Source organism: Nocardiopsis sp. MG754419 (assembly GCF_018207095.1).
Classification (GTDB): domain Bacteria; phylum Actinomycetota; class Actinomycetes; order Streptosporangiales; family Streptosporangiaceae; genus Nocardiopsis.
The window spans coordinates 1-57,487 of the sequence record NZ_QOCZ01000014.1 but is presented as its reverse complement, the minus strand read 5'-3'; the positions used below and the strand labels follow the sequence as shown (position 1 = coordinate 57,487).

The following is a 57,487-nucleotide window of genomic DNA, read 5'->3' as shown; positions in this document are numbered from 1 at the left end:
GGTTGCTCGGCACGATCCGCAGCTGACGGGTGGACAGCGCGGTGCACTGCTGGAAGACCACCTCGCGCACCCCCGCCACCAGGTGGTCGTAGGCCTCGGACAGGTCGCCGCCGAGCACGATCACCTCCGGGTTCAGCAGGTTGACCGCACCCGCGAGCGCCTCGCCCAGCCGTCGGCCGGCCGCGCGTACCAGGGTGACGGCCACCGGGTCGCTCTCCCGGGCCAGGGTCACCAGTTCCTGCAGGCCGCCGACCTCCCGCCCCTCCTCCGCCGCGAGCCTCAGCAGGCGTCGGCCGCCGGCCACCGCCTCCAGGCAGTCGGTGTTGCCGCAACGGCACGGCACGCCACCGCCGTCGCGCACGGGGATGTGCCCGATCTCCCCGGCCGCCCCCAGAGCGCCGCGCAGAAGTCGGCCGCCCGAGACCAGACCGGCGCCGATCCCCGTGGACACCTTGACGAACACCATGTCCTCGGTGTGGCCGTGGCCGCCGGAGATGTGTTCGCCCAGCGCCATCACGTTGACGTCGTTGTCCACCATCACCGGGACCGCGAAGCGCTCGGTCACCAGGGGCGCCAACGCCACCCCGGCCCACTTGCCCAGCGCGGGCCCGTCCTCCGCGCGGCCGGCGTGGAACTCCACCGTGCCGGGCAGGCCGATGCCCGCGCCGTGGACGTCGTCGGGGGAGCGTCCGAGCGAGGCGATCTGCTCGCTCCAGGTGTCCAACAGCCAGGGCACGGTGGTGTCCGGACCCTGCTCCATGTCGGGGGAGCCGGGGGTGCGGACCAGGACCCGGCCGTCGAGGTCGCACACGGCCGCCTGGCTGCGGGCCATGCCCAGGGCGCCGGCGAGCACCAACCCGCGGGAGGCGTTGAACTCCAGGAGGGTGGGCGGCCGGCCGCCGCTGGAGGCGGCGCGGGTGCCCTCCGTGATCAGTCCGCTCTCGATCAGTTCGGTGATCCGCAGGGCGACGGAGGGGCGGGAGAGACCGGTCGCGCGTGCGATCTCCGACCTGCTGGTGGCACTTCCGGTGCGGATCATCTCCAGGATGTGGCCGCTGGTCGCGGTGGAGGACAGGCGTCCTGGGGTTCTGACCATGTCTCATTGAACCATTCACTCGGCCGGCCATCGCGAAGACCGTGCACTTATGTAAATTTATGTTCTGAAGTGTGCTTGGTTTTTTACCATAGTGCGATTAAGGTCGAAACAGGGACGTAAGACCCCCAGGTCACGGCACTTCGACCCCCGCATCGGCGCCTCCGTGACCGCCCCGCGCCCCCGCGCGAGGTGCCCCTCTCCCTCACCTTCCTCCCGCAGGAGCCGACCGAATGCAGCAGCAGCCCGTGCCCCGCTCCACCGACCTGGTGGTCTTCGGCGGAACCGGTGACCTGTCCATGCGCAAACTCCTCCCCTCCCTCTACCTGCTCGACCGCGACGGGCACCTGGACGGCGGGACCCGCGTCATCGCCGTGTCCCGGGACGGGCTGACCGACGCGGACCTGCGTGACAAGGCGGCGTCCGCGGTACGCGGTCACAGCGCGGTCCAGGTGGTCGAACCCGACGTCATGCGACGCTTCCTCGGGCGCCTCCACCACGTGACCCTGGACGTCGGCGGCGACCGCTCCGGCTGGACCGATCTGGCCGACCTCCTCGCCCCCGACCGTGACCGGGTCTTCTACCTCGCGGTGCCCCCGATGATCTCCGGCGCCATCTGCCGCGGCCTGAGCGACGCCCACCTGGTCACCCCCGAGTCCCGCGTGGTCATGGAGAAACCCCTGGGGCGCGACCTCGCCTCCTCGCAGGCCGTCAACGACGAGGTCGGGGCGGTCTTCGACGAGTCCCGCGTCTACCGGATCGACCACTACCTGGGGAAGGAGACCGTGCAGAACCTGCTCGTGCTGCGGTTCGCCAACGTCTTCCTCGAACCCCTGTGGAACTCCCGGTGGATCGACCACGTGCAGATCACGGCCGCCGAGACCGTCGGTGTGGGCGGTCGCCGGGGCTACTACGACTCCTCCGGCGCCATGCGCGACATGGTCCAGAACCACCTGTTGCAGTTGCTCTGCCTCACCGCGATGGAACCGCCCTCCAGCTACGACCGCGACGCCGTGCGCGACGAGAAGCTCAAGGTCCTGCAGTCACTGCGCCCCGTCCAGGGGGACCGGGTCGAGCAGCACACCGTGCGCGGGCAGTACACCCGGGGCGTCGTCCAGGGCGAGGAGGTCCTCGGCTACCTGGACGAGGCGGGCGGATCGCCCACCAGCGCCACCGAGACCTTCGTGGCCCTGCGCGCCGAGGTGGCGAACTGGCGGTGGGCCGGGGTGCCCTTCTACCTACGCACCGGCAAGCGGCTGTCGCACGCCCGCTCGGAGATCGTCATCCGGTTCCGGGACGTCCCGCACACCATCTTCCCCGGCGCCGGGACACCTCCGGGCTCCGGATCCCTCGTCATCCGACTCCAGCCGGACGAGGGCATACACCTCACCATGCTGGCCAAGACGCCCGGCGCCGGAGCGCTGCGGCTCCGGCCGGTCCCGCTCGAACTCAGCTTCGCCGACACCTTCGCCACCCGCTCGCCCGAGGCCTACGAGCGGCTCTTGATGGACGTGTTGGCCGCGGACTCCACCCTCTTCATGCGCCGCGACGAGGTCGAGGCCGCGTGGCGCTGGGTGGACCCGATCATCCGGGCCTGGGACGACCACGACGTCGCCCCGGAGCCCTACCCCTCCGGAAGCGCCGGCCCCGCGGGCGCCCACCGGCTCATCGGCCGTACCGGCCGTACGTGGCACGAAGAGGAGACACCCCGATGACCGCGCACCCCGACCTCCAACCCGTCGTCGCCGAGGTCACCCGCCGCCTCGCCGAACGCAGCGTCGACACCCGATCGGCCTACCTGGAGCGGATCCGTGAGGCCGTGGGCCGGGGGCCCGCCCGGACCTCCCTGGGCTGCGCCAACCTCGCCCACGGGTTCGCCGCCTGCGGTGTCGGCGACAAGCTCGCCCTCTCCGGGGACGTCACCCCCAACCTGGCGATCGTCTCCGCCTACAACGACATGCTCTCCGCGCACCAGCCCCTGGAGTCCTACCCGGCGGTCATCAAGGCCGCGGTGTCCGCCGCGGGCGGTGTCGCCCAGTTCGCGGGCGGGGTGCCCGCCATGTGCGACGGCATCACCCAGGGCCGCGACGGCATGGAACTCTCCCTGTTCAGCCGGGACGTCATCGCGATGTCCACGGCCGTGGCGCTGTCGCACGACATGTTCGACGGTGCCCTCATGCTGGGCGTGTGCGACAAGATCGTGCCCGGTCTGCTCATCGGTGCGCTGTCCTTCGGGCACCTGCCGGTGGCGTTCGTGCCGGCCGGTCCGATGCCCTCGGGCCTGCCCAACAAGGACAAGGCCCGGGTCCGGCAACGGTTCGCCGAGGGGCGGGTCGGCCGTGAGGAACTGCTCCAGGCCGAGTCCGCCGCCTACCACTCGCCCGGGACCTGCACCTTCTACGGCACCGCCAACTCCAACCAGATGCTCATGGAGGTCATGGGCCTGCACCTGCCCGGTGCGAGCTTCGAACAGCCGGGTACTCCGCTCCGCACGGCCCTGACCGAGGAGGCGGGACGGCGCGTGCTCGCCAACACCGCGCTGGGGGAGGGGTACACCCCTCTGGGCGAACAGGTCGACGAGAAGGCCGTCGTCAACGCCGTCGTGGCGCTGTTGGCCACGGGCGGCTCCAGCAACCACACCCTGCACCTGGTGGCGATCGCCCGTGCCGCCGGACTCCGGCTCACCTGGGACGACTTCGCCGACCTGTCGGAGGTGGTGCCGCTGCTCACCCGCATGTACCCCAACGGCGCCGCCGACGTGAACCGGTTCCACGAGGTGGGCGGCATGTCCTTCCTCATCGCGAGCCTGCTCGACGCCGGTCTGCTCCACGAGGACGTGCGCACCCTCGTCGGCCCCGGTCTGGACCGTTACCGCCAGGTGCCCCGGCTGGACGAGGACGGTCCGGTCTGGGTGGACGGGCCGAAGGACAGCGCCGACAAGACGGTGCTGCGCGGCGTGGGTGACCCCTTCGCCCCCGACGGTGGGCTGCGCATGCTCTCCGGGAACCTCGGCCGCGCCGTCATCAAGGTGTCGGCGGTCGCCCCCGAACGGCACGTGGTCCAGGCCCCGGCCCGGGTCTTCGACGGTCAGGCCGCGCTCCAGGAGGCCTTCGCCGCGGGCGGGCTGGACGGTGACTTCGTGGCGGTCGTGCGGTTCCAGGGGCCGCGCGCCAACGGGATGCCGGAGCTGCACAAGCTCACCCCGCCGCTCGCGGTGCTGCAGGACCGGGGCCAGAAGGTGGCGCTGGTGACCGACGGGCGCATGTCCGGTGCCTCGGGCAAGGTGCCCGCGGCCATCCATGTCTCCCCGGAGGCGGAGGCGGGGGGTCCGCTGGCGCGTGTACGCGACGGTGACATCGTTCGACTGGACGCGGTGCGCGGCACACTTGAGGTCCTGGCCGATCTCGACGGCCGGGAGGACGCACGCCCCTCCGTGGACTCCTCGGCGGGGACCGGGCGCGAGCTCTTCGCGGCCCTGCGCGGGGCGGTCGGCCCCGCCGAGACCGGTGCCGGCGTCTTCGGCCACTGAGGATCCGGACCCCCGTCCACACCCGTACCGAACCAGCACTTGGAGAAGCACATGACGACCGTTCCCCGCTCCGGTGAGGACCTGTTCTCCCTCGCCCCGGTCATGCCCGTGGTCGTGGTGGAGAAAGCGGAGGACGCGGCCCCCCTGGCCCGCGCGCTCGTGGCGGGCGGGCTGCCCGGCATCGAGGTGACCCTGCGGACCCCGGCGGCACTGGAGGCGATCGAGCGGATCGCCCGCGAGGTGCCCGAGGCCGTGGTGGGCGCGGGCACCGTCGTCAACACCGAACAGGCCGAGGCGGCCGCGAAGGCGGGCGCCCGGTTCCTCGTGAGCCCCGGTTGCACTCCGGATCTGGCCCGCGCGATGACCGACACCGGTCTTCCCTCCCTGCCGGGTGTGGCCACGGTGTCGGAGGCGATGGCGCTGCTGGAGCAGGGCGTGACCGCGCTGAAGTTCTTCCCGGCGGAGGCGTCGGGGGGCGCGCGGTTCCTCAAGTCCCTGAACGGTCCGCTGCCGCAGGTGCGGTTCTGCCCCACCGGTGGCGTCACCGTGCAGAACGCTCCCGACTACCTGGCGCTGCCCAACGTGGGCTGCGTCGGCGGCAGCTGGCTCACGCCGGCCGGGCTGGTCGCCGGTGCCCGCTGGGACGACATCACCGCACTGGCCCGGGAGGCGTCCGCGCTGCGTCACTGAGGGGCCCGGGAGGGCGTCGGACCGGTGGTGTCGTCGCACCGATGGGTGGGTGAAGTGTGGCAGCAAGGTGACAAAAACATGCGAATGTCACGGAGTTGCCCTCGAGGGGATGCTTGAACGCTTCGTTACAGGCATACTGCACTGCAGTCACAGGAACACACACGTGTGGACCTGTGATCACCCCCCATCAATTTCACAATGAGGTGCAGACATGGGCGCGACCGTGAACCGCGTGACCCTGACGATCGCCGCGCTGGCCCTGGTGCTCTCGGCCTGCGGATCCGAACCCGAAGAGACCGTGGACGCCCTCGAGTCCGACGTCGAGGAGAGCCCCGAGATCCACCGGGCCCTGCGCTTCTCGGCCCCGACCACCGACGGTGGTGAGTTCGACGGCGAGACGCTGGCCGACTCCACCACGGTCCTGTGGTTCTGGACCGCCGAATGTTCGGAGTGCGTCGGTCAGGCCTCGGTCGTCTCGGCTGCGGACCGGGCCCACGACGGCGTCGACTTCCACGGTGTCGTCGGGCGATCGGACGAGGAAGCGGTCACGTCCTTCGAGGCCGCACAGGGCATCGACGACATGACCAACGTGATCGACGAGCACGGCACCATCTGGGGCGGCTTCGAGGTGATCAGCCCGCCCTCGTTCGTCTTCCTGCGGCCGGACGGCACGCACACCACCGTTCCCGGCGCCATGACCGGGGACGAACTCAACGCCGCCATCGCGGAGGAGCTCGGCTGACGGCCTCCCGCCTCAGTCGGAGGCGCAGGCGCGGGAGTCCACGAGCGCCTGCACCCCGTCCAGGACCCGCTCCAGCCCGAAGGAGAACTCGTGGTCCGGGTCGTAGACGGACCGGTGGGCCCGGCCCACCGCCGTCCCCACCCGTGAGGCGATCGGGAACCGGGCGTCGTCGGCCAGAGCCGTCAGCGGCGGCTCGTAGGTCCGCCACCACTGTTCGTCGTCCATGCCGGACTCCCGGGCGACCTGCTCGGCGCCCAGTGTCTTGCGCACGGTGCTCTCCACGTAGCCGTTGACCAGGTTGACCGTCGAGTCCATCTCCACGTCGCTCAACCCCAGGCCGTCCACGGCGGAGAGTTCGTGGTCGTACTTGGCGATCAGGTGGGGGCCCAGCAGGCGCAGGGTGACCACCTGCAACATCCACGGGTGGCGTACGTACAGCTCCCGGTCGGCGAACGCGATCCGCCGCAGACGCTCGCGCCAGGTACCGGAGCGGTCGTCGGTGTCCAGGTCCCCGTAGGCGGCGTCGACCATGAGGTCGAGGAGTTCGCCCTTGCCTGGGACGTAGGTGTACAGCGACATCGTGCCCACGCCGAGCGCGTCGGCGACCCGGCGCATCGACAGCGCCGTGATGCCCTCGGAGTCGGCGAGTTCGGTGGCGGCGGCCACGATCCGGTCGATGGTCAGCCCGGGTCCGCCCCGGCGGCGGCCGGCCGGCTCCCGGGTGCGCCACAGGAGGGACAGGCTGCGCGCGGGATCGCCGCTCTTGCTGTGCTGCGAGGGCATCGGTCCGTCCTGGTCCGGGTCCGTAGGGCGTACGGGTCAGTGTACGCCCGTGGACGTCCGGTGGCCCGGTGACGGCGGGCGACGTCGTGTCCGGCGACCTCGGCGATGCCCTCGTGGTGACGGAGCAGTGTGGTGAACACACGGACGGCGGTGGACCTGCCGGCGCCGTTGGGGCCGAGGAGGACGTGCACGGTGCCGGGTGCGACCTCCAGATCGACACCGCGCAGGGCCCACCGGTCCTCGAACCTGCGGCCGAGCGCGCGTGCGCTGATCGCGAGATGTGGGGACGCCATGTCCCCCCTTCCTTTCGTGCTACGTACAGTACGGCGTACGGACCAGGAGACACGGCGCCTCACCGGTTCATTCCATAGGGCGTAAGGAATTCTCGGGTCTGCCTGTCGTGGCGGGTGGTGCCAGGTGCTTCAGTCCTCGGCGAGGAAGGCGCCGGCGGCCGCGGCGTCTGCGGCGATCCGGGCGGCGCGGCGCACGTGCGCCGCTTCGACCGGCTCTCGGCACACCAGCAGGCGATGGTAGATCGGGGCCACCGCGGCCCGCACCACCTCCTCCGCGTCGGTCCCCTCGGGGGCCTCGCCCCGGGCGACGGCCTCGCTCACGAGTACCGCCGAACGTCGGTGGCGGTCGGCCATGAAGGTGCGGAGCGCCGCCGCGGCGGCCTCCGATTCGAAGGCCGCGGCGATCGCCGCGTAGGACACCCGTCGTTCCGGCGCGACGGTGAAGCCCTCGGCGACCTCCGTGTTCAGGGCGACCAGGTCCGAGTGCAGGGCACCGGTGCGGGCGGGTTCCCAGGGGAGGGAGGCCGACCATTCCAGGGCATGGGTGAGGAGCCCGTCCACCCCGCCCCAGCGGCGGTAGATGGTGGCCTTGTGGACCCCGGAGTGGGCGGCGATGAGGTCCACGCTGATCCGCTGGTATCCGTGTTCGCCCAGGTGGTCGAGGGTGGCCTGGAGGACGGCGGTGGTGTTGCGCGCGGTCCGGCCGCCCGGCCGGGCGTTTCCGGTGTCACTCGTGTCGGAACTCATAATGCAACTGTAGTTGCGTTTGGTGTCGCCTCGTGTCATTCTGCTCATGCGACAAAAGTCGCATTAGTCTGCCCGAGGAGGAGATCGTCATGGGTCCACGTCGTCGGATGCCGCGCCCACCGTCCATCTCCGACCTCCTCGGGAGGCCTCATGACCTTCGCCGTGGTCTGCGACCGGCTCACCTTCTCCTGGCCTGACGGCACGACCCCGATCCGCGACCTGGACGTCACCTTCGGCACCGGACGCACCGGGCTGATCGGACGCAACGGGACCGGCAAGTCCACCCTGCTCCGGCTGGTCGCCGGACACCTCACCCCGACCTCCGGCACCATCGCCGTCGACGGGGACGTGGGCCACCTGGCCCAGTCGACGCCCCTGGCCGCCGATGCCACCGTCGCCGAGCTGCTCGGCATCGAGCGGACGCGCCTCGCACTGCACGCCGTCGAGGCCGGGGGGACCGACCCGGCCGACTTCGCCGCGATCGGTGACGACTGGGACATCGAGGAACGTGCCCTCGCCCACCTGGAGCGGTTCGGCCTCGACCTGGGTGTGCGGTCCCACGCTCCGTTGGACCGTCGGGTCGCCGCACTCTCCGGAGGGGAGAGCATCCTGACCGCGCTGGCCGGGATCGCGTTGCGCCGACCCGCCGTCACCCTGCTGGACGAACCCACCAACAACCTCGACCGGCCCGCCCGTGAGCGTCTGTACCGGGCCGTCGAGCACTGGCCCGGGGTACTCGTCGTGGTCGGCCACGACCCGGAGCTTCTGGGCCTGGTCGACCGGATCGCCGAACTCCGGGACGGGCACCTGCGCACTTGGGGAGGGGACTTCACCGCCTACACCGAGCAGGTCGCGGCCGAACAGGAGGCCGCGCGACGGGCGGTCCGTGCCGCCGAGGGCGGAGTGCGTCGCGAGCGACGACAACTCGCCGAGGCCCAGGTCAAGCTGGCCCGGCGGGTCCGCTTCGGGCAGAAGAAGTACGACACCAAGCGTGAGCCGCGCGTCATCATGAACCAGCGCAAGCGGGAGGCGCAGGTGTCCGCCGGCAAGCACCGCGCCACGCTGGAGGAGCGACTGTCGCGGGCACGCGAGGAACGGGACCGGGCCGAGGAGACGGTGCGCGACGACCCCGCCATCCGGATCCACCTGCCGCACACCGAGGTTCCGGCCGGACAGGACGTGCTCCTCCTCGAACGGTGGTCATCGGGTGCCGAGACCGACCTGATCGCCCGGGGCGCCTCGCCGCGAGGCCCGGGAAAGGAGTCCGCTCAGGGCCCGGGCCCGGCCGCGGACGGACGGTGGTCCCTGCGCGGACCCGAACGTGTGGCGATCGTCGGGCCGAACGGTTCGGGCAAGACCACCCTGGTGCGCGCGATCGTCGCCGCGGCGCGGGGGAGCCGGACCGTGCCCCCCGGGTACGGGCCGCCCGTGCGGGTCGCCCACGTGACCGACCGGGTGGGCTACCTGCCCCAACGACTCGACCTCCCGGACGGGGAACCGAGCGTGCTCGACCACCTGCGCGCCGCGGCGCCCTCGGCCTCGGAGCAGGTCGTGCGCGCCGGACTGGCCCGGTTCCTGCTGCGCGGTGATCGGGTGGAGCGGCGGGTCGCGGACCTGTCCGGAGGCGAGCGCTTCCGGGTGGCACTGGCCCGCCTCCTGCTCGCCGACGCGCCGCCACGCCTGCTGATCCTGGACGAGCCCACCAACAACCTCGACCTGGAGAGCCGGGCACAGCTGGTGCAGGCCCTGGGCGCCTACCGGGGCGCGCTGTTGGTGGTCGGCCACGATCACGTCTTCCTGGAGGAGATCGGGGTGCGGCGACGGTGGGCGGTGGAACGCGGCCGGCCCCCGGTGGAGGTGGTGGGCTCGGGTGGAGGGCCCTCCTAGCGGAAGAGGTGCGCGTTCTCCTCGACCCATGCGGCGAAGGTGCGCGCCGGTCGGCCGGTCACCCGTTCGACGGTGTCCTGCACCCGTCCGCCGACCTCGGGCGGGTCCACGGCCAGCGCGTGGGCGAAGGCCACGTACTCCTCGTCGTGGCCCTGGGCGCGCAGGGACGCGACCAGTTCCTCCGGGGTGAGGACGACCAGGGTGACCTCGCGGTCGAGGGCGCGGGCGAGCACGTCGACCCGTTGTCGGAGCGTGAGCGCCTCCGGTCCGGTGAGGAGGAGGCTGTGGCCCCCGTGCCCGTCCTGTGTGAGCGCGGTGACCGCGACCGACGCGATGTCGGCCTCGTGCACCACGGCGCTCGGGCCCGGGCCCGGCTCGCGCACGATCCCCTCGGCACGGATCGACGCGGCCCAGGCGGTCGTGTTGGCCATGAACTCGACCGGGTTCAGGAAGGTCCAGGCGAGGCGGCTGTCGCGCAGGGCCGCCTGGACGCCCCCCTCGTAGAAGTCGGACAGCACCGTCACCCGGCGCACACCGGCGGCCTCGGCCAGTTCCACCAAGCGCGGCCCGGTCTCCAGGGGGGCGTGGTCGTCGCCGCCGAAGGTGACCAGGTGCAGCCCGGTCACCCCGTCCATGTGGGGCACGAGCGACTCCGGGGCGGTGAGGTCGCCCCGGACCACCTCGACCCCCTGCGGCAGCAGGGGCCGTGCCCGATCGACGTCGCGGGTGAGGGCGCGTACCGGGTGGCCGGTCTCCAGGAGTCGGCGGACGATCGCGCGCCCGACGGTTCCGGTGGCACCGGTGACGAGGTAGGTCATGGCCTCTCCCGAGGGAAGGAAAGTCGTCGGTTGTGCCGTACAGCGTACGACATCCTTCAGGGTTTGGCCGGACAGCCCACCAAGTGGTCCTCCACCACACCGGTGGCCTGGAGGTAGGAGTAGATGATGGTACCGCCCACGAAGGTGAACCCGCGGCGCTTGAGGTCCCGACTCAGCCGGTCGGCGAGCGGTGTGGTCACCGGCACCTCCTCGGGCGCGGTCCAGTGTCCGATCACCGGTACGCCGTCCACCCGGTCCCACAGATAGGCGTCGAAGCTCCCGCACTCCTCGCGCACCCGGAGGAAGGCCTGGGCGTTGCGCACCGCCGAGCCGATCTTGAGGCGGTTGCGGATGATGCCCGCGTCCGCGAGCAGCCGGACCGTGTCGTCCTCCCCGTAGCCGGCGATCCGCTCCACGTCGAAACCGTCCATCGCGCGCCGGTAGTTCTCCCGTTTGTTCAGCACGGTCGCCCAGGACAGCCCCGCCTGGGCCCCTTCCAGGACGAGCATCTCGAACAGGTACCGGTCCTCGTGGGAGGGGCGCCCCCACTCGGTGTCGTGGTACTCGGTCATGAGATCGGACGCGTTCCGAGCCCAGGAACAGCGTCGATCGTCGCCGGGGGTCATGGGGTCTCCTCGTGTGCGGGTCGCGGTGGGCCCGATCATCGTCCCCGACACCCCGGACGATCCGTGGCGCGTACGCGCCCGAAAACGCGTTGAGGGGCGCCCACCCGCGGGGGAGGATGTGCGGGTGACGAACAAGGAAGCGCGGGCCCGGCGACGCCCGGACGGGCCCCCTCGGGTGCGCCTGGTGGAGATGACCGCACCGGTCCTGGCCGCCCTGAAGGACGGTGACACGGCGACCGCGGGGCGACTGGTGGGGGCCACGCTGGGCGCCCACTTCGCCGACGAGGAGATGCGGTGGCTCACCGGGCTCCGGCTGGACCAGCTGAGGGCGGTGCCCTCCCGCGCCGGGTGGCTGACCGACGTGGTGCTGGACGCCGACGACGGCCGTGCGGTCGGCCACGCCGGTTTCCACGGCCCACCGGACGAGCGACGCCGTGTGGAGATCGGCTACTCGGTCCTTCCCGAGCTGCGCCGTCGCGGGTACGCGCGGGCGATACTCGCCGAACTGCTCCGTCGGGCGGACGCGTCGCCCGAGGTGGCCATCGTCCGCGCCTCGATCAGCCCGGACAACGCGGGCTCCCTCGCCACCATCGCCGGACACGGATTCGAGCGCGTGGGCGAACAGTGGGACGAACGCGACGGCCTGGAGATCGTCTTCGAACGCCCGGCCCCGCCGCCTCGGGGGAACGGCGAGGCCTAGCCGGGGTCTTCGGGGACCTCGGCCCGGATCCCCGGGGTCGGGGGTCCGGGCCGAGGGGCGCTCAGTCGGTGCCGTGCCAGGACGACCACAGGGCGGCGTAGGCGCCGTCGGCGGCGATGAGCTTGTCGTGCGACCCGATCTCGGTGATCCGGCCCTCCTCCACGACCGCGACCCGGTCGGCGTCGTGCGCCGTGTGCAGCCGGTGCGCGATCGCGAGCACCGTCCGCCCGGCCAACACGGCGGCCAGGGAGCGTTCCGTCGCGCGTGCCGTGCGCGGATCCAGCAGGGAGGTGGCCTCGTCCAGCACCACCGTGTGCGGGTCGAGCAGCACCACCCGGGCCAGCGCCACCTGCTGGGCGCGGGCCGGGTCCAGCGCCGCGCCGCCCGAGCCCACCAGGGTGTCCAAACCCTCGGGCAGGTCCCGGACCCAGAGGGCGTCCACCGCCTCCAACGCCGCGACCAGGCACGCGTCGTCGCCGTCCGGGGCGGCGATGGCGAGGTTCTCCCGCAACGAACCCGTGAACACGTGGTGTTCCTGGTCGACCAGCACCACCCGTTCGCGCAGTACCCCGGGGGCCAGGTCGCCGACCGGCACCCCGCCCACCAGGACCCGCCCGGAACCGGGGACGTCCGCTCCGGACAACAGGCGTCCGATGGTGGTCTTGCCCGCTCCGGAGGGGCCCACCACGGCGAGCCGTTCGCCGGGACGGATGTCGAGGTCGATCCCGCGCAGGACGTCGTGGCCGGGCACGTAGGCGTAGTGCACGTCCACCAGTTCGATCCCGTCGCCCTCGGGTTCCGGGCCGGGCTCGGTGGACTCCGCCGGCAGCCGCTCCACCCCGCGCAGCCGCGCGAAGGAGGCCGCGGCCCGCTGGATCTCCTCGATCCACTGCGCCGACCGGATCATGGGGTTCACCGCCTGCTCGATGTAGAGAAGGCAGGTCACCAGCGCGCCCAACCCGATCCCGCCGCCGAGGTACACCATCCCGCCGACCAGCAGGGCGATGGCGCTCGGCATCAGGAACGCGCCCTCGGTGACGGGGAAGAGGACCGAGCGCAGGCGCAGGGTGCCGCGCCGGGCCCGGTACAGCAGGCCCACGTCGTCGTCGGTCACCGCGATCCGGTCCGCCTGGACGCCCAGACCCTCGACCGTGCGGCCGCCCTCGGCGGTGGCGGACACGTTCTCCAACGCCCCCGACAGCGCGGACCCCTCCGCCAGGTAGGCCGGTCGGGATCGGCGCAGGTACCAGCGGACCACCGGCACCACCAGCGGGACCGTGATGAGCGCGCACACCCCCAGCAGCGGGCTGATCCAGAAGATCGCGCCGAACAGCACCACGAGCTGGAACAGGTGGAGCGCCAGGTCGGGCAGGACACCGCGCAACGACTGGCCCACGGTCGCCACGTCCGCCGACACCCGGGTGGTGAGGTCCCCGGTCCCCGAACGCTCCACCACCCGGGTCGGCAGCGACAGCGTCCGCTCCACGAAGTCCTCGCGCAGCCGCCGGAGGACGTGTTCGCCGAACCGGTGGGTCGCGCGGCGCGCGTAGCGGGTGAGGATCAACTGGGCGCAGGCGGCCACCACCACACCGGCGGCCAGGAGGTCCACGGCGGCCAGGGTGGCGGTTCCCGCCTCGACCATGTCGATGATCCGGCCCAGCAGATAGGGGCCGACCAGCCCCGCCGCGCCGGCCAGCAGGGTCAGGGTCACCAGGCGCGCGACCCGTCCGCGTTCGGCGCGCAGCAGCGCCACGGTGTCCTGGCGTACCTGGGCCCGGTCGGCGATCGGAAGCCGCTCGCTCATGCCTGGACCTCCCCGTTCTCGTCGGCGCCGCGCAGGGCCAGCGCCCGGTAGTCGGACCTGCTCTCCGCGAGTTCTCCGTGCGTGCCGACCGCGGCCACCTCCCCGGCGACGAGGAGAACGACCCGGTCGGCGTGGTCCAGCAGCAGGGGTGAGGTGCCCAGGACCACGGTGGTGCGTCCGGCCCGTGCCTCGTGGAGGCGTTCGGCGATCGCCGCCTCCGTGTGCGTGTCCACCGCCGAGGTGGGCTCCACCAACACCAGCACCTCCGGGTCGGCGAGCACCGAGCGGGCGAGCCTGATCCGTTGACGCTGCCCGCCGGAGAGGTTGCGGCCCTGGGGTTCCACCCACGAGTCCAGGCCGTCGGGCATGGTGGACAGGACGTCGAGGGCGGCGGCCACGCGCAGCGCCGCGCGCAGCGCGTCGTCGGATCGGGTGGCGTGCGGGTCCAAGACCTGTCGCAACGACCCGGCGAACAGATAGGCGTCGTTGTCGCCGAGCATCAGGCGGTCGCGGACCTCGGTCAGTTCCACGTCGCGCAGCGGGATGCCGCCCCACACGGCGTCGGAGTCGGTGTAGCGGCACAGGCGGTCCGCGACGACGGAGGCCTCCTCGGGGGAGGTGGAGACCAACGCGGTGGCCCTCCCGGCGGGGACGGTGACCCCCGAGACCGGGTCGACCAGGTCCGCGCCGACCGCGGGGCCCGGCCGGTTCCGCCCGCTCCCGACGAGCGGCGGCTCCAGGGCGAGGACCCGCAGCGCCCGCCGGGTCGAGACCAGCCCCTGGGTGACCCCGGTGGCGCCCTCGATGAGGAACAGGATCGGCACGATGAGGATGGCCACGTACGCGTAGACCGCGACGGTCTCGCCCACGGTGATCTGGCCGGTGACCGTCAGCCGTGCGGCCACCCACGTCACCACGCCGAGGAAGACCACGGGCAGACAGGAGCTCACCGCCTGGAACCAACTGGTGGTCTCACTGACCCGGTACCCCTGGTGCAGCAGGGCCTCGGACCGCTCCGCGTAGCGCCGGGCGAAGTGCTCCTTGCCGCCGATGCCGCACAGTACGCGTAGTCCCGACACGATGTCCGCGGCCAGCGCGGTGGTCACGCCCTGGTGCTCACGGTAGGTCCGCTGACGAGCCTGCAACCGGCCGAGCAGCGGGCCCACCACCAGCGCCAGAACGGGGACGCCGAACACGACGATCGCGGCCAGCGGTGGAGACATGGTGAAGAGCAGGATCGCGACCCCCGCGTAGGCGATGACCGCCCCCACCCCGGGCCCGGTCATGGTGAGGATGTGCGCGATGAGCAGGACGTCGGAGGCCTGCACGGTGGACAGCTCACCCGAGGTGACCCTGCGGGAGAGGGAGGAGCCGAGCACGGTGGAGTGTCGGGCCATCACCCGCATCGTCCGGTGCGCGGCGTCCATGCGCACCAGCGACATCGTGCGGTGGCGCAGGATCGACAGCACCGCGTTGAGGACGGTGACCGCGACCAGCGCCGCCACCCACAGGAAGAGCGCGCGGGGGTTCTCGGCGCGGAGCCCGTCGTCGATGGCCCGGGACAACAGGTACGGCGGAATCATCAGGACGCCCATCCACAGGGTGCCGATGAGGGCCCCGCGCGCCACGCGCCAGGGCTGACGGGAAATGAGCCACCACACGAATCGCGCGGAATCGCGAAGGTCGGGTGTGCCGGTGTTGGGAAGGGCGGAGCGCGGCAGAGGAAGAGTGCCCCAGGGTCCGGGGACGTCGGTCGTGCGAGCCATGGGCTTCTCCAGGAAAGGGGGGTCCCCTCATCGAATCAGAGGCCCGGCGCGCGGCGGCCGGGGGCCGTGGGGTGTCCGAGAGCAGGGTGGGGAGGAGGTCGTGCGTTTCGTTGACAAAGCCACCATGGTCACCTCCAGCAACAAAAGTGATTTCTGTGATTTACAGGAGAAAAAGTGACTGAATTCGTATAACGCCTGCGTCACGAAAGGCCGGAGGGCTCATATATCGAGCGAAAACGCGCATCATAAGTGCTTGGCGAGTCGTTGACCAGGAGAGGTGACCACAGATGGCCGACCCGGCCGACGTAGGCGGCGGGAACAGGAAACGGATCTTGCTGCTGGCCGGTGCGGCGGCGCTGGTCCTCGTGGTCGTGGCGACCGCCCTCGTGATGGGGGACCGGTTCACCTGTGGAGGGCCCGCCAGCGGGGTCCGGGAGTTCCAGGGCGCGTGCGTCGGCGTCACCGACGGCTCCTTCGTCTTCGACGACGAGTTCGGGGTGGTCTCCGAACGCATCAAGGAGGAGAACGACCGCGTGGCCGCGCTCGACGACGGCAGACCCGTCGTTCGGGTCGCCTTCCTCGGCACGCTGAGCTTCGACGGTGTCGGTCCGATGGACCCCGTCCGGATGCGCGGAGCCCTGGAGGGCGCCTACACCGCCCAGATCCGCGCCAACGACACCCGCGCCTTCGGTGACCCCACCCCCCAGATCCAGTTGGTCCTGGCGAACATGGGCGGGCGGCAGGAGGGCCGGGGGCCGGTGGTGGAGGACCTCGTCGCCATGGCACGGGACGAGGAGCGCCCGCTCGTGGCCGTCACCGGTCTGGGGGTCAGCATCGAGTCGACCCGTGAGGTCGCCGAGGAACTCCACCGGCACGAGGTCCCCATGATCTCCTCGGCGCTCACCGCGGACGGTCTCGCGCACGGACCCGGGGGGATCGACGACGCCGGGACCGAGGACGACCCCGCGTTGGCCGGGGTCATCCGCGTGGCGCCGAGCAACAACGAGTACGTCGAGGCGTTGAAGGCCTACCTGGAGGGCCTCGACGACCCGGCCCGGGCCGTCGTCGTCCACGACCAGACCCAGCCCGACCTGTTCGTCTCCACGCTGAAGACCGCCTTCGACGAGCACCTGGACACGTACACCGAAGGACGCGCCGTCCAGACGTACGCGGGCACCACGGTCGGCGACACCCCGCCCTCCGGCCTGTTCTCCGACGTGTCCGGCAACGTGTGCGCGACCGACGCCGACACCGTGCTCTTCGCCGGTCGCGCCCCCGACCTCGACGCGTTCCTGGACAGCCTCAGGTACAGCGTCTGCGACCGTCCGCTCCGGATCCTCTTCGTCTCCACCGGCATGAGCATGCTCAACCAGGAGGAGGAGATGTCGATCCTCGAAGAGCAGGACATCACGCTCGTCTACGCCACCGGACAGGACCCGCGGTGGAACGACGCGCCCGCCGGTTCCCCGGACGTCCCCGAGGGCTACGCCGACTTCCTCGAGGCCTACCGGGGGCACTTCGACGAGCACGACCCCGACCTCGCACGGCTCCGCAACGGCTACGCGCTCGTCAACCACGACGCCGTGGCCGTGGCCGCCGCGGCCATCCGCATGACCAACGAGCAGGGGAGCGAGGGCGAGACGCCGACCGCGGAGGCGGTCCATGCGCGCCTGATGTTGCTCAACACCCTCAACAACCAGGTCAAGGCCGGCGGCGGCACGCTCACCTACAGCCCCGAGGGCGCGGGCGAGGCCACGGGCCGGTACGTCCCCATCGTCGAGCTGCCGCTGAGCGACGCCACCGGACCGGAACCGGACCCGCACGTCATCGGGGACTGAGCGACCGCCCGCCGCGACACCGCCGGTGAGGAACCGCACCCGGGAACGGAGGGCGCCGGGTGACAGGCGAGGGGACACACGGTAGAACGGCACGAACGTCCCCGATGCCGTGATCCGGCGCCGACGAACCAGGAGCACATCCTTGACCGACAACCCGTTCCTGTCACCGAGTACCCTGCCCTACGGGCTTCCGGACTTCGCGTCGATCCGCGAGGAGCACTTCCGGCCCGCCTTCGATCAGGGTGTGGCCGAGCACCTCGCCGAGGTGGAGGCGATCGTCGCGGACCCGGCGGAGCCCACCTTCGAGAACACCATCGCCGCCCTGGAGCGCTCGGGGCGGACGCTGAAGCGGGTCGAGATCGTCCTGCACACCCTCGCCGGTTCGGACGCCACCGAGGGCGTCCAGGCGCTGGAGGCCGAACTCGCTCCGCTCGCCACGGGCCACCAGGACGCCATCCTCCTCCACCGGGGCCTGTGGGACCGCATCAAGCGGGTCACCGCCTCCGGCCCGGAGGAGACCCGGCTGTTGGAGCGGTACCGGCTCGACTTCGTCCAGGCCGGCGCCGACCTGGACGACGCCCAGCAGGAGCGCATGCGCGAGCTCAACACCGAGGTGTCCGAGCTCGGCACGGAGTTCTCCCGCAACCTCGTCCGGGCCTCCACGGAGTCCGCCCTGGTCACCCGGGACGTCTCCGAGCTCGACGGGCTCGACGACGCGTGGCTCCAGGCCATCGAGAAGGACGGCGAGTACGTCCTGCCCCTGCTCAACACCACCGTGCAGCCCGCGCTGGCCCGCCTGAACGACCGCGCGACCCGCGAGCGGCTGTACACCCTCAGCGTGGAGCGCGCCCCGGCCAACCTGGAGATCGCCCGACGCGTGGCGACCATCCGCGCCGAGCAGGCCGCACTGCGCGGCTACCCCGACCACGCCGCCTACAAGGTCGCCGACCAGACCGCCAAGACGGTGGAGGCGGTCGAGGAGCGACTGGGGCAACTGGTCGGACCCGCGCGGCGCAACGTCGAGCGCGAGGCGGCCGAACTCGCCGCGCACGCCGGGCACGACATCGAACCGTGGGACTGGCCGTACTACGCCGAGCAGGTCCGCAAGGCCCGCTACGACTTCGACGAGAACGCCCTGCGCCCGTACTTCGAGCTCGGCCGGGTGATCGAGGACGGCATTCTGTACGCGGCGACGCGCCTGTACGGTCTGACCTTCAGCGAACGGTCCGACCTGCGGGGATACCACGCCGACGTGCGGACGTGGGAGGTCTTCGACGCCGACGGTACCGCCCTCGGCCTGTTCCTGCTCGACCCCTACGCCCGGGCGACCAAGCGCGGCGGCGCGTGGATGCACAACCTCGTGGACCAGTCCCACCTGCTGGACGAGCGGCCGGTGGTGGTGAACAACCTCAACATCACCAAGCCGGTGTCGGGGCCGACCCTGCTCACGTTCGACGAGGTGGAGACCGCGTTCCACGAGTTCGGCCACGCCCTGCACGGGCTGCTGTCGGCGGTGCGCTACCCACGCGTCGAGGGCACGAGCGTGCCGCGTGACTTCGTGGAGTTCCCGTCCCAGGTCAACGAGATGTGGGCGACCTGGCCGGAGATCCTCGCGCACTACGCCAAGCACCACGAGACGGGTGAGCCGGTCCCGGCCGAGCTGGTGGAGCGGCTCACCGCGGCGGAGAAGTTCAACCAGGGTTTCTCCACCTTCGAGTACCTGGCGGCGGCGCTGCTGGACTGGTCGTGGCACCGTCTGGAGCCCGGGACGACGGTGGACGACGCCCTCGCCTTCGAGAACAAGGCCCTGGAGGCCGTGGGCGCCCTGCATCCGCTGGTGCGCCCCCGCTACCGGACCTCGTACTTCATGCACGTGTTCGCCAACGGGTACAGCGCCGGCTACTACTCCTACGTGTGGAGTGAGGTGCTGGACGCCGAGAGCGTGGAGTGGTTCAAGGCCAACGGCGGGCTGCTCCGGGAGAACGGCGACCGGTTCCGCGCGAAGGTGCTGTCGGTGGGCGGCAGCGTCGACCCGATGGACGCGGTCCGGGACTTCCTGGGGCGTGAGCCCGGCATGGAGCCGCTGCTCGCGCGTAAGGGCCTGCAGTAGTACGACGGCTCCGCCTCGACGCGTGGTTCGAGGCGGAGCCGTTCCCGTGACGGGTGCCGTGGGCCACCGTGTCCCGTCGCACCGGGAGCCTCCGGAGGCGGGCCGAAGCGCAGCGCGGACCCCGGGAGAACACGGGAAGGCCCGAAGAGAGCCGGGCCTAACCCGCGTCGGCCCCGCGGGCCTCGAAGTTGGGACCGGTCCGCTCGTGCAGCACGATGCCGACCGACACCGACACGTTGAGGGACTCGGTGGAGCTGATCATCGGGATGGAGATGGACGCCGAGGCCGCCCCCTCGAACATCTCCGAGGCGCCGCCCTTCTCACTGCCGAACAGCAGCGCCAGCCGCTCCGGGTTGTCGCCCAGGGACTTGAGCGGCACGTCGCCGTCGGCGTCGAGCACCACCAGCGGGATGCCCTCCTCACGGATGAAGGAGATGGCCTCCTCCCGGGTGGCGAGCACCATGGGCAGCGAGAAGACGTAGCCGCGGCTGGCGCGGATGAGCCGACGGTCGGCGACGGCCGTCAGGTCGCTGTCGACCAGCACGATCCCGGAAGCGCCCAGGGCCAGGGCCGAACGGGTGATGGCGCCGATGTTGCCGACGATCTTCACCCCGTCGAGGACGAGGACGTCCCCGCCCCTCCTGGCCAGGTCGCTGAACCGCGACGGGCGCGGCACCCGCGCGATGCCGAAGTTCTTGGGCTTGCGCTCACCCTTGAAGACCTGGTTGACGACCGACGTCGCGAACAGGCGGACCGGGATGTTCCGCTCCCGGCACAGGTCCATCAGCTCGGCGGAGGGCGGCTGGGTCTCGATCCCGTAGATCTCGATGAACTCCACGCCGGCCTTGATGCACTGGACGAGGGGTTCGACGTCCTCGATCAGCGTGGTCTTGATGTTGGCCCTGGAGCTCTTGGTGACATCGATGATCCTCTGGACCGCGGGATCGGAGGCGCTTTCGATGATGTCCAGGTTGTCCATGGGCCCGTTTCTCATGTGCGACGTGTGGGTGGGGGGTGTTCCAGTCTGCCACGCCGACGGTGACACCACCCCACCCGCGTGGAACGTCAGCCCCGCCGGGGCGGTCGGGGCGCGTCCAGGCCGGCGCGTTCGCGCACCCGGCGGCCGACCCCCTCCACCGCCCGGAGCGCGTCGCGCACGTCCCGGTGCGAAGGACTGAAGGGCAGGTTGTGGATGGTCTCCTCCGGTGCCATGGCCGCCTCGACCACGCGGTCCAGCACGGTGTCGTCGGCCTCGCCCAGACCCACCTCGGTGAGGGTCGTGGGCAGCCCCGCGCGCGCGGTGAACTCGGCGAACTCCTCGATCTCGGCGGTGGCGGCGCCCTCCAACAGGAGCTGGGTCAGGGAACCGATGTTCACCTTCTCGCCGTGGGCGATGCCATGGGTCTCGTCGACGGCCGTCAGCCCGTCGTGCACGGCGTGGGCCGCCGCGAGCCCCCCGGACTCGAACCCCAGACCGGACAGCAGCGTGGTGGCCTCGACGACCGCCTCGACGTCGGGGGTCACCAGGTCGTGCTCCACCGCGTCCAGCGCGGGCAGCGCGTGTTCCCACAGAAGGTCCCACGAGAGGCGGGCGAGCGCGGTTCCGGCCCGCGTGGGGATTCCGGCCACCATGTTGGGCGCGTCGGTCCCCCGGAGCGCACGGGCCTCGATCCAGGTGGCCAGGGCGTCCCCGACCCCCGCGGCGAGGAAGCGCGTGGGCGCCTGCGCCACGAGTTGGGTGTCGACCACCACCAAGGCCGGGTTGCGCTCGTAGAACCGGTAGGACTCGAACGCCCCCTGTTCGGTGTAGACCACGGAGAGCGCGGAGGTCGGGGCGTCGGTGGAGGCCACCGTCGCCGCGCTCACCCAGGGGACCCCGGCGTTGTCACCGGCGGCCTTGGCGGCGTCGATCGCCGCGCCGCCTCCCAGACCGACGACGACGTCGTGCCCGCCCTCCTCGATGACCTTCGCCACCCGCTCCGACTCGGCCTTGGTGGGCACACCGCCGAAGCGTTCGAAGGTGAGCCGTAGATCGGCCTCGGCGAAGGAACGCTCCACGATCGTCCCGACCAGGTCACGGACCACGTCGTCGGTCAGGACCAGTGGGGCTTCTCCGAGCGTGGACACGAGTGGTCCGAGCTCCTCCAACGCGCCCCGCCCTTGGACGTAGCGGTCCGGTGAGGCGAAGACGCGCAGCGACGGTGTGTTCCCGGCCATGCCGATCCCCCTTGGTCGAACGTGCTCTTCCCTCTCGCCTGGCCGGTGCGCGGCCTCGATAAACGTGGCGTGGTCGAGGTCGGACCGTTCCTTTGCCTCAGTCCTCCAGGGCGTCGAGGAGGGCCGCGGCCCGTCGCCGTCGACGCCGGTCCAGGGGGAAGAGCACCGTGAGCACCGCCAGAAGACCCAGGCCGAGCAGGACGTACAAGACGAACGGGAAACCGAGTCCGGAGCGGCCGTACTCGGCCACCGCCCAACCCACCGTGAGCAGGGTGAGCAGTGACAGCACGACCACCATGGTCTTGGGGTGATACGGGGTACCCAGTATCGTCCGCGCCTGTCGTGCCGCCACCTCGTTGGTGAGGGGGTCCGATCCCGGCCGTCCCTCGGCGAGGACCGCCTGGGCGTCCGCGGCGTGCCGCTGGTCGGTGCCGATCGGGTAGCCGTGCACGTCCGCGGCGTCACGCAGCATACGGCCGAAGAAGAAGCCCATGAAGAGACCGAAGAACAGACCGGAGGCGACCCCCGTGATGACCGCTTGCGCTGGAAACGCGTCGTGCATGACGAGGGAGAAGGCGCCCATGATGAGACCGAACAGGAGTCCGGCGGCCACGCCCAGGAGGGCACCGTGTCGTCGCGGGTGGCGGTGGGCGTGCAGGGTGAGGCGTCCTCGGAGGCGGTACCCGGGGGAGGTGCGTTCGCTCATGGGGCCGCTCGTACCCGGAGGGCGTGGGTCGAAAAGCCCGAGGCGTCGGGACGCGCGTGTTCCGACGTCGACCGGGCGCTCCCGCGAGGAACGCGGGCGCGACCGTTCCGTCCGGTGCGGCCGAGGACGCGCATAGGAGATCTGATCCGGGGTACGAGGCCCCACCATGCACGACCCCTGCGAGACGAGCCCCGTGACCAAGAGATCCGCCCTGCTGCGGGCGTTGGCGGGGTGGGCGACGATGTTCCTCGTCCAGGGCCTGGCCATCGCCCTGGCTCGACGCGTGAGCGACTGGACCGCCGATTCGGTGGCCGTCCAGTACTGGACCCAGGCGGTGCTGGTCGCGGCGTTGGTGGTACCGGCGATCCTGCTGCTGCGCTCCCGTGTGGACCGTCGCTCGGCGGCCGGGATGGGCTGGGCGCGCCCGTTCGGCGGCGCGGTCGCGATCGGCGCGGGCGTGGCCCTGGTGAGCGCCCTCGTGGTCTGGGGTCCGGCCCTGCTGGCGGGATGGATCACCGTCGGTCGTGTCGATCCCGTCCAGATACTGGTGTTCCTGCTCGTCAACACCATCGTTCTGGTGCTGTACGAGGCGTTGCCCGAGGAGATCGCGCTGCGCGGGTACGCCTGGACCAACATGCGCGACGGGTGGGGACCGGCGATGGCGACCGTGGTCGTCACGGCGCTGTTCCCGGTGGGTGTGGCGCTCTCGGACGCCTGTCGTCTGGTGGTGGAGACGGTGCTGGGCGGGGACCCGGATCCGTACTCGGCGGTTCCCGAGGGGACGGACCCGCTCGTCTACGTGGTGCAGTTGACGCTGTTCGGTCTGGCCTTGGTGGCCGCGCGACGCCTACCGCTGGCGGGTGCGCTGGGGGCGGCCATCGCGTTCCACACGGTCCAGTTGACGGTCAACCGTCTGATCCTGGGCGGCACGGTTCTGGTGGACTCGGGTGTGGAGGTGACCATGGCCGCACCGGAGGTCATGGCGCTGGTCTTCGTGCACATCGTGCTGGGCGGGTCGTTCTTCGTCGGGTTGCGCATGGTCCTGCCTGACGCGCGGCGGGAGGTGCCGCGGCGGTCGGCGGCCTGACGGAGGCCCGGTCGGCGAGTGGTGCCGACCGCCGTACCGGTCGGCGCCATCCCGCCGCGCGTCGTGTGCGGAGTGCGGGAGCCGGGTGTCGACCTCGCGCTCCGGCCCTTGCCGACGGGAGGAAGGCCCCGCGGAGTGTGGGGGTCGTGCCCCACCGCCACGTCGCGCACGCCGCCGACACGTCGCCGTGTGTCCACGGCCCTCGCGGCGAGCTTCGGAGGCGGCGTACGGACGCCGTCACAGCGGCCCTTGACCATGCCGTAACGGCATGGTCTTCACTGGGTTTCCGATCGCCCCGAGCCCCCGGGATCGAGCGAGGAGGAAACGATGGGCTGGAGCACCCGACAGTTGGCCGAGCTGGCCGGAACGAGCCTGCGCACCATCCGCCACTACCACGACGTGGGTCTTCTGGCGGAGCCCGATCGGCGCGCCAACGGTTACAAGAGTTACGGGGTTGACCACCTGGTGCGCGTGATGCGGGTCCGCCGCCTCTCCGATCTGGGCTTCTCCCTGGCCCGGATCGCGGAGATGGGTGAGGCCGACGCCTACCCCGAGAACGATCTGATGGCCTTGGACGCCGAGCTGGCGCGGACCATCGAGCGTCTTCAGCGGGTGCGCACGGAGTTGGCCCTGGTCCTGCGCAAGGCCCCGCCCACGGACCTGCCGCCCGAGATGGCCCTGGCCGCCGACGAACACGCCATGTCCGAGGCCGACCGCGGACTCATGGTGGTCTGGAGCCGTGTACTCGGACCCGACGCGATCCGGCCGTTCAGCGTAGCGTTGCGGGACTACGCGCCGGAGGCCGTCGACGAGGAGTTCGACGCGCTCGGCGCGGAGGCCGACGAGGAGACGCGCGCGGACGTCGCCACACGGTTGACCGCGCGGGTCCGCGATCTCAGGAAGGCGCGTCCGGCGCTGGACGACCCCTGGCGACAGGCGCCGGAGGGGGGCGCCCGGGCCGCGGACACGCTGAGGACCGCGATCAGGGACCTGTACAACCCGGCCCAACGCGACGTCCTCGCCCGCGTCGCCCACGCCCTGGCCACCGAGGACCACGCCGAGCCCGAAGCGTCCGGCCCCCTCTGACCCCGCCTCGACCCGACGTCGTGGAGGACGTCCCTCCGCACACCCCCGAACATCGCACCGAAACAGGAGAGGCGAACCCATGTCCAGCCCCCGATCCGAGCGCCCACACCGCAGCGAGTACGTGTCCGCCCGCCCGACCCGACCCGGATGGATCGAGATCGTGGTGGGGCTCCTGACCATGCTGGTCGCGATGGTCGCCGTTCTGATCTTCGGTCCCCTGGGGCTGGACCTGGAACCGGTCACCTATGGGTTGGTCCTGGCCGCGTGGTCCGGCGTGGCCGGCCTGGCGGGCTTCGGCGCGGCCGTGCTCGTGCGCATCCGCTCCCTCGCGCCCTTCGGTGTGCGGCGTACCACATGGCGCTGGATGGCCATCGGGCTGGCGGCCGGTGTCCTCGGTCTGAGCCTCAAGTACGTCTGGAACTTCTTCATCATCTTCTTCACCGACTTCGCGGACACCGACCCCCAGGGCATGTACTACGACGCGGCCGGCGGCGGTGTGCTGCCGATGCTCCTGACGGTGCTGTTCCTGGCCGTGCTCACCCCCATCGGTGAGGAGTTCCTCTTCCGCGGCGTCCTGATGAACGCGCTCCTGCGCTACGGGCCGGTGATCGCCGTGCTGTCCAGTTCGGTGGTCTTCGCGCTCTTCCACGGCTTCAACTTCATCTTCCCCGCCGCCGTCATCGTGGGCATCGTCGCCGCGGAGGTCGCCCGTCGCAGTGGATCGATCTGGCCGGCGGTCGTCGTCCACGCGGTGAACAACGCCGCGGTGCCGGCGGTGGCGCTCATCATGGGGTGACCCCGCCCAGGTGGTTCCCGCTCCGCCCGCGCGACGGTGGAGAGCCGCACCTCCACGCCACCGAACCGAGGAGGATCGTTTCCCGAGAACGTCGTTCCGGGGCGGGGTGCCCGGCACCGTCGCACCGGCGTGGTCCACGACCCCGGCGAGGCCGATCCGGGGACCGACACCGGGTGTCCCACCGTCAGGGGAAGGGCTCAGACGGTGGCGGCGACGCGGGCCTTGCGCCGACGTGGACCGTCGCCGGCACGAACGCCGGGTCGCTCCGAGAGACGGGGCGAGGCCCCACCCGCCCGCCGGACACCCGGTCGGGTCAGCCCGTGGGCTCGTCGTCCACGACGACGTCGAAGTTCACGTCGGAGCCCTCGACCGAGGTCGTGGTGACGGTCACGCCCAGGGTCTCTCCACCCGCGGTGAGCTCACAGCGGATGGAGGCGCCGACCTCCGCGGGCAGGTCCTCGGGGCAGGTGAGGTCGTCGGGGGCCTGGCCGACCTGTTCGGTGAGGACGGCGGTGGCCTGCTCGGCGACGTCGTCGGCGCCGACCGCGGAGTCGCCGCCGATACTCGCGCTGAACGAGCAGCCGGTGGCCAGGAGAACGGTCAGCGAACCCAACAGGAGGCCGGTGCGGGGGAGATGACGTCGCGAACGGAGCATGGTGCTTCCTTGCTTGAGGAGGGACTTCGCACGTTCTGACGCCCGCACCCGACGTTCGGTTCCGGTGCTCGTCCCGTCAGAGGAGGTGAGGGGCGTGCGAGCCCCTCGCCGCCGGGGCGCTACGGGATCTCGCCCGGGGCCGCCCCCGCCCGTCCGGCGCGACCCGTCCGAGCGTCACCGGTCACGTCCGCCGAGCCCCGACGCGGCCCCGGGACGTGGACGGTCCGGGCGTCGGTGGGCGACGCCTCCCCGCCGCGCGCGAGGGCGTGCCATAAAATCAGGGCGAGGGCGAACGTCGGGATGAGGATGTCCATGACCAGCAGGAGCCCGGTGTTGTTCACCGCGAAGTCGGCGTTGACCGCCATCTGGTAGATGTGGCCGCCCGCCGCGCCGAAGCCGGTGACGGCCGTGGCGAGCACGAGGGCGACCTTGCCCCGGAACTGGGCACGACGTCCGTGGACCACGAACGCGATCACGGCGAAACCGAGACTGGCGAAGGCCAGTTCGAGTTGGAAGGGGCTCTGCGCCCAGCCGATCGTCCGGGCCGCGAAGTCACCGAAGAACGAGTGCATGACGAAGTTGATCGCCTGGGCCACACCCACGGCGAACAGGATGAACATGTTCAGCAGGATGCCGCTCACCACGGCGCCGGAACGGTGACCCCGATGGCGGGCGATGACGACCCCGGCCACGAGGAGTCCCAGGACGAAACAGGTGGTCATGTAGTTGCCGATGAGGGTGGCGATGATGTCTGAGATCACGGTGGTTCCCGGTCTGCTGGGTGATCGCTGGGCGGGGCCCTCGGACCGGGACACGGTCCGGACCGCCTAGCACCAGGGTGATCCCTCTTCGCCCCCGGGCACCTGTACGAAATGACCAGGACCGATCGGACGACGCGTCCGGGACGGACGTCGTCCTCGCCGACCCCGGTCCATGGCGATCCGGCGCGTTCGCGCCCCCGGGGAGGGCACGATGCTGTGGCAGCGGGAGCAGATCGACACGATCGAGGCCGCGATCACCTCGGCGCGGGCGGGCCGGCCGACGGTCCTGACGATCACGGGTCGGGCGGGTCGGGGTAAGAGCGCGATGCTCAGGGAGGTCGCGCGCCGCGCACGGGGCTTTCGTGTGCTGGAGGGGTTCGGGGAGGACGCGCACCACCAGGAGCCGCTCGACCTGCTGCGACGGTTCGCGTCCGACACCGGGCCGGGGTTCCCCGAGGACTCGCTCCGCGCCGACCAGGACCCGCTCGGGCGCCTCGACGCGCTCGTGTCGGACGGGGGACCACTGCTGATCACGGTGGACGACCTCCACCACGCCGATCGCGCGTCCGTCCGGGCGCTCACCCGGCTGGTCCGACGCGCGGTGGGGGAGCGGCTCCTCGTCGCCGTCTCCCTGTGCCCGGCGCACCCGAGCGACCCCGACGTCCGGCCGCGGCCGACGGGTTGGGGCGGTGACGTGTTCGCGGTGACCGTCGAGGGTGTCACCCTCGCACAGGCGAGCGCCCTCGTCCGGCGCGTGCGCCCTGACGCCGGGCCCGCCCTGGTACGGCGCCTGTGGGAGCACACGGACCGCAGTCCGCTCTCTCTGTCCTCGCTGGTCGCGCAGTACACGGCGGCCGAACTGGAGTCCGCCCGGGACTTCCCCGCCCCTCGTGAGCTGGTGGAGGACGTGCGCCGAACGGTCCACGACGCGTCGCCCGAGGCGTCGGCGCTCCTCAACGCCGTGGCGGTCCTCGGGCACACCTGGAGCGACCTCCCGACCGTCGGTGCGATCGCCCGGGTCACCGATCCGAGCGCGGCGGCGCAGGTCCTGCTGGACGCGGGTCTGCTCGTCTCCGGCGTCCCCGATCCCTCCGTGACCCTGCGCACGGCGCACGTGCTCGTGGCCAGGGCGGTGTACCAGTCGATCCCCCTTCCGGAACGCCGCGAACTGCACCGCCGAGCCGCGGCCGAACTGCGGACGCCCATGGCCGTCCTGGAACACCGTGTGGCGGCCACCGACGACCACGACGACGCCCTCGCCGACGCGTTGGCGCGGGCGGCGGAGTCGGCGCACGCCAAGGGCGCGTACCGCCGGTCCGGGCGCCTGCTGCGCTGGTCGAGCCGGATCACCTCCGCCCCGGGGCCGCGCGTCTCCCGGTGGCTGGACGCGCTCTACGTCGGTATCCGGTCCCGTGACCTCGGGGCCGTCCGGGCGGAGATGCCCCTGGTCGACGAGGCCGCCGACCGCGCCCGCCGAGCCCTGGTCCAGGGGTCGCTCCTCGTGGTGGAGGGGCACTGGCGGGAGGCGGTCACGGTCTTCGCGGCGGTTCCCGAGAGCACGCTCGCCGCGGCGGACGCCCCCACCCGCCACCGGGTCCTCCTGCAGTGGGCCTGGGCCGCTCTCGCCACGGGGCGCGGCACGGAGGAGGCCGGCCGTCTGCTCGACCGCGCCCTCGCGGTGCCCCATCGGGACCCCGCCCTGGACGACGTGCACACGTTCACGGTCGGGTGGCTCGGTCGGAGTCGCCCGGGGGAACGGACCTCGGCGCGGCCGCTCCTCGGCCCGGCCCGGGACCCCGCGCGCACGCCCCTGCGTGCGACCCACATGCTCGCCTGGCGGGGGACCGTGCACGCCTGGGCGGGCCTGCCACGGTCCGCGGAGGCCGACCTGTGCGAGGTGGCCGCGCGCGTCCGGGGCGGACTGGTCGACTCCGGTGCCGACGTCCACCACGCGACCCTGGCCTACGCCTACTGGCAGTCGTGCGCGTGGACCCTGGCGCGGGACGCGATGGCCGCGGCACACGACGCCACCGTCGCGGAGGCCCACCCCCTGGTCCGCGCCGTCGAACCCCTCCTCGCTGCCGTCCAGGGCGACGCCGTCGCGGCCGACCTCGTCCTCGGTGAGCTGGAGGAACGGCTCGCGACGACCCCGTGGCGGGAGGCGGTCCGCCTGTTCGGCGTCGCCGCGACCGTCCGGCACCACGCCGTGGGTCATGCCGAGGAGAGGAGCGGCCACCTCGCCCGGCTCCGTGCGCGGTTCGGAGACCGCGCCGTGCGGGCCGGGGGCGACACCGGTGGACTCTGGGCGCTGCACATGGCGCAGGCGGCCCTCTGGGCCGGGGAGGACGACCTCGCCGAGGAGCACGTGCGCGCCGTGGAGGGCGGGGTACCGCGACCCGACTGGCTCGACTGGGTTCCGGACTGGCTGCGCGGGCTCGTGGCGTGGTCCGAGGGCCGACCCGACACGGCGCACCGGCTGATGACCCGAGCGGCCGCGGTGGACTCCTTCGACCTGCCCCTGTACCGCGCCCACCTCCTCGCCGACCTCGCGCGGCTGACCGCGACGGAGGCGGGTCCGGGCGCCGCGGAGGCGATCCGGGGGCGCGCGCTCCGGGCGTACCGGCGCATCGGCGCCACGCCCTACGTCGAACGCCTCGAAGCGCCCGCGTCGGGGTCGGTGCGGCCACCCGTACCGGACGTGTTCGCGCCGCTCAGCGACCGGGAACGCGCCGTGGCGGCGCTGGTCGTCAGGGGGATGAGCTACGCCCAGATCGCCCGCGACCTGTGCGTCACCCGGAGCACCGTCGGGTTCCACCTGTCCAACATCTACGCCAAGACCGGGGTCGCCTCCCGACACGAGCTGATCGACCTCGTGCACTCCTGGTCCCCCTGACGCGCGGAGGAGCGGAGCGCGAGGACGCCGGGGACGGCACCCGGGGCCGGGCCTTCCCGGAGACCGGGTGGAGACGGATCGCCGAGGCGACGAAGAAGAGCGCGCCCACGGTGGCGTGTCCGGTCACACCGACCGTCGCGTCCCCTCGGCCGTGGAGGCGGGCGTGCGCGCGGCGGGCGCACGGGACCGTCGTCGGGAACGACGAAGGGGCCCCTACCACGTGGGCAGGGACCCCTTCTGACCGGCGGAGGATATGGGATTTGAACCCATGAGGGGATTGCTCCCCAACCGCATTAGCAGTGCGGCGCCCTAGGCCTCTAGGCGAATCCTCCTGGCTGCGACCAGCCTACAGAGCGCGGAGGTCCTGCGCAAAACGAATCCCGGGACCGATCCGGGGCGGGAGCGGGCGGGGCCGTTCCGCCTCTCCCCGCCGGGGTCGTGCGTGGCGGGATCATGCCACGTCAGAGGCAAATTCCCCCAGCGCACAGGGCCCTTCGGTTCCGGGTGTCGACCGGCGACGACACTGTGCGCGGTGCGGCGTGGCGTGAACGGGCGGGGCCGGGTCTGCGGAGCCCGGCCGCCCGGCCGAGGGGCCGGGGGAGGCGCGGTGTGACCAAGGCGACGGTGCCGGCGGGTCGGGGGCCGTGTCCGGCGTGGCCTCACCGCCTCCGACGGCCGGTTCAGGAGGTGGTGCGCTCGATGATGAGGTCGGCGTCGTGGCGCAGTTTCTCCGCCGAACGGGACAGGGTGCTCTTCACCGTCCCGATGGTGACCCCCATGCGCTCGGCGATCTGCGCCTCGGTGAGGTCGTCGTAGTAGCGCAGCAGAACCGTGGTGCGCTGCCGTTCGGGGAGACGGTCGATGGCGCGGCCCACCACGTCGGCCATGTCGCTGCGCCACGTGGGGTCGTCGACCCGCTGCTCGGGGATCTCGTCCGTGGGGTAGACGTCCAGGCGCCGGCGGCGCCATTCGGAGATCTGCGTGTTGACCATGGCCCGCCGGACGTATCCGTCGCGGGCCCGGGGGTTGGCGATGCGACCCCAGGCGAGGAAGGTCTTGACCAGCGCCGCCTGGAGCAGGTCCTCGGCGTCGGCGTGATTGCCGGTGAGAGAGCGGGCCATACGCAGCAGCGCCGGTCCGCGTTCGGACACGTAGCGGCTGAACTCGTCGGACCTGGGGGTCCGGGTCGTTCCCGTCACGTCGACCACCGACCTTCACGGTTCGCGCCGACTCGCGTCGCGCGATGTCGCTGAGTGCGTGGCGGCCTCCGACCGCCCTTGGTTCACAACTGTCACACAGTCAACGCAAATATCCAGGCACATAGGTGCCACGTGCCCACAAACCACATGAAAGCGGCAGAGGGGTCGTGCGCGTCTCCTGGTCGAGCGCGGTCCCCGGGCGCGGAGTCGGGCGCGCCCCGAGGTGTGTCGCTCCGACCGTGGCGGTCGACGAGGCGTCCCGGTGGCGGGACACGGCCCCGGTCCGCGGGGTCGGGGCGCGCGGAGCGGGGTTCATCGGTCACGGTGTGGGCTCTTTCCCGAGGGTCGGGAGTGCGCCGACCTCACGACCGGCCGGAAACGTGTTCAATGCCTTGCAGGCGGTGGCGTCCACTGTGGTGAGAGCCGCACGGACTTCCTCGTGCGTCACGAAGGGTGGTCGGCCGGTGATCCCGTGTAATGGTCAGGGCATGGCACCGGCACGAACGGGCGTGTGTCGGCGTGTGGGCGGGCGGTCGTGGGGGCGGAGGTCACAATGGGTCACGTACGGACGAGTCGGGTGACAGGGGGCGCGAAGGACATGTCAGTGATGACGGACAGCGGTCAGGAACGCCGACGGTTCACGGCGGCCCTGCTCGGACCCGAGGCGGCGCCGGAGCCCACCCCCGTCCACCACCGTGTCGCCCGCGGCGTGGTCGTCGACTCCACCTCGTACATGCTCTGCCTGGCCACCCCGAACGGCGAGGAGCGCTTCCTCTACGAAAGGGTCACCACCCTCTGGCGCGGCGGTGAGGTCCTGCCCACCGAGCTGCGCCCGGGCGACGACGCGGTGGTGTTGTGCTCCCACGACGGGAGGCTGGTCGCCGAGCGGGTCTGGGCCCAGACGGCCCGCGCCACCGGTCTCATCGTCGACCGTGAGGGCGAGTCCCTGCAGATCGATCCCGGCCACGGCCGTCCGCGACTCACGGTGGTCGTGCCCTACCGCGCCTCCGGACGCGTCTCGGTCCGCCACCCGCGGCTGGAGCCCGGCTACCTGTTCGACGCCGTCGGCACCTGGAAGGACGGCGAGGTGTGGGCCGCGCGGCCGGTCACCACACAGCCGCCCCACCCGTTGGACGCGAGCCCGCGCAGGCCGCCCGTCCGTGACCGCTCCGCCACCGTCGAGGGCGTCGCCACCTGGTACGACCCGGCGTGGGGGCGCTCCGCCCACCTGGACCCACGGGCGCACACGCCCGGTGCCGCCTACCCGGCCCTGGACCGCGCGGGCCATGAGGGGACGTGCGACCGGCGCACTTCCTGCCTGCCCCTGCCGCTGCTGTCGACCGGGGCGACCCTCGGTCTGCGCAACGACTGCACGGGCGAGACGGCGGTCGTGCCCGTGCTCGGCTGCGCCGCGGCCGACAGCTGGTTCTGCGACCTGTGCCCCTCGTGCGGGGGCCACGCCGCGGGCCGGATCGCCTCCCTCACCATGACCTCCTTCGTCGCCCTGGGCGGGCGGCTGGAGGCCGGCTGCTTCAACGCGACCATGACCGTCGCGAACCAGGAGGGATGAGCGATGTTCCCGGAGATCCTCGCAGCGGTCCGTGAGGTCCAGCTGCCGCTGTTGGCGGTGTTGTTGCTGCTCGGTGCGGCGGCCAAGGCCGCGCCGCGTTCGGAGGGCACCGGCGCCGCCGCGCTGGTGCCCCAGCGGCTCCGCCGCCCCGTCACCCTCGCCACCTGTCTGGTGGAGGTGGTGTTGGCGGTGGCGCTGTTGACCGCCACCGGGCTGTGGGGTGAGGTGGCGCGGGTGCTCACGGCGCTGCTGTTCGCCGTCTCCGTCTGCGTGCTCCTCGTGGTGCGGCGGCGCGATCCGGAGGCGGGCTGCGGCTGCTTCGGCGGCCTGAGCCGCGAGCCGATCGGCAGCCGCACGCTCACCCGCGCGTCCCTGCTCGCGGTGGCCGCGGCGTCCACCGTGGGACTGGCGCCCCACGGCTGGGAGGTGGCCTCGACCCCCACTCCGATCCACGGTGTCGTGCTCGGGGTGGAACTGTTCCTGCTGGCCTGGCTCAGCCCCGAGCTGCGCGAGGCGTACACGCGCGCGACCGGCAGTGAGCCGTGCGCCCTGCGCGAGGTCTCCTCGCGCCGGACCCTGCGTCGACTGCGCCGCAGCGACGTGTGGCAGGTCAACACCTCGGTGATGTTCTCCACCGAGCCCGAGGACACCTGGCGCCACGGCTGCTGGCGGTTCCTGCGCTTCGACGGGATGCGCCACGGGCGCCGGGTGGACGTGGTCTACGCCGTGCGCGTCGACGGCCCGCGGCGCACCGGTGTGCGCGCGGCCTTGGTGGACCGCGAGAGCGGCGCGGTGGTCGCCACCTTCGGCGCGGTCACCACCCTCGACCTCCAGGGGCCGCCGCGCAGGCTGCCCCGGCCGCGTCAGGCGGCCAGGAGGGACGCGGCCGAGGGGCGCGGTGGCGCCCGGCCCGGGACCCTGGCCAAGGAGCCTCCGGGCGAGGCCGGGCGAGGGATGCCGGGCGGCCCGCCCAGGGAGGCACAGGACGTCCAGGGCTGATCGGGCCCGGGGCGCGGCGCGGGTCAGTCGAGCATCTGTCGCTGGCGTTCCACGGCGGCCTCGCTGAAGTCCACGAGCATCCGCTCGTACTCCTCGGGGTCGCCCGGACCCATGATCGAGGTGGTCCCGAGGATCCCGCCGTTGCGGTACATCACGGTGTGCATGTGGTTCTCCCCGCCGTCGTCCGTCACCTGGATGGCGAAGGCCCGGGACTCGTCGCCGATCGAGGGCAGTTCCAGGTCGGTGACCCCGTAGTCGGAGCTGCTGCCGTCCTCGTAGGTGGCGGTGTACTCCGCGCAGGTCTCCGGCGGCCTGGTGCCCAGGGCATCGGCGGCGGCGTCCTCGTCGAGTTCGACGAGGATGTGCGACATCGTGCCCCGCTCCCACTCGTAGGCGGCCACGGAGGCGGGCGCCTGACGTACGGACTCCAGGTCGCCCCAACGGTTGGCGGCGTCCAGGCACTCGGGTTTGTCCAGTTCGGTGGAGGCACGTACTTCTTCTGAGTACTGCACTGTGACAAGCTCGGAGTAGGTTCCGCTCTCGCTGCTCTCAGAGAGCAGTGTCGCGTCGTGGACGCTCATCGGTTGGGCCTCGTGCAGTGCCGCCGCCGACTCCGCGTTGGGGTCGTCGCCCTGTTCCTGCCCTTGGCCGCCGCAGGCGGTCAAGAGGACCACCACCGATACGGCCACGGCCGTGCGGGTGGATTGATGCAAACGCATGGTGGTTTCTCCTGGTTTGTGCGATATTTCCGCTTGGAGCGGTGATCAGCCCGGACCTCTCGTCGCTGAGAGTGTCGAGGGGCCAGCACAAAGTATTGAGGAAGGACCATGGTGTCGGAGTCGAAATCGCCATATCTACGGGCTGTTCTGGAGTCCATCCCCGCGTACAAGCCCGGCCGCAAGGTCGTCGGTCCCGACGGGCGCTCCATCAAGCTGTCCTCCAACGAGAGCCCCTACGGCCCGCTCCCGTCCGTGCGTGAGGCCATCGCCGAGGCCTCCGCCGAGCTCAACCGCTACCCAGACCCGGGCGCCACCGCGCTCGTCACCCGCCTGGCCGGGCACCTGAACGTGCCCGAGGACCACGTCGCCCTCGGCGCCGGTTCCGTCGGCCTGCTCCAGCAACTCCTGGAGGCCGTGGGCGAACCCGGCGCGGAGGTCGTCTACGCCTGGCGTTCGTTCGAGGCCTATCCTCTGCTCGCCGAGCTGTCCGGCGTCACGTCGGTCCGCGTCCCCCTCAAGGACGAGACCCACGACCTCCCGGCGCTGCTCGACGCGATCACCGACGCCACCCGCATGGTCCTGGTGTGCAACCCCAACAACCCGACCGGGACGGCGGTGCGGGAGCGGGAGCTCGTCGACTTCCTCGACCGCGTCCCCGACCACGTCCTCGTCATCCTCGACGAGGCCTACCGCGAGTACGTGCGCGACCCCGAGGTGCCCGACGGCGTCGCCCTGTACGCGAACCGTCCGAACGTCGCCGTCCTGCGCACCTTCTCCAAGGCCTACGGTCTGGCCGCCGTCCGCCTGGGCTTCCTCGTCGGCCACCCGCACGTGACCTCGTCCGTGCGCAAGACGCTCGTGCCCTTCGCCGTCAACCACCTGGCCCAGGCCGCGGGCATCGCCTCCCTGGACGCCGAGGAGGAGCTCATGGAGCGCGTGGCGGCCACCGTCAAGGAACGTGAGCGCGTCCGTGAGACGCTGACGGCCGCCGGGTGGACCGTGCCCCCCACCGAGGCCAACTTCGTGTGGCTGCGGCTGGGTGAGGACACCCTGGACTTCGCCGCGGCCTGCGCCGAGGTCGGCGTCTCGGTCCGTCCCTTCGACGGCGAGGGCGCCCGCGTCAGCATCGGGACACCCGAGGAGAACGACGTGTTCCTGACGGTCGCCACCGATCACCCCGCGCGGCGCTGAGCGGAGCCGGGCACACGCACCCCGTCAACGGGAACGGGGGCGGGCTCCCCTCGGGGAACCCGCCCCCGTGGGGTACGTGCGAGCGTGCGGGGGTTACTTGCCGGCCGCGTCCTTGTCCAGCTTCTCCACGATCAGCCGGTACAGCTGACGCGGACGGCCGGGCTGGAGCGTGCGGTTGGGCGGCAGGGGCCAGGCCAGACCCTCCTCGACCAGGGTGCGCAGCAGCCGGCGCGCGGTGCGGGAGGTGACCCCGAGCATGCGTCCGGCGTTCTCCGCGTCGACGACCAGCGGGCCGTCCTCCTCGGCGATCTTCTCCGACAGGCGCACGAGGGTCTCGCGGCCCTTGGTGCGCAACGGCTCCGAGGACTGTCGCGCGGGCGCGCGCTGAGCGGGGACCAGGGAACGACCCTCACGGTCGACCGCGAAGCTCTGCCGGGAGGCCTGGGCGCGGTTGAGGGCGGCCCGGGCGTGCGACTCGGCGTCCTGGGTGGTGCGACCCATGCCGATGCCCACCTCGATCGCGATACCCAGCTCCGCCTTGATCCGCTCCACGAACGGCGGCTGCCGGAAGCCCTCGGTCGCGGTGACCAGCGATCCGCGGGTCGCGGTGATCATGAACGAGTGGTCGTCCAGGCGGTGCGCCGTGGCGTTGATCCGGTGCGCCTCCTGGAGCAGCAACCGGTGGAGGGACAGGCGCAGTTCCTCGCGCCAGTAGCGGGGGGTGGAACGGCGGGAGGAGTCGCGCAGCGTGGGCACGTCGACCACGACGACGCCCAGCTGGGCCTCCTCCAGGCGGTGGTGGGCGCCCAACAGCCCGGCGGTCTGTAGCGCGCTGCGCACACCGGCGTTGGTGGGGCGCAGGCGGATCACCGGTACCCCGATGGCCTCCAGGCGTTCGGCGACACCGCGCACACAGGTGATCGCCATCCGGGTCGCCTTGCGCCGCCACAGGCCCTCGTGGAAGGACGTGAGCTGGGCGGTGTTGGTCAGCTCCTCGTGCACGTGGATCGCGTCCACGGGCAGGTCGACCTCGGAGTAGGCCTCCACCACGTCGGCCCGGCTGAGGACGTCCAGACTCGCTCTGGTCGGGTCGTACCGATCGTCGAGGGTCGCTCGGAGCAGGGCCTCGTGCAGGCTCGCGCCGCCGAGCGGCACGAAGGTGGCGGGCATGGTCAGCACGCCCGCCTTCCGCGCGAACTCGTAGGGCACCGGGCTGGCGAACAGATAGGCATCGATCGCCGATCCCAGCCTGACGACCTTGTCCGTCGCCTCTTGCTCATCTCGATACGCGGCGGCGATGAGTCTGGCGTTGAGAGGTCCTGTTGACCCAGGACCCATGAGCATGACCCGTTCGACCACCTCATGGGGTCCTATGACGCCGATCGTCAAATCGCCAGTACGCTGGGCACTCACCTCGGGTTGCTCCCCGCTACCATTCCACGCTCTTCACTATGTGCGCCCACTGGTTTCCCGACCCGATCTCTGTCACGGCATGATTGCCGAGATCGTACCCATTGTGCGGGGCCAAAGAAGATCGTTTTCCATATCAACGCCGAAAGCCCGGGTGGAGGGAAGCCCCCCACCCTGGCTTGAACTGCGCGAACGACTCTTACTAGACGAAGACGCGCTCTACGTCCCCGCCCAGCGCGGCGAGCCGCTGCGCGAACTGAGCGTGACCGCGGTCCACCAGATAACCGGGCGCAACGATTGTCTCACCTTCGGCGACCAGTCCGGCGAGGACCAGAGCGGCCCCGGTCCTCAGGTCGTGGGCGATGACCTCGGCGCCGTGCAGGTTCGTGGAACCGTGCACGATGGCGCGGGTGCCCTCGACCTCGATCTTGGCGCCCATCTTGTTGAGCTCGTCGGCCAGCGCGAAGCGACCGTCGTAGATGGCCTCGTGGATGTAGCTCTCACCCTCGGCCAGGGTGGCCAGGGCCATGAGCGGCGACTGCAGGTCCGTGGCGAAGCCGGGGAACGGCGACGTCACGGCGTTGATCGGCCGCAGCGGCACGGACGGGTCCCGCTGGACGTGCAGGACGGCGCCCTCCTGGGAGAAGCCCACGCCCATCTGCTCGAGCTTCCAACGGGCCACACCCAGGTGGTCCAGGTTGGCGCCCACCAGGCTGACCTCGCCACCGGTGGCGGCGACGGTCATCGCGAACACACCGGCGTCGATGCGGTCGGACATGATGGTGTGCTCGACGGCGGTGAGTTCCTTGACGCCCTCGACGGTGATCAGACCGGTGCCGCCACCGCTGATCTTCGCGCCCATGGCGGTGAGGAAGTCGATGACGTCGATGACCTCGGGCTCCAGGGCCGCGTGCTCGATGACGGTGGTGCCGGGTGCCAGCACGGCCGCCATGAGGAGGTTCTCGGTACCGGTGTGGGACGGGGTGTCCAGGTACAGCCGGCCGCCGCGGAGCTTGCTCGCCTCCACGTTGATGTGGTTGCGCTCGAGGTCCTCGGTGACCTCGGCGCCCAGGCGGGCGAAGCCGCGGTAGTGGAAGTCGAGGTTGCGGCTGCCGAGGTTGCAGCCGCCGACACCCTCGATGCGCGCACGACCGGTGCGGTGCATCAGTGCCGGGACGAAGAGCACGGAGCCGCGGAAGCGGGCCGCGATGTCGGCGGGAAGGACGGCGAGCTCCGGGTCGTTCAGACCGGACGCGTCGATCACGACGGTGCGCTCGGCCTCGTGGAACGCGACCTTGGCGCCCACGTGTTCGGCGAGCTCAAGCGCGCGGTACACATCCTCGATGACGGGGACGTTCCGAAGGACGGTACGTCCCTTGGACGCCAACAGGGCGGCCCCGATCATCGGCAGGACGGCGTTCTTCGCGCCTTGGATGAACGCCGTTCCACTGAGGGGGCGTCCGCCGCGGACGCGGTAACGAACCTCCTGGCCCATGCTCATGTGCTCCTTCGTGAGGCAGATGTGAAAAAAGGTCACCCTCGTCGGGTACGCCTATGTGGGTCTTAGACGCGGGTTTCCCCTGGAACGTTGCGACCATCTTGCGCGTGACCTGCGCGGCCAGTGAACCGTCGGGTTCGCGAAGACTCTATAGCAAGGACCGGCTGCCACCGGCCCAAAACGTGGTATACCCGCTGCTCGCGGATAGAGTCTCGCCAAACGACCAAAGTGGCGTTACGCCTGGGGGAGAGACCAGAGGTCGTGTGTATGGACCACCGTTACTCCGGCGTTGCACACGACTCGTAACACCATACGCGCTTCCCCGCCCGGATCGGCGAACGCGTGGGCCGAATCACCCCCGTGCCTCGGGTCCCAGAAGCGGTTTCGTGCCGGTCAGGCGCTCGTAGATCTCCTTGTAACGGGACAGAGTGCGTTCCACCACGTCGTCCGGAAGTGCCGGTGGAGGGACGTCGGCGGCCCGATCCCATCCGGAGGCGGGCGAGGTCAACCAGTCGCGCAGCACCTGCTTGTCGAAGGAGGGCTGGGACCGCCCCGGCCGCCAGGCGTCGGCCGGCCAGTACCGCGAGGAGTCCGGGGTGAACACCTCGTCGCCCAGGACGAGAGTCCCGGAGGAGGTCCGGCCGAACTCGAACTTCGTGTCGGCGAGGAGGACCCCGCGCTCGCGTGCGACGTCCCGACCGCGCTCGTAGACCCTCAGGGTGAGGTCGCGCAGCTCCGCGGCGACTTTGTCGCCGTGCGTGGCCGCCACGACCTCGAACGACACGTTCTCGTCGTGGTCGCCGACCTCGGCCTTGGTGGCCGGCGTGAAGATCGCCTCGGGCAGCTCGGAGCCGTCGGTGAGCCCCTCCGGAAGCGGCACCCCGCACACCGTGCCGTCCACGCGGTACTCGGCCAGGCCGGACCCGGCCAGATAGCCGCGGGCCACGCACTCCACCGGCACCATGTCCAGCCGCTCGCACACGAGCGTGCGTCCGACCCAGTCGGCCGGCGCCCCCTCGGGCGGGGTGTCGGAGACGACGTGGTTCGGCACCAGGTCGCCGAGCCTGTCGAACCACCACAGGGAGAGTTGGGTGAGCAGCCGGCCCTTCCCGGGGATCTCCGTGGGCAGCACCCAGTCGAAGGCCGAGACCCGGTCGCTGGCCACCATGACCAGGTCACCGGAGGCGGTCGCGTACAGGTCGCGCACCTTGCCGGTGTGCAGGTGGGTGAGCCCCGGAACCTCGACGGGTTCGGGAACGGTGACGAAGCCACTCATGACGCTTCTCTCCGGGTTCTGCCGTGGTGACCGCGGGGCGGTCGGGGTACGCGTGTCCTCTGTGCCCGGCCGGATCCGGCCGGCGCCCGTGCGACGAGGGCCCCTCCAGTATCGCGTTCGCGCCGCTCCGTCCCGACGGTCGCCCCGCCGGGAAGGCCGGGCCCGGCCTCAATCGACCGTCCTCGCGGCCCGTCCCAGGGCCGCGAAGAGCGCAGAGGAGCACAGGGGGAACGGGCCCGGAGGGGGAAGACCCCCGGACGGGCGGAGGGGCCCCGGCAGCGCCGAGGCCCCTCACCCGTGCGATCGCGATGTTCCGCGCGGTCAGATCTCGGCGGCCGCGCGCTCGGCGATGTCGCTGCGGTGGAAGGACCCCCGCAGTTCCAGCCGGCCGACCGCCTCGTAGGCGCGTTCCCGTGCCTGCCGCAGGTCGGTGCCGGTGCCCACCACGTTGAGCACCCGCCCACCGTTGGACTTGATGTCGCGCACCCCGTCCCAGGCGGTGCCCGCGTGCAGCACGTAGGCGCCCTCCAGGCCGTTCGCGGCGTCCAGACCCCCGATGAGGTCGCCCTTGGCGGGGTCGCCCGGGTAGTTCTCGGCCGCGACCACGACGGTGACCGCCGCACCCGCCTTCCACTGCAGGGAACCGATCGCGCCCAGCCCACCGGTGTCGGTGGCCTGGAGGACCGCGCCGATCGGCGTGGCCAGCCGGTCCAGCACGACCTGGGTCTCCGGGTCGCCGAAGCGGGCGTTGAACTCCACCACGCGCGGACCGCGGGAGGTCAGGGCCAGACCCACGTAGAGCAGACCCTGGTAGCGCAGACCGCGCCGGTTCATCTCGGACACGGTCGGTCGCACCACCGACTCCATGACCTCGTCCACCAGACCGGCGGGGGCCCACGGCAGCGGCGCGTAGGCGCCCATGCCACCGGTGTTGGGTCCCTGGTCGCCGTCGTAGGCGCGCTTGAAGTCCTGGGCGGGCAGCAGCGGCAGGGCGTGCGCGCCGTCGGTGAGCACGAACAGCGACACCTCGGGGCCGTCCAGGTACTCCTCGATGACCACGCGACCGCACTCGCGGGCGTGCTGCTCGGCCAGCGCCCGGTCCTCCGTCACCACGACGCCCTTGCCCGCGGCCAGACCGTCGTCCTTCACCACGTAGGGGGCGCCGAACTCGTCGAGGGCCTCGGAGACCTGGCCGGCGGTGCGGCACACCCGTGCCTTGGCCGTGGGCACCCCCGCCGCCTCCATGACCTCCTTGGCGAAGGCCTTGGACCCCTCCAGTCGGGCGGCCGCCTGGTCGGGGCCGAACACCGGGATGCCGCGGTCGCGCAGCGCGTCGGCCACACCCGCCACGAGCGGGGCCTCCGGGCCGATGACCACCAGCTCGGCGCGGATGCGCGCGGCCAGCTCGGTCACGGCCAACCCGTCGGTCACGTTGATCACGTGGTTCTCGGCCAGGTCCGAGATGCCCGGGTTGCCGGGGGCACAGTGGATGCCGGTGACACCCGGGTCAAGGGACAGGGCACGGACGAGTGCGTGCTCGCGGCCTCCGCCGCCGAGAACGAGGGCTTTCACTGAAGGGGGCCTCTTCTTCTGTCTGGAGGAAGGACGGTGGTGGCCGGTCAGACCAGCGAGCGCAACGCGAGGGTCTCGTCGCGTCCCGGACCGACGCCGATGGCGGAGATCGGAGCCCCGGCCATCTCCTCCAGAGTACGCACGTACGCCTGCGCGTTCTTGGGGAGTTCGTCGAATTCGCGGACGCCCGTGATGTCCTCGGACCATCCGTCGAAGTACTCGTAGATCGGGGTGGCGTGGTGGAAGTCGGTCTGCGTCATCGGGATCTCGTCGTGCCGGACGCCGTCGACGTCGTAGGCCACGCACACGGGGATCCGCTCCAGGCCGGTGAGGACGTCGAGCTTGGTGAGGAAGAAGTCCGTGACGCCGTTGACGCGGGTGGCGTAGCGGGCGATCGGGCCGTCGAACCAGCCGCACCGACGGTTGCGCCCGGTGGTCACGCCGTACTCGCCGCCCTGGGTGCGCAGCCACTCGCCCTGCTCGTCGAGGAGCTCGGTGGGGAAGGGGCCGGACCCGACGCGGGTCGTGTAGGCCTTGAGGATGCCGACGACCTTGGAGATGCGGTTGGGGCCGATGCCGGCGCCGGCCGCGGCGCCGCCGGCGGTCGGGGAGGAGGACGTGACGAACGGGTACGTGCCGTGGTCGATGTCCAGGAGGGTGCCCTGCGAGCCCTCCAGGTAGACGGTCTTGCCCTCGTCCAGCGCCTTGTTGAGGATCAGGGAGGTGTCGGCGACGTAGGGGCGCAGCTGCTCGGCGTAGCCCAGGTACTCCTCGATGATGGGCTCGGCCTCGAGGGCGCGCCGGTTGTACACCTTGGTGAGCAGCTGGTTCTTGTCGTTGAGGGCCAGCTCGATCTTCTTGCGCAGGATCTTGGCGTCGAACATGTCCTGGACGCGCACACCCTGGCGGGAGACCTTGTCGGCGTAGGCCGGGCCGATGCCGCGGCCCGTGGTGCCGATCTTGCCCTTGCCGAGGAAGCGCTCGCTGACCCTGTCGAGGGCCCGGTGGTAGGGCATGATCAGGTGCGCGTTGGCCGAGATGAGCAGGCGGGAGATGTCCACGCCCCGCTCCACCAGCCCGCGCAGCTCCTCGAACAGCACCCCCGGGTCGATGACGACGCCGTTGGCGATGACCGGTACGACGTTGGGGGAGAGGATGCCGGAGGGCAGCAGGTGCAGGGCGTATTTCTGGTCGCCGATGACCACCGTGTGCCCGGCGTTGTTACCGCCCTGGTAGCGGACCACGTAGTCCACCTGTTCGCCCACCAGGTCGGTGGCCTTGCCCTTGCCCTCGTCGCCCCACTGGGCACCCACGAGCGTGATCGCCGGCATTGGTCTCTACCTCTTCGCTCGACACCTGAACAGGGCTTTCCCCACCCCGGACATGGATCAACCCCTGGCGCAAAGCAGCGACAGGGGCCGTTGCGTATTGAGCGTACACGACCAGCGGATCCCGGTCGGGTGCGCCTTCGGGGCGTCTGTGTCACACGCGTGGCCCGGCTCCCGGCGGTCCGGGGGAGGCGGGGGGAGAAGGGTCGTGGACCCTTCTCCCCGTGGTCGCCTCAGCCGTTGAGGGCCTGGGCGGCCTCGGCGCTGGACTCGCGCAGGAAGGACGCGCAGCGCTCCGCCTCCTCCTCGTCGCCGATCTCGCCGGAGGCCAGGCTCAGGGCGTGCAGCGCGCGCAGGAAACCGCGGTTGGGCTCGTGGTCCCACGGGATCGGACCGTGGCCCTTCCACCCCGAGCGGCGCAGCTGGTCCAGCCCACGGTGGTAGCCGGTGCGGGCGTACGCGTAGGCGGCGACGGGTCGACCGTCGGCCAGGGCCAGCTCGGCCAGGCGGGCCCAGGCGGCGGAGTAGGACGGGAAACGTCCGGCGACCGGGGTGGGGTCGTCGGCGGCGGCCAGCGCGTCGCGCGCCTCGGGGTCGTCGGCCAGACGCGTCTCGGGCGGCTCGTTCAGCAGGTTCTGGTGCAGGTTCATGCCCCCATCCTGCCACCGGGCCGCAGTGTTCCCGGGGTCGTGGTCGGTGCGCCGACCACGGTGGGGCACGGGAGACGACGATGCCCGGTGGCCGCCGTCGACCACCGGGCATCGGTGCGGACCGCCACGGGGGCGGGCCGGGGTCCTACCGCATCTTGTTGCCGGCGGACTTGAGGTGCTGGGCGGCCTCCACCACGCGGGCGGCCATGCCGGCCTCGGCGACCTTGCCGTAGGCGCGCGGGTCGTAGGCCTTCTTGCTGCCGATCTCGCCGTCGATCTTGAGCACGCCGTCGTAGTTCTTCAGGACGTGGTCGACGACCGGGCGGGTGTAGGCGTACTGCGTGTCGGTGTCGATGTTCATCTTCACCACGCCGTACTCGATGGCCTCGTGGATCTCCTCCAGGGTGGAGCCGGAGCCACCGTGGAACACGAAGTCGAAGGCCTTGGCCCGGCCGTGCTCGGCGGCGATGGCCTCCTGGGCGTTCTTCAGGACCTCGGGGCGCAGCTTCACGAAGCCGGGCTTGTAGGAGCCGTGCACGTTACCGAAGGTCAGGGCGGTCATGTAGTAGCCCTTCTCGCCCAGGCCGAGGACCTCGGCGGTACGCAGGGCGTCCTCCGGGGTGGTGTACAGCTTCTCGTTGATCTCGCCGACGATGCCGTCCTCCTCACCGCCGACGACGCCCACCTCGATCTCCAGGATGGTGCGGGCGGCCTTGGAGGAGGCGAGCAGCTCATCGGCGATCTGGAGGTTCTCCTCCAGCTCGACGGCGGAGCCGTCCCACATGTGCGACTGGAACAGCGGCTCCTGGCCCTGGGCCACACGCTGCTTGGAGATCTCCAGGAGCGGGCGGACGAAGTCGTCGAGCTTGTTCTTGGGGCAGTGGTCGGTGTGCAGGGCGACGTTCACCGAGTACTTCTCGGCGACGACGCGCGCGAACTCGGCGAAGGCGACCGAGCCGGTGACCATGTCCTTGACCGAGGCGCCGGAGAGGAACTCCGCGCCACCGGTGGAAATCTGGACGATGCCGTCGCTTTCGGCCTCGGCGAAGCCGCGCAGGGCGGCATGCAGCGTCTGGCTGGAGGTCACGTTGATCGCCGGGTAGGCGAAGCCCTCGGACTTCGCGCGGCTCAGCATCTCGGTGTAGACCTCGGGGCTGGCGATGGGCATGGCTTGACTCTCCCTGGTTCGGCCTGGATCGAGCGGCCGTCGGCGCTGGTTCACGCGTGCCGACGGCACCCCACGTGCGGTGCCCCGGTGGAGCACCGGCCGCCGGGGGAGGCCCGTGCGTCGGGCCGTGCGTCCGGGTGACCACCAGGTGTCGTCCAAGTATCCCGAATCCCCGGAGCCGTTGGAAAGGTCTAGACCAAATTGCTTCGGGGTGACGACGTACCCGCAGCCTACGGGGGTCGGTGGGCGCGGCGCGCTCCGGGGGCGAAAGGAATACCGTCGTCATTCCGAATCGAGGTCCCCGAGTGGGCGAACAGGGACCCCACGGATACCGCTGTCGCTTTTTGTCGTGATACGCGCTACATTCGTCGCCGTGGGAAGGCATAGGAACGATCCGCGAGGCGTTGGCCAGGTGATGGCCATCGTCGGGGCCGTCATGCTTCTGATCACCCTGGTGGCCCTCGGCGGGTACTTCTTGTACCGATCACTACCGAGCACGGCCGCAGGTGTCAGCGCCAACGCGTCGGAAGCCGTGGCCGCACCGGTGGACTCCGACGAGATGGGTGCTCTGTACATCCGCGTCGTCGGCGAGTCCAGCACGGTGTTCGTCCGCGTACCCGGTGGCGACGTGCTGTTGGACCAGGAACTGGTCCAGGGCAACTCCGTGCACTACCGCGAGAACGCACAGGGGCTCGAGGTCGCGATCGGCGACCCGGCCGCCGTCGAGGTCTACGTCAACGGTGACCACCAGGACATCTCCGACCGTGACGCCGGCCACAGCTTCACGCTGAACCCCTAGTCGCTGCTCGCTTTCGGGCCTCCGCCGCGCCTCGTCCCCGGCCGGGGGCTCCCCTTCCGTTGCACGCCCCTCGGCACGGACACCTCGATCGGTGTCGCGACCTGCGAGGTCCGTGGGGCGGGGCCGTGGACGACCCCGCCACCGTGATCACACGTCCAGGTCGGACACCTCGAAGACGGGCCGGTACTCCAGGCCCTCCTCCTCCAGCCGGGCACGCGCCCCGCGGTCGACGATCAGGGCGACCGCCACCACCTCGGCACCGGCCTCACGCAGGGCCTCCACCGCGGTCAGCACCGAACCGCCGGTCGTGGAGGTGTCCTCCAGCGCCAGCACCCGGCGACCCCGGACGTCCGGGCCCTCGATCCGACGCTGGAGCCCGTGGGCCTTGCCCGCCTTGCGCACCACGAAGGCGTCCAGCGTGCGGCCCCGCGCGTGGGCGGCGTGCAGCATCGCGGCGGCCACCGGGTCCGCGCCGAGGGTCAGACCGCCCACCGCGTCGAACTCCAGGTCCGCGACGGAGTCCAGCAGGACCGAACCGACCAGCGGCGCGGCCTCCCCGTCCAGCGTGATCCGGCGCAGGTCGACGTAGTAGTCGGCCTCCTTGCCGGAGGACAGGGTCACCTTCCCGCGCACGACCGCCTTATCGTTGATCTGACGCAGGAGTTCATCACGTTCGCTCATGATCAGTGAGCCTAGAACACCGGGTGGGGACGCGCGGACCAGGCATCCCGCCCTAGAGGGGATGACCATGGCAGAGCGCACCGACGTCGTCCGGGTGGAGACCACCATCGATGACCGCGAGGGCGCCGAACGGCTCGCCGGATCGGTCGTCGAGCACCACCTCGCGGCGTGCGCGCAGGTGAGCGGGCCCATCCGCAGCTTCTACCGCTGGGAGGGCGCCGTGCACTCCGACGAGGAGTGGACGGTCGTGATCAAGACCGCCGCGGACCGGCTGGAGGACCTGGTGGCCCATCTGGTGGCGGCCCATCCCTACGACGTGCCGGAGATCGTCGCGGTGCCGGTGACGGGCGGCAACCCCTCGTACCTGGCCTGGGTCCGGGACGAGACCCGGGGGAGCGGCGTCGCGTGATCGCGGTCCTGCTCCCCCCCACGCTCGGCGCCCCCTTCTCCCTGCCCGGTGCCGAGAGCGCCCTCACACACCGTGGACACGTCTCCGTGCGCCCGGAGGTGGCCGGTGACCAGACCCCGCCGCACGGTGCCCGCTACGTGGCCCTGGCGAGCCTGGAGGTCAACCGCCTGGTGGCCGGCGACGCGTCCACGGTGCTGGTGGCCCAGGGCGACGCCGGACCGCTGCTCGGCTCGGTGGGCGCCGCCCAGCGCGCCGCCCACCGCCCGGTGCTGGGATACGTGCTGGTGGACGCGCCGTTGCCCCGCCCCGGCAGCCCCACGCGTGCCGAGATCGCCCGCACACAGGGACTGTCGGAGCTGCCGCCTCGCCCGGAGGAGCCGGCCGGCTACCGCACCGAGCACCTTCCCACCGTCCCGGACTGGCCGGACGCGCCCTGCGGGTACCTGGTGACCGATCCCGCCTTCGCGCACCCGGCGCATCTGGCCGGGATGCGGGGATGGCAGGTCCGGGACGTGACGGCCGCACCGGACACGGCCGCCGCGGCGCTGGCCGACCTCGTCACCGAACTCGTGCGCTGACCGGGGCGGAGAATGCCGGGCATGCTCGTCGACCACTTTCCCCCGCTGGGGGTACGCCTGACCACGCCCCGCCTCACGTTGCGGATGCCGTCCGAATCCGACCTCGCCGGGCTCGCGGAGGCGGCCGTCGCTGGGGTCCACGACCCGACCGCCATGCCGTTCCTGGAGCCCTGGACCGACCAGCCCCCACGACGCCTCGCCTCGGGCGTGATCCGGCACAACTGGCGGACCATGGGCGCCTGGACCCCCGAATCGTGGCTGTTCAACGCGGTTGTGGAGTTCGAGGGGCGGGTGGTCGGCGTCCAGGACATGCGGGGCCGGGACTTCGCCGTCCGCCGTGAGGTGGGCACGGGATCGTGGCTGACCCGGAGCGTCCAGGGCCGGGGGATCGGGACGGAGATGCGCGCGGCCGTCCTCCACCTGGCCTTCGAGGGTCTGGGCGCGCTGGAGGCGACGACGGAGGCGTTCGAGACCACCGCGGCCTCCAAGGGGGTCTCCGAGAGGTTGGGCTACCGGCCGGACGGGATCGGCTACGTCCAGGTGCGCGGTGAACGCGTCCGTGAGGTGCGGTACCGGTTGGGCCGGGCGGACTGGGAGAGGCACCGGACGGTCCCGGTCCGGATCGAGGGACTGGAACCCGCGCTCCCGTACTTCGGCCTGGGCGACCTGCCCGCATAGCCGGGTGTGCGGGCCCCGGTCGCCGGAGGATACGGAGATACGGGTGGTTTTCCGGCGGCCGGATACCGCAGGGCGTGTGCCGCGTGCTTTCCTGGGAAGGTGCCCGCGTGCAGTGGCGGGCCGAGGGTGAGGCGGCGGATGAACGGGCACGAGGACCACGGGTCGGGTCCGAGCGGACGGGGGGAGCCCGACGGGTTCCCCGTGGCCCCCTATGCCGTCCGACGCCCGGGTCCCCGGCAGCCCACCGGTCCGAGCCGCGCCCCCTGGGAGAACGCTCCGCCGACCGGACCGGCCGTCGACGGTCCACCGCCGACGGTGGCGCCGGGAGATCCGTCCGAACCGCTGTGGCCGCAGGAGGGACCCCGGGCGGCGGACCCCTCGCCCCGGCTGTGGGAGCGGCCCTCCCCGGAGCCGGGGTCCGCGCACGAGGTCGCACGACCCCCGACCGGGCCGCAGACGCCACCGTGGACCCGGACCCCACCTCAGGTGCGTCCCGGGCCCGAGGCCCGGCCTCCCGGGGGGCCGTGGTCCCGGCCCACGGGGCCCCGACCCGTGGACCCGGCGATGATGCGCCACGCGATGCCACCGGAAGCTCCCTCGGGTCCGTTCCCCCGGCCCGCCGCGGGTACCGGTCCGTGGGCCGCGATGGCGCCGGGAGGCCACTCGGGTCCCTTCCCCCGGCCCGCACCGGCCCCCGGTTCCCGGCCGCGCCTCATCGCGGCCGACGCCTACACCGAGGCCTTCCTCGACGGACTGCCCATCCCGGCCGACCCGGACCCGGGGCGACCCGCGGAGTGGAACGAGACCCCGCACGCGCCCCAGGCCCCCACACCCACCACCGGTCCCTCGCCCTGGGACCCCGCGCCCGGGGGAGACCCGGGAACGCCGCCCGCCGTCCACCCGGGCGAGGCCCCGACGGGCCCGTCTCCGGCCATGCCGTTCTCCATTCCCGCGCCTTCGTACGCCGCCGACCCCCGGCGGTACCCCTCGCCTCCGCCGTACCCTCCGCACCAGCCCCGCGACTGAGCCCGTCCGCGGCGGTGGCACGTACCCCGCCACCGCCCACCGGAGCTGCGGTGGCCGTACGGCCACCGCACACGGAAACCGGAGCGGCCCCCGTCCGCCGACCGGGCGCCGAACGAGGGCCGTTCACGTCGCGCCGGCCCCGACGGCTCGGCGCTCCGGAAACTACGCTCCGTCCTCGTCGCGCAGAGCGGTCTGGATGAGTCGGGTGGCGCCACCGCGCGGCATCCACCGGCCCCGCCCCGCGGGCAGGGGCGAGGCGTAGACGCGCGGAAGGATCTGCCCCTCACCGCGGTCGCCGGACATCAGCAGCGTGCTGGTGCCCACCTCCCGCAGGGCCTGGAGCAGCGAGTCGTACATGCCACGACTCGCGCCCGCGGCGCGGCGGGCCACCACGAAGTGCAGACCGATGTCGCGGCCGTTCGACACGTACGGAACGAACGGACTCAGCGGCTTCTGGCCAGCGGTGGTCAGCACGTCGTAGTCGTCCGCGAGCACGACGACGCGCGGTCCCTCGAAGGCACCCGGTGCGCCCTGATCGCCCTCCCCGTCCTGCGGGATCCGGTTCTCCATCTCCTGGGCCACACCGGTGGCCAGGCCACCGCACACGCGGGGGTTGGTCGCGTACCCGCCGACGTACTCCTGGGGGACCACGTCGCGCAGGTTGCGGCGGGGGTCCATGATCGCGAACACGACCTCCTTGGGCGTGTACCGCTCCACGAGCCCCTCGGCGATCATCCGCAGCAGGTTGGTCTTCCCGCACTCGCTGTCGCCGATGACCAGAAGGTTCTGGTCGCGCTCGAACAGGTCCAGCCGCACCGGCTCCATGGCGCGCTCGTCCAGTCCGATGGGCAGGGTGGTGGGCTCGGCCTCCCGGTCGGGCAGGGCCCGTACCGACAGCCGGTGCGGCAGCACCCGGACCTCGGGGGCGCGGGCGCCCACCCAGGCACGGTCGATCGCGCGCGCGGCGTGCTCCACCACGTCGCCCAGCTTCTCGGTGGAGGGGACGCCGTCGAACCGGGGCAGGGCGATCTGGGCGAAGAGCTTCATCGGGGTCAGCGCCCGGCCGGTGTCGCCCTCACCGATGGTCTCGGCGAGTTTGCGGGAGAGGGCCGAGTCGTTCGGGTTGTTCAGCCGAAGCTCCACCTTCTGGCCGAAGTTCGACTGCGCGGCCATCCGCACGTCGTTCCACCGGAGCATCGCCGCCACGATGTGGACGCCGTACCCGCCGCCGCGCTGCAGCAGCTCGTTGACGATGTCCTCGACGTCCTCGAAGTCCCTGCGCAGGGTGCCGAAGCCGTCCACGCACAGCACGATGTCGGCGGTGGCCAACTCGGGCACCTCGCCGCGCGCGTGCATGGCGCGGAGCTGCTCCATCGAGTCGATGCCGCGGGTGCGGAACACCTCCTCACGGTGTTCGAGCATCCCCCGCACCTCCTCCAGGGTGCGGCGGACCCGCTCGGCGTCGGTGCGCACCGCCACGCCGCCCACGTGGGGGAGGCGGGAGAGCGAGGGCAGACCGCCCCCGAGCAGGTCCAGGCAGTACACGGACACCTGTTCGGGGGTGTGGGTGAGGGCCAGGGACAGCACGAGGGTGCGCAGCAGGGTGGTCTTGCCGCTCTGGGGGCCGCCGATGACCGCGACGTGCCCGCCCGAGGCGGTCAGGTCGAGCCGCCACTCGTCCTGCCACTGCTTGGTGGGGTCGTCCAGGAGACCGAGCGGCACCTGGAGGGGTCGCCGTCCACCCGGGAGCCGCAGACCGTCCTCGGTCTCCTCGGGGGTCCCGCTGATCGCGTCCAGGGTGACGGCGCCCGGCAGCGGCGGCAGCCAGATCTCCCGGGTGGGGGTGCCATGCCGGCCGAGCCGCCCCACCATCACGTCCAGCAGGGTCGGCCCGGTCGTGCGGACGGGCATCGTGGTCTCCTCGTCCGGCGCGCCGGACCCCTCGTCCTCCTCCGGTGCCGGGTTGTAGGCGGTGTACAGCCGGGGTGAGGGGGTCCGGTCCTCGTCCTCGGGCTCCTCCTCGACGATCGGACCCCGGTAGGCGCCGGAGACGTAGCCGGCCTTGAAACGCTGGTAGACGGTGGTGTCGACCTTGAGGTAGCCGAAGCCGGGCAGGGCGGGCAGGTGGAAGGCGTCCGGGGTGTTGAGGACCGTGCGGCTCTCCTCCTCGGAGAAGGTCCGCAGACCCAACCGGTACGACAGGTAGGTGTCGAGCCCTCGGAGCTTGCCGCCCTCGATGCGCTGGCTGGACAGCAGCAGGTGCACGCCGATGCTGCGACCGATCCGACCGATGGATAGGAAGAGTTCGATGAAGTCCGGGCGTGCCGTGAGGAGTTCGCCGAACTCGTCGATGATCACCAGCAGGTGCGGCATGGGGTCGAGCGAGGGGTCCTTCTCGCGTTTGTGCGTGTAGTCCCCGATGTTGGGGACGTTGCCCGCGTCGCGCAGCATCTGCTGGCGGCGCTGCACCTCGCCGGAGAGGCTGGCGTGGACGCGTTCGATGAGGGCGGCGTCGTCCTCCAGGTTGGTGATCATCCCGGCGACGTGCGGCAGGTCCTCGAACGGGGCGAAGGTGGCGCCGCCCTTGTAGTCGACCAGCACCATGCTGACGCGCTCGGGAGGGTGGGACGCGGCCAGGGCCAGCACCAGCGTGCGCAGCATCTCGCTCTTGCCCGAACCGGTGGCGCCCACGCACAACCCGTGCGGTCCCATGCCCAGCTGTGCGGACTCCTTGAGGTCCAGCACGAGCGGCTGCCCCATCTCGTCCACACCGATCGGCACCCGCAGGAACGCGCGCTCACTGCGCGGCGCCCACAGACGCTGGACGTCCATGTCACCGGGGTCGCGCACCCCCAGCATCGCGGTGAAGTCGACGCGGCCGCCCTGCTGGGCGGTCTCCTCGACGGACTCGGGCGACAGTCGGAGCGGGGCGAGCATGCGCGCCAACCCCGTGAGGGTGGCGGGGGAGACGTCGTCCAGCGTTCCCGAGGTCACCACCGGGTCGGCCGGGCGCAGGTCCTCGACCCGCACCTGGTCGGGGGTGACGGTGATGCGCACGCTCACGTCACCGGGCTCGTCGATCTGCCGGGAGACCATGTGCAGCACGGTGACACCGAGGGACGCGGGGTCGACGGTGTGGTCGGGCCGGACGAGTTCGGTGGCCACGGAGCCGTGGGTGTCGTGGATGACGAGGAGCCGTCGCAGCATCTGGTACGCCTCACGACGTCCCATGCCGCGCTTGACCTCGGAGGCGAAGTCGCTCCGTGAGCGCAGCTCGTCGGCGAGCAGGACCCCGAGGTCCCTCGGGGAGGGGGCGATGAGCCGGGTGGCCACGCCCTGTTCGCGCCGTTCGGGGTCCAGGACCTGGGGGAGCCACGGGAGCCAGGACCAGTCATCGGCCCGCTCCTGCGGGTAGGCCACGGCCATCCCGGCGTCCTCCGGGGCGTGGAACACGGCGAACTGGGCGGTCAGGGCCCGGATCAGCCGCATGGCGTCCTCGCGCTCACCGACGACGCTGATGTTGCCGGTCATGTCCAACGGCAGTGTGAAGGGCATGTCCGGGATGGTCGTGAAGCGCCGGATGACGGCCTCGGCCTCGGACTGCATGAACGGGTCGGTCGGGGCCAGGGCCGTACCCTGTTCGGCCAGGTCGAGAGGGCGGCCGGGGGCCACACCGGTACCGATCCGGACCTTCAGGAAGTCGTGGTGACGACGGCGGCGCTCCCAGAGCCGCTTGGGGTCGCGGAGGATGTCGTAGAGCGCCTCCGGGGGAGGGTCCAGCAGCCGCGCGTGGGTCCGGCTCTCGTGCTCCCACTCGCTCAGCCGCTCGCGGAGTTCCTCCAGGTACTGGAGGTACAGCTCACGCTGGTTCCGCCGTTGGCGTCCGACCTGGCCCCGCCGGGAGAACACCATGACGAGCGCGCCGAGCAGGGCCACGCACAGGATCACGGCGCCCACGGCCATGAAGGCCGGGTTGCGCATGACCATCATGATCGTCAGCGAGGCCATCATGCCCACCATCGGCAGGATGGTCATGATCGGGTTGGCCTGGGACTTCCCGTCGGGGAGGGTCGGAGGCGCCTCGACCTCCCGGAGCTTTTGGGCGGAGACCGGGTGGGTGGTGCGTGTCGGCCGGTGTACGACACGGAGGGCCATCGGCGTTCCTCTCGACTCTGGGAGAAGTCATGAGATCGGTCAGGGGCGACAGAACACTACCGAAGAGCGGTTCGCGGGGACTTCGGTGCGTTTACGTCGGTGGGACGGGATCGGGTGTGCGGGCGCACTATGTGTCATGTGGTGATACTCGTCACATAATCGCGTCCCCTGGGGTATTCCGTCGCGGGCCAAGGGTGGGGTGCGATGTGCGTTCGGGCAGGTCGGAGGTGGTCTGAACGTCCCCGTGTGGCCGTCGGTCGCGGACCATTCCGTCGTACCGCTGTGATGAAGTAGTGCACCGAAGGTCGGTTCGGCGCATCTCCCACTGGAAGTCGGGGTCGTTCGGCGCCGATTCTCGCGAAAAGGAAGGTGGAGAATGGCGGACAAGGAACTCGATTTTCATCAGGCGTCCTTTGCCTCGATGACCAGTAACACCCAGCAGTCGGGCGATGAGCTCAGCACGCTGGTCAACAAACTGGTCGCCGCCGTGGAGCCCCTGAAGGACAAATTCGAGGGAAGCGGCCGCAACTCGCTCAACGACCTGCACCAGAGGGCGCAGAAGGTCTCCCTCCTCGTCGGCACCGACCTGGGCAACCTGCACGAGGGCCAGGTCGAGATGATGAACGCCGTGATGCAGGGCGACCAGGAGATGTCGGATTCCACCCGCTCCCAGATGAGCGCCGCCAACTTCGACTCCGGCAAGTTCCGGGCCTGACCGAGATCCTGTGGGGAGGAGCGTGTAAGTGAGCGACTACACCAAATACAGCAAGAACGCCTCGTCCGACGTCCAGGGGACGATCTCCGAGATCACCGGGGCGCTGGAGAAACTCATCGACGACCACGAGATCGACGTCAACGCCGTGATGTCGGAGACCGTGATCGAGGGCGCCGACGTCACCTACCTGGAGAAGGACCAGCGTTGGGCCCTGGCCGCACACGAGGCCAAGGAGATCATCGCCATCATCCGCTCCGTGATGCAGGAGAACGACGAGATCGCCGACACCGCCCTGACGCGGGCGCGCACCGCGGCCGAGGGCATCTGACCCTCCCCGGTACAGCGGAGCAGTCGAAGAGGAGTACCGATGGGCCGCGACTACGACAACCAGTTGCTCGAATCGGTCGCGGTCCGTCGGCAGCGCCTGCGCGAGGCGGTGCTGTTCGGCGGGCAACGGACCAAACGCCGCCTGGACGAGGGCATGGGCAAGATCGTGATCAGCGCCTGCCTGGCCGCGGTGGCCTGCGCCGGCACGGTGGGCTGGTCCTTCGTCAGCAACACCCTGGGCAACCAGCGGCTGGAGCGGGAACAGGCCGAGTCCGGCCCCGTGGAGAACGCCATCCCGGCGATCCCCGGTGAGTGGGTGGGCGCCCAGGTCGATCTGGCCATGCTCAAGGAACACCTGGATCGGGCCCGCGTGCCCGAGGACCTCTACGTCCTCCCCGGCGAGGAACGGCCCGAACCGGGCACGGTGGGCAGCTACTACCTCATCACCCAGGACGACGAGTTCGGCTCGCTGTCCGTGGCCGTCATGGAGTTCGATCAGGGACGCCCCGGCTACCAGTTCCCCGACGAGGACGAGGCCGCGCGCTGGCTCTTCCAGGAGTTGGCCACCACCGAGGGGGATCCGGTGGTGCTCGGCGTCGCCGACGAGGCCGCCGCCGCGGAGAACGCCCGGAGTCTCATCGAGGAGGTCCGGGACGGCCTGGAGGAGCGCAACGCCGAGTCCTACCTGCACACGCTCGCGCCGGGGGACACGCTGGACGCCTTCGGCCCCGAGAGCGGTCGCCATCTCTTCCCCGACGGCACCCCCTACGCTGAGCGCGGTCTGCCCGACTATGTTCGGACGGACGCGGAGCAACAGGACTCCTACCACCGTTACCGGGTCGTCCACCCGTTCCGGGTGACCGCCACCACCGCCCCGGCGGAGGACGGCGCACCCGGAGGCGGCATCCGCTTCACCCTCGACACGGCGGGGTTCACCGAGGTGCCGCCGACCCCCACCCTGCGCTGGCTGATCGGCCAGGGATACGTCGAGCGTGTGGCGGTGGACGGGGTTCCCGAGTGACGTACGTGAGGCGTAACGAAGTCCGCGGCGCAGTGCGCCGCCCACGCAGAGGATTGGGCAGTTCATGACCGCTTGGAGCCGTGTGACGATCGTCGGTGAGGAGCGCCGGGTCGACGCGGTACTCCCGGCGAACGAACCCGTCGGCGTCCTGATGCCGGAGGTTCTGGAGCTGCTCGGAGACGAGCCCCAGAACCCGGCCAGGCTGCGTCACCTGGTGACGGCGTCCGGGGTGGTCCTCGTGGGTGAGAGCACCTTGGAGGAGGGCCGGATCGAGGACGGGTCCGTCCTGTGGCTCATCCGGGACGAGGCCCCCGTGCCCGCGCCCGTGGTGCACGAGGTGCCGGAGGCGGTCTCCCAGGCACTGGACGACCACAGTGGGCGCTGGAACCCGGCGGCGGCCCGCTGGAGTGCGACGATCGCCCTGGCCGTCCTTTTCCTGGGCGCGGCCTGGCTCGTCCACGGACACCTGCCGGGGGGCACGGGCCTCGCGGTGCTCGCCGCGGTCGCGGTCGCGCTGGTGGCGATCGGCGCGGCGATCGGTCCGACCTGGCGTGAGCCCCTGGGAACCGCGCTCGCGATCGGCGGCGCCGTGGTCGGCGTCTACACGCTGTGGTCGGCCGGCGCCCACTTCGACTGGCCGCACTGGGCTCTGTGGGGCGGTGCCGCCGCCCTGGTCTCGGGGCTCCTCCTGCTGCTCGGTCTCACCTCCGGCCTGGGCCGGGGCGGCCTGGCCGGCGGCGGTGTCGGTCTGGCCCTGGCCGCGGTGTGGTCCCTGTCCCGCGCTCTGGACCTGACCACGGACCTCGTCGCGGTGATCCTGACCGTGATCTGCGTGATCGGGCTGAGTCTGCTGTTGCGCGTGGCCCTCATGATCTCGGGGCTGGCGGTCCTGGACGACCGTCGTGGCTCCGGCGAGCCCGTCACCAGGGTCGACGTCCTCACCGCCGTGGCCCGGGCCCACCGCAGCCTCGTCATCGCCACCGTGGCCGTCGCGGTGGCGGCGGCCGTCGCCGGCCTCGGGCTCGTCACGAACCTCACCCCGTGGACGGCCGGACTGTCCGTGGTGCTCGCGATCGTGGTGGCGAGCCGTTCCCGACAGTTCCCGCTCATCGCGCAGAAGGTGTCGCTCCTCGCCGCGAGTCTCGTGGTGCTCATCGCCCTGCTCCTCGCGTGGGCGGGCGAGGAGACCTGGGCGGTGTGGCCGGCCCTGGGGGTGATCCTCGCCGTGACGGTCATCCCGGTGGTGGTGCTGGCGACCGAGCAGCCCGAGCACGTCCGTGCCCGTCTGCGTGGTGTCACCGCCCGCTTCGAGGTCATCGCGGTGATCGTGATGGTGCCGTTGGCGGTCGGCGCGTTCGGGACCTTCGAGCGACTGCTCGCGACCTTCTGAGAGGGGGAATGACGATGACGGGCGCCACGGGCCCCACCAAGGCGGTGCACGGAGATCCCTGGCCGCGCAGGCTGGGCCGCACGATCGTGACCCCCTTCCTGCCGACGATGGAGGTCGCCGACACCCTCGAGGTGCGCCGGCGACTCCAGCGTTCCACGGCCACCGGCCGTCGGATCCTCGTCGACGACTTCGGAACCGGAGCGGACACCGCGGTCGTGACCGCGCTGATCGCGCGGGTCCTGGCCCACCACCGCCGCGACCGGGTCCTCGCGGTGGACGCGACGGACCGACGCCCGCTCCTCGGCACGCGGCTGGACGCCCACGCCGCGTACGCCCTGGGGGAGGGCGTGGAGATCGGAGGGTTCGAGCAGGCCGCGCAGAGCCTCGGCGAGGCGTCCCCCGGCCTGTGGACGGTGCAGGCGGCGCAGCGGAACGAGGACGCCTACGCCGCCGGGCTGCTGCCCCTCTTCCGGTTCTTCGGCGTGACACTCGTGGCCGTCGGAGCCGGGGGAGCGTTCGTGGACGCCGTCGCGGACACCGCGCACGCGCGTGTCCGCGTGGTGCGGGCGACCCGGGACGCGGCCCGTCTCGTGGGGCGCGGACTCGACCGTCTCATTCGCGAAGGTCGCCGACCCGAGGTGGAGAGCAGCGTGATCGTGGTGTTCGACGAGGACCGCCACGAGGACCCGGGGTTCGACGCCGCGCGGGTCACCCGCATCATCGCCGAGAGCGGGGCGGAGGTCGTTCGCCTGCGGTACGACCGGCACCTCGCCCAGGGGCGGGCCCTCCAGATGCGCCGCGTCGCGGCCGCCACCCACCGGACGGCCCTGCACATCGCGGCGGAGGCCATGACCAGGGCCGTGGAGGCGGCCGGCCCCCGGTACGCGGGGACAGGAGGAAGAGGTGAGCGTACGTGAGCCGGCGTGACGCGGAAGACCCCGAGGAGCCCGGGGAACGGGCGGAGTCTCGGGAGGAACGGCCCCAGGATCCGGATCCGCGGTGGCTGCGGCCCGGGATGAGCGCCGACCCGCGATTCCCCGCCCCGAACGGGCGGCCCGCCACGGAACGTCCCGATCCTCGACAGGCCACGAACACGCCTCCTCCCGCGCAGGGCCCGTCCGGCCCCCGGCCACCGGCCGCGCCGCCCGCCGGTGGCGGTGCGTCGCCGTGGGCGCGGGGCGGTGGTGTCCCGTCGGGTCCGCAGCCGGCCCCCTCGGGCCCGCGGGCCGGTGGGGTTCCGCCCGGTCCCCAGCGACCCCCGTCGGGGCCGCAGTCCGGTGCGCTCCCCTCCGGTCCGCAGCAAGCTCCGTCGGGGCCACAGTCCGCCCCGTCCGGACCGCACCCCCCGGGTCACGGGCCCAGCGGGCCCAACGTCGGTCGGCCGCCCGGTGCCCGGCCGTCCGGCCCTCAGCCGTCACAGGGTGCCGCGGCCTCCTCCTACCCCGGACCCGTGCCCGGCCCGCAGATGCCGGCGGGTCCCCGGCCCACGCCGAACGCTCCC

Annotated in this window: 47 protein-coding genes, 1 tRNA gene and 1 pseudogene (1 of these 49 cut by a window edge); 24 read left to right on the top strand and 25 right to left on the bottom strand. The window is 71.7% G+C overall.

The genetic code is table 11. The features are described from left to right. Positions 1–1,096, bottom strand: partial view of an ROK family transcriptional regulator gene (locus DSY14_RS04630; RefSeq protein ID WP_211715187.1) — the 5' portion only. 92 nt of this gene lie to the left of the window's left edge; only the first 1,096 of its 1,188 coding nucleotides appear in the window; it begins with the start codon at positions 1,094–1,096; its stop codon lies off the left edge, out of view. Positions 1,097–1,326: 230 nt separating this feature from the next. Here DSY14_RS04630 and zwf point away from each other — a divergent pair, with 230 nt between their 5' ends. From zwf to DSY14_RS04610, 4 genes are all read left to right on the top strand, one after another. Then, on the top strand, positions 1,327–2,808 hold the full coding sequence (gene zwf / locus DSY14_RS04625) for a glucose-6-phosphate dehydrogenase (protein WP_211715186.1): 1,482 nt from the start codon (positions 1,327–1,329) through the stop codon (positions 2,806–2,808). Further along, entirely contained in the window at positions 2,805–4,622 is a 1,818-nt protein-coding gene (gene edd, locus DSY14_RS04620; protein WP_211715185.1) for a phosphogluconate dehydratase, read from the top strand. The genes zwf and edd overlap by 4 nt, the downstream gene beginning before the upstream one ends. A 51-nt stretch (positions 4,623–4,673) precedes the next feature. After that, positions 4,674–5,312, top strand: coding sequence for a bifunctional 4-hydroxy-2-oxoglutarate aldolase/2-dehydro-3-deoxy-phosphogluconate aldolase (locus DSY14_RS04615; RefSeq protein ID WP_211715184.1), 639 nt, complete (start codon positions 4,674–4,676; stop codon positions 5,310–5,312). 211 nt (positions 5,313–5,523) lie between these two features. Beyond that, complete coding sequence (locus tag DSY14_RS04610) at positions 5,524–6,054, top strand: redoxin domain-containing protein (RefSeq protein ID WP_211715183.1); 531 nt, start codon at positions 5,524–5,526, stop codon at positions 6,052–6,054. Between the two features lie 12 nt (positions 6,055–6,066). Here DSY14_RS04610 and DSY14_RS04605 read toward each other — a convergent pair whose 3' ends face one another. From DSY14_RS04605 to DSY14_RS04595, 3 genes and pseudogenes are all read right to left on the bottom strand, one after another. Beyond that, complete coding sequence (locus tag DSY14_RS04605; RefSeq protein WP_211715182.1) at positions 6,067–6,837, bottom strand: TetR/AcrR family transcriptional regulator; 771 nt, start codon at positions 6,835–6,837, stop codon at positions 6,067–6,069. A 65-nt stretch (positions 6,838–6,902) separates the two neighbouring features. Next, a pseudogene (locus DSY14_RS28620) lies at positions 6,903–7,130 on the bottom strand (ATP-binding cassette domain-containing protein); the annotation flags it as partial. 129 nt (positions 7,131–7,259) lie between these two features. Next, entirely contained in the window at positions 7,260–7,877 is a 618-nt protein-coding gene (locus tag DSY14_RS04595; RefSeq protein WP_211715180.1) for a TetR/AcrR family transcriptional regulator, read from the bottom strand. Between the two features lie 150 nt (positions 7,878–8,027). Between DSY14_RS04595 and DSY14_RS04590 the strand changes: the two genes are divergently transcribed. Beyond that, positions 8,028–9,764: an ABC-F family ATP-binding cassette domain-containing protein gene (locus tag DSY14_RS04590; RefSeq protein ID WP_211715179.1), complete on the top strand. Its 1,737-nt coding sequence runs from the start codon at positions 8,028–8,030 to the stop codon at positions 9,762–9,764. Here DSY14_RS04590 and DSY14_RS04585 read toward each other — a convergent pair. Next, positions 9,761–10,582: an NAD(P)H-binding protein gene (locus tag DSY14_RS04585; protein ID WP_211715178.1), complete on the bottom strand. Its 822-nt coding sequence runs from the start codon at positions 10,580–10,582 to the stop codon at positions 9,761–9,763. The genes DSY14_RS04590 and DSY14_RS04585 overlap by 4 nt on opposite strands. 56 nt (positions 10,583–10,638) lie before the next feature. Continuing rightward, positions 10,639–11,208, bottom strand: coding sequence for a DNA-3-methyladenine glycosylase I (locus DSY14_RS04580; protein WP_211715177.1), 570 nt, complete (start codon positions 11,206–11,208; stop codon positions 10,639–10,641). Positions 11,209–11,332: 124 nt separating this feature from the next. Between DSY14_RS04580 and DSY14_RS04575 the strand changes: the two genes are divergently transcribed. Further along, complete coding sequence (locus tag DSY14_RS04575; RefSeq protein WP_307851126.1) at positions 11,333–11,908, top strand: GNAT family protein; 576 nt, start codon at positions 11,333–11,335, stop codon at positions 11,906–11,908. 61 nt (positions 11,909–11,969) lie between these two features. Here the strand turns inward: DSY14_RS04575 and DSY14_RS04570 are convergent, their stop codons facing one another. Together DSY14_RS04570 and DSY14_RS04565 are read right to left on the bottom strand one after the other, a co-directional pair. Next, the gene (locus tag DSY14_RS04570) at positions 11,970–13,712 is read right to left on the bottom strand and encodes an ABC transporter ATP-binding protein (RefSeq protein ID WP_211715176.1); all 1,743 of its coding nucleotides are present in this window, start codon (positions 13,710–13,712) and stop codon (positions 11,970–11,972) included. Next, positions 13,709–15,478, bottom strand: coding sequence for an ABC transporter ATP-binding protein (locus DSY14_RS04565; RefSeq protein WP_211715175.1), 1,770 nt, complete (start codon positions 15,476–15,478; stop codon positions 13,709–13,711). The genes DSY14_RS04570 and DSY14_RS04565 overlap by 4 nt, the downstream gene beginning before the upstream one ends. A 287-nt stretch (positions 15,479–15,765) precedes the next feature. Between DSY14_RS04565 and DSY14_RS04560 the strand changes: the two genes are divergently transcribed. Continuing rightward, positions 15,766–17,316, top strand: coding sequence for an ABC transporter substrate-binding protein (locus tag DSY14_RS04560; protein WP_211715174.1), 1,551 nt, complete (start codon positions 15,766–15,768; stop codon positions 17,314–17,316). 142 nt (positions 17,317–17,458) lie between these two features. Next, positions 17,459–19,426, top strand: coding sequence for a M3 family metallopeptidase (locus tag DSY14_RS04555; protein WP_211715173.1), 1,968 nt, complete (start codon positions 17,459–17,461; stop codon positions 19,424–19,426). Positions 19,427–19,583: 157 nt separating this feature from the next. Here DSY14_RS04555 and nshR read toward each other — a convergent pair whose 3' ends face one another. The 3 genes from nshR to DSY14_RS04540 form a co-directional block, all read right to left on the bottom strand. Beyond that, positions 19,584–20,405: an NshR/TsnR family 23S rRNA methyltransferase gene (gene nshR / locus DSY14_RS04550; protein ID WP_211715172.1), complete on the bottom strand. Its 822-nt coding sequence runs from the start codon at positions 20,403–20,405 to the stop codon at positions 19,584–19,586. 86 nt (positions 20,406–20,491) lie between these two features. Beyond that, on the bottom strand, positions 20,492–21,643 hold the full coding sequence (locus tag DSY14_RS04545; protein ID WP_211715171.1) for a glycerol dehydrogenase: 1,152 nt from the start codon (positions 21,641–21,643) through the stop codon (positions 20,492–20,494). Positions 21,644–21,740: 97 nt separating this feature from the next. Next, positions 21,741–22,349 (bottom strand): hypothetical protein, encoded by a 609-nt coding sequence (locus DSY14_RS04540; protein WP_211715170.1) that lies wholly within the window; start codon positions 22,347–22,349, stop codon positions 21,741–21,743. 193 nt (positions 22,350–22,542) lie between these two features. Here DSY14_RS04540 and DSY14_RS04535 point away from each other — a divergent pair, with 193 nt between their 5' ends. The 3 genes from DSY14_RS04535 (at position 22,543) to DSY14_RS04525 (ending at position 25,318) form a co-directional block, all read left to right on the top strand. Further along, entirely contained in the window at positions 22,543–23,436 is an 894-nt protein-coding gene (locus tag DSY14_RS04535) for a type II CAAX prenyl endopeptidase Rce1 family protein (RefSeq protein ID WP_211715169.1), read from the top strand. Between the two features lie 327 nt (positions 23,437–23,763). Next, the gene (locus DSY14_RS04530) at positions 23,764–24,522 is read left to right on the top strand and encodes a MerR family transcriptional regulator (RefSeq protein WP_211715168.1); all 759 of its coding nucleotides are present in this window, start codon (positions 23,764–23,766) and stop codon (positions 24,520–24,522) included. A gap of 79 nt (positions 24,523–24,601) precedes the next feature. Then, positions 24,602–25,318 (top strand): CPBP family intramembrane glutamic endopeptidase, encoded by a 717-nt coding sequence (locus DSY14_RS04525; protein WP_211715167.1) that lies wholly within the window; start codon positions 24,602–24,604, stop codon positions 25,316–25,318. A 313-nt stretch (positions 25,319–25,631) separates the two neighbouring features. Here the strand turns inward: DSY14_RS04525 and DSY14_RS04520 are convergent, their stop codons facing one another. Continuing rightward, positions 25,632–25,973: a DUF4333 domain-containing protein gene (locus tag DSY14_RS04520; protein WP_211715166.1), complete on the bottom strand. Its 342-nt coding sequence runs from the start codon at positions 25,971–25,973 to the stop codon at positions 25,632–25,634. 119 nt (positions 25,974–26,092) lie between these two features. Beyond that, positions 26,093–26,734, bottom strand: coding sequence for a DUF6790 family protein (locus DSY14_RS04515; protein ID WP_211715165.1), 642 nt, complete (start codon positions 26,732–26,734; stop codon positions 26,093–26,095). Between the two features lie 211 nt (positions 26,735–26,945). On the opposite strand from DSY14_RS04515, the gene DSY14_RS04510 reads away from it, so the two are divergent. Next, positions 26,946–29,627 carry a LuxR family transcriptional regulator gene (locus DSY14_RS04510; protein WP_211715164.1) on the top strand — a complete coding sequence of 894 codons (2,682 nt, stop codon included), beginning with the start codon at positions 26,946–26,948 and terminating at the stop codon, positions 29,625–29,627. A 245-nt stretch (positions 29,628–29,872) separates the two neighbouring features. Here the strand turns inward: DSY14_RS04510 and DSY14_RS04505 are convergent. Both DSY14_RS04505 and DSY14_RS04500 read right to left on the bottom strand, forming a co-directional pair. Beyond that, positions 29,873–29,959 (bottom strand) — tRNA-Ser (locus DSY14_RS04505). Between the two features lie 348 nt (positions 29,960–30,307). Continuing rightward, entirely contained in the window at positions 30,308–30,835 is a 528-nt protein-coding gene (locus DSY14_RS04500; RefSeq protein WP_211715163.1) for a SigE family RNA polymerase sigma factor, read from the bottom strand. Positions 30,836–31,433: 598 nt separating this feature from the next. Here DSY14_RS04500 and DSY14_RS04495 point away from each other — a divergent pair. Both DSY14_RS04495 and DSY14_RS04490 read left to right on the top strand, forming a co-directional pair. Continuing rightward, entirely contained in the window at positions 31,434–32,396 is a 963-nt protein-coding gene (locus DSY14_RS04495; RefSeq protein ID WP_211715162.1) for a hypothetical protein, read from the top strand. Between the two features lie 3 nt (positions 32,397–32,399). After that, positions 32,400–33,395, top strand: a complete 996-nt coding sequence (locus tag DSY14_RS04490) for a MauE/DoxX family redox-associated membrane protein (protein ID WP_211715161.1) — start codon at positions 32,400–32,402, stop codon at positions 33,393–33,395. Between the two features lie 23 nt (positions 33,396–33,418). On the opposite strand, the gene DSY14_RS04485 is transcribed toward DSY14_RS04490, so the two are convergent. Further along, complete coding sequence (locus tag DSY14_RS04485; RefSeq protein ID WP_211715160.1) at positions 33,419–34,114, bottom strand: hypothetical protein; 696 nt, start codon at positions 34,112–34,114, stop codon at positions 33,419–33,421. Between the two features lie 108 nt (positions 34,115–34,222). On the opposite strand from DSY14_RS04485, the gene hisC reads away from it, so the two are divergent. Beyond that, the gene (hisC, locus tag DSY14_RS04480; RefSeq protein WP_211715159.1) at positions 34,223–35,305 is read left to right on the top strand and encodes a histidinol-phosphate transaminase; all 1,083 of its coding nucleotides are present in this window, start codon (positions 34,223–34,225) and stop codon (positions 35,303–35,305) included. Between the two features lie 93 nt (positions 35,306–35,398). On the opposite strand, the gene DSY14_RS04475 is transcribed toward hisC, so the two are convergent. The 7 genes from DSY14_RS04475 to fbaA form a co-directional block, all read right to left on the bottom strand. Continuing rightward, positions 35,399–36,664, bottom strand: a complete 1,266-nt coding sequence (locus DSY14_RS04475) for a transcriptional regulator (RefSeq protein ID WP_211715158.1) — start codon at positions 36,662–36,664, stop codon at positions 35,399–35,401. Positions 36,665–36,917: 253 nt separating this feature from the next. Beyond that, entirely contained in the window at positions 36,918–38,210 is a 1,293-nt protein-coding gene (gene murA / locus DSY14_RS04470; RefSeq protein WP_211715189.1) for a UDP-N-acetylglucosamine 1-carboxyvinyltransferase, read from the bottom strand. Positions 38,211–38,565: 355 nt separating this feature from the next. Then, on the bottom strand, positions 38,566–39,489 hold the full coding sequence (locus DSY14_RS04465) for a phosphoribosylaminoimidazolesuccinocarboxamide synthase (RefSeq protein ID WP_211715157.1): 924 nt from the start codon (positions 39,487–39,489) through the stop codon (positions 38,566–38,568). A gap of 321 nt (positions 39,490–39,810) precedes the next feature. Continuing rightward, the gene (gene purD / locus DSY14_RS04460) at positions 39,811–41,061 is read right to left on the bottom strand and encodes a phosphoribosylamine--glycine ligase (protein WP_211715156.1); all 1,251 of its coding nucleotides are present in this window, start codon (positions 41,059–41,061) and stop codon (positions 39,811–39,813) included. A 47-nt stretch (positions 41,062–41,108) separates the two neighbouring features. Continuing rightward, complete coding sequence (locus tag DSY14_RS04455) at positions 41,109–42,392, bottom strand: adenylosuccinate synthase (protein WP_211715155.1); 1,284 nt, start codon at positions 42,390–42,392, stop codon at positions 41,109–41,111. A 230-nt stretch (positions 42,393–42,622) separates the two neighbouring features. Continuing rightward, positions 42,623–43,039 carry a DUF3151 domain-containing protein gene (locus DSY14_RS04450; RefSeq protein ID WP_211715154.1) on the bottom strand — a complete coding sequence of 139 codons (417 nt, stop codon included), beginning with the start codon at positions 43,037–43,039 and terminating at the stop codon, positions 42,623–42,625. A gap of 145 nt (positions 43,040–43,184) precedes the next feature. Then, entirely contained in the window at positions 43,185–44,207 is a 1,023-nt protein-coding gene (gene fbaA / locus DSY14_RS04445; RefSeq protein ID WP_211715153.1) for a class II fructose-bisphosphate aldolase, read from the bottom strand. A gap of 415 nt (positions 44,208–44,622) precedes the next feature. Between fbaA and DSY14_RS04440 the strand changes: the two genes are divergently transcribed. After that, positions 44,623–45,006 (top strand): RodZ domain-containing protein, encoded by a 384-nt coding sequence (locus DSY14_RS04440; RefSeq protein ID WP_211715152.1) that lies wholly within the window; start codon positions 44,623–44,625, stop codon positions 45,004–45,006. Between the two features lie 147 nt (positions 45,007–45,153). Here the strand turns inward: DSY14_RS04440 and pyrE are convergent, their stop codons facing one another. Further along, positions 45,154–45,687 (bottom strand): orotate phosphoribosyltransferase, encoded by a 534-nt coding sequence (pyrE, locus tag DSY14_RS04435; protein WP_211715151.1) that lies wholly within the window; start codon positions 45,685–45,687, stop codon positions 45,154–45,156. 67 nt (positions 45,688–45,754) lie between these two features. Here pyrE and cutA point away from each other — a divergent pair, with 67 nt between their 5' ends. The 3 genes from cutA to DSY14_RS04420 are packed head-to-tail and all read left to right on the top strand — an operon-like array spanning position 45,755 to position 47,352. Then, a complete protein-coding gene (gene cutA / locus DSY14_RS04430; RefSeq protein WP_211715150.1) occupies positions 45,755–46,096 on the top strand; it encodes a divalent-cation tolerance protein CutA in 342 nt (113 codons plus the stop codon). Further along, positions 46,093–46,674 (top strand): hypothetical protein, encoded by a 582-nt coding sequence (locus tag DSY14_RS04425; RefSeq protein WP_211715149.1) that lies wholly within the window; start codon positions 46,093–46,095, stop codon positions 46,672–46,674. Before cutA ends, DSY14_RS04425 begins: the two co-directional genes overlap by 4 nt. A gap of 21 nt (positions 46,675–46,695) precedes the next feature. Continuing rightward, complete coding sequence (locus DSY14_RS04420) at positions 46,696–47,352, top strand: GNAT family N-acetyltransferase (protein WP_211715148.1); 657 nt, start codon at positions 46,696–46,698, stop codon at positions 47,350–47,352. A 1,188-nt stretch (positions 47,353–48,540) separates the two neighbouring features. Here DSY14_RS04420 and eccCa read toward each other — a convergent pair. Beyond that, on the bottom strand, positions 48,541–52,533 hold the full coding sequence (gene eccCa, locus DSY14_RS04415; RefSeq protein ID WP_211715147.1) for a type VII secretion protein EccCa: 3,993 nt from the start codon (positions 52,531–52,533) through the stop codon (positions 48,541–48,543). 421 nt (positions 52,534–52,954) lie between these two features. On the opposite strand from eccCa, the gene DSY14_RS04410 reads away from it, so the two are divergent. From DSY14_RS04410 to DSY14_RS04390, 5 genes are all read left to right on the top strand, one after another. After that, positions 52,955–53,248, top strand: a complete 294-nt coding sequence (locus DSY14_RS04410; protein WP_211715146.1) for a hypothetical protein — start codon at positions 52,955–52,957, stop codon at positions 53,246–53,248. A 28-nt stretch (positions 53,249–53,276) separates the two neighbouring features. Continuing rightward, a complete protein-coding gene (locus tag DSY14_RS04405) occupies positions 53,277–53,576 on the top strand; it encodes a hypothetical protein (RefSeq protein ID WP_211715145.1) in 300 nt (99 codons plus the stop codon). Between the two features lie 39 nt (positions 53,577–53,615). Further along, on the top strand, positions 53,616–54,596 hold the full coding sequence (locus DSY14_RS04400) for a TNT domain-containing protein (RefSeq protein WP_211715144.1): 981 nt from the start codon (positions 53,616–53,618) through the stop codon (positions 54,594–54,596). Positions 54,597–54,660: 64 nt separating this feature from the next. Beyond that, on the top strand, positions 54,661–55,986 hold the full coding sequence (gene eccD, locus DSY14_RS04395) for a type VII secretion integral membrane protein EccD (protein WP_211715143.1): 1,326 nt from the start codon (positions 54,661–54,663) through the stop codon (positions 55,984–55,986). 14 nt (positions 55,987–56,000) lie between these two features. Further along, on the top strand, positions 56,001–56,903 hold the full coding sequence (locus DSY14_RS04390; RefSeq protein ID WP_249187320.1) for an ATPase: 903 nt from the start codon (positions 56,001–56,003) through the stop codon (positions 56,901–56,903). The last annotated feature ends 584 nt before the right edge of the window (positions 56,904–57,487 follow it).

Coding starts and splice junctions, on each gene's coding strand:
- zwf (WP_211715186.1), top strand. CDS start 1,327: ATGCAGCAGCAGCCCGTGCCCCGCTCCACCGACCTGGTGGTCTTCGGC.
- edd (WP_211715185.1), top strand. CDS start 2,805: ATGACCGCGCACCCCGACCTCCAACCCGTCGTCGCCGAGGTCACCCGC.
- DSY14_RS04615 (WP_211715184.1), top strand. CDS start 4,674: ATGACGACCGTTCCCCGCTCCGGTGAGGACCTGTTCTCCCTCGCCCCG.
- DSY14_RS04610 (WP_211715183.1), top strand. CDS start 5,524: ATGGGCGCGACCGTGAACCGCGTGACCCTGACGATCGCCGCGCTGGCC.
- DSY14_RS04605 (WP_211715182.1), bottom strand. CDS start 6,837: ATGCCCTCGCAGCACAGCAAGAGCGGCGATCCCGCGCGCAGCCTGTCC.
- DSY14_RS04595 (WP_211715180.1), bottom strand. CDS start 7,877: ATGAGTTCCGACACGAGTGACACCGGAAACGCCCGGCCGGGCGGCCGG.
- DSY14_RS04590 (WP_211715179.1), top strand. CDS start 8,028: ATGACCTTCGCCGTGGTCTGCGACCGGCTCACCTTCTCCTGGCCTGAC.
- DSY14_RS04585 (WP_211715178.1), bottom strand. CDS start 10,582: ATGACCTACCTCGTCACCGGTGCCACCGGAACCGTCGGGCGCGCGATC.
- DSY14_RS04580 (WP_211715177.1), bottom strand. CDS start 11,208: ATGACCCCCGGCGACGATCGACGCTGTTCCTGGGCTCGGAACGCGTCC.
- DSY14_RS04570 (WP_211715176.1), bottom strand. CDS start 13,712: ATGAGCGAGCGGCTTCCGATCGCCGACCGGGCCCAGGTACGCCAGGAC.
- DSY14_RS04565 (WP_211715175.1), bottom strand. CDS start 15,478: ATGGCTCGCACGACCGACGTCCCCGGACCCTGGGGCACTCTTCCTCTG.
- DSY14_RS04560 (WP_211715174.1), top strand. CDS start 15,766: ATGGCCGACCCGGCCGACGTAGGCGGCGGGAACAGGAAACGGATCTTG.
- nshR (WP_211715172.1), bottom strand. CDS start 20,405: ATGGACAACCTGGACATCATCGAAAGCGCCTCCGATCCCGCGGTCCAG.
- DSY14_RS04545 (WP_211715171.1), bottom strand. CDS start 21,643: ATGGCCGGGAACACACCGTCGCTGCGCGTCTTCGCCTCACCGGACCGC.
- DSY14_RS04540 (WP_211715170.1), bottom strand. CDS start 22,349: ATGAGCGAACGCACCTCCCCCGGGTACCGCCTCCGAGGACGCCTCACC.
- DSY14_RS04530 (WP_211715168.1), top strand. CDS start 23,764: ATGGGCTGGAGCACCCGACAGTTGGCCGAGCTGGCCGGAACGAGCCTG.
- DSY14_RS04525 (WP_211715167.1), top strand. CDS start 24,602: ATGTCCAGCCCCCGATCCGAGCGCCCACACCGCAGCGAGTACGTGTCC.
- DSY14_RS04520 (WP_211715166.1), bottom strand. CDS start 25,973: ATGCTCCGTTCGCGACGTCATCTCCCCCGCACCGGCCTCCTGTTGGGT.
- DSY14_RS04510 (WP_211715164.1), top strand. CDS start 26,946: ATGCTGTGGCAGCGGGAGCAGATCGACACGATCGAGGCCGCGATCACC.
- DSY14_RS04495 (WP_211715162.1), top strand. CDS start 31,434: ATGACGGACAGCGGTCAGGAACGCCGACGGTTCACGGCGGCCCTGCTC.
- DSY14_RS04490 (WP_211715161.1), top strand. CDS start 32,400: ATGTTCCCGGAGATCCTCGCAGCGGTCCGTGAGGTCCAGCTGCCGCTG.
- DSY14_RS04485 (WP_211715160.1), bottom strand. CDS start 34,114: ATGCGTTTGCATCAATCCACCCGCACGGCCGTGGCCGTATCGGTGGTG.
- hisC (WP_211715159.1), top strand. CDS start 34,223: ATGGTGTCGGAGTCGAAATCGCCATATCTACGGGCTGTTCTGGAGTCC.
- murA (WP_211715189.1), bottom strand. CDS start 38,210: ATGGGCCAGGAGGTTCGTTACCGCGTCCGCGGCGGACGCCCCCTCAGT.
- DSY14_RS04465 (WP_211715157.1), bottom strand. CDS start 39,489: ATGAGTGGCTTCGTCACCGTTCCCGAACCCGTCGAGGTTCCGGGGCTC.
- DSY14_RS04455 (WP_211715155.1), bottom strand. CDS start 42,392: ATGCCGGCGATCACGCTCGTGGGTGCCCAGTGGGGCGACGAGGGCAAG.
- DSY14_RS04450 (WP_211715154.1), bottom strand. CDS start 43,039: ATGAACCTGCACCAGAACCTGCTGAACGAGCCGCCCGAGACGCGTCTG.
- fbaA (WP_211715153.1), bottom strand. CDS start 44,207: ATGCCCATCGCCAGCCCCGAGGTCTACACCGAGATGCTGAGCCGCGCG.
- DSY14_RS04440 (WP_211715152.1), top strand. CDS start 44,623: ATGGCCATCGTCGGGGCCGTCATGCTTCTGATCACCCTGGTGGCCCTC.
- pyrE (WP_211715151.1), bottom strand. CDS start 45,687: ATGAGCGAACGTGATGAACTCCTGCGTCAGATCAACGATAAGGCGGTC.
- cutA (WP_211715150.1), top strand. CDS start 45,755: ATGGCAGAGCGCACCGACGTCGTCCGGGTGGAGACCACCATCGATGAC.
- DSY14_RS04420 (WP_211715148.1), top strand. CDS start 46,696: ATGCTCGTCGACCACTTTCCCCCGCTGGGGGTACGCCTGACCACGCCC.
- eccCa (WP_211715147.1), bottom strand. CDS start 52,533: ATGGCCCTCCGTGTCGTACACCGGCCGACACGCACCACCCACCCGGTC.
- DSY14_RS04410 (WP_211715146.1), top strand. CDS start 52,955: ATGACCAGTAACACCCAGCAGTCGGGCGATGAGCTCAGCACGCTGGTC.
- DSY14_RS04400 (WP_211715144.1), top strand. CDS start 53,616: ATGGGCCGCGACTACGACAACCAGTTGCTCGAATCGGTCGCGGTCCGT.
- eccD (WP_211715143.1), top strand. CDS start 54,661: ATGACCGCTTGGAGCCGTGTGACGATCGTCGGTGAGGAGCGCCGGGTC.
- DSY14_RS04390 (WP_249187320.1), top strand. CDS start 56,001: ATGACGGGCGCCACGGGCCCCACCAAGGCGGTGCACGGAGATCCCTGG.